Raw genomic sequence first — 55,068 nt, 5'->3', positions numbered from 1 at the left:
AGCCAAGCCTTGACCCCCTGCGATGAGAGCGGCAAGGAACTTGAACTGTTCAAGGCCGTTAATGATCGTGAGTTGATGGTATTGCAACTTTTTGCACAAGGCCGTACCAACAAGGAAATCGCTAAAGGTATGTTCCTGAGCAACAAAACAGTAAGCACATATAAAAAGAGGCTGATGCAAAAACTTCAAGCCAAGTCCTTGGTAGAACTTATCGAGATGGCAAAACGAAACGCGCTAGTGTGAGAAAGCGGATGCCCAGGCGTATAAAGGACTATTTGATTATATTGAGTGCCGGTTTGTGCTTCAGCACCGCCGTACCTGCAACCCTTCCAGCAAGCCCGGAGCATTTCAACCTATTGAGTCGCGCGAACTCCGTACAGCTGGAGCCCCACCTGAACAAGGCCCAGCGCCAATGGCTCCAGAACAAACGCGAACTGGTACTGGGCGCGGCGTTTCCTGACTACCCGCCTTTTGACCTCACCTCCAGCGGGCGTGACTATGAGGGACTCACCGCCGACTACGCCGGCTTGCTGGCAATGGCGCTGGACGTGCCGGTAAAAGTGTTGCGCTACCCCTCTCGGGAGGCCGCCATTCGTGCCCTCGAAGCGGGTGATATCGACCTACTGGGCTCTTCCAACAGCTTTGAAGCGGCAAACCCCAACCTGACCCTGTCGGAGCCGTACGCAGTGGACCGGCCGGTACTGGTGACCCGCGAAGGCGAAACTCGCAGCCTGAATGATGGACTGGCCGGCATGCGGCTGGCACTGGTCTATCACTATCTGCCACTGCACGAGGTGGAAAAGCTGTACCCCAAGGCAATCATCCGTGCCTACCCCTCTTATCAAAACGCCTTGAATGCAGTGGCTTTCGAGCAGGCTGACGTTTTTCTCGGCGATACCATTTCCACCCACTACATGATCAACAAGGGTTATCTGAAAAACATTCGCATGGCTAACTTCGGTAGACATGAAGCCTATGGATTCAGCTTTGCAATGCCCCAGGACCAGCGAATGCTGTTGAGCATCGTCGACGCCGTACTGAGGGCCGTGCCTACCTCCGAACGGGAAACGATCGCCAAACGCTGGAGTGCCGGCAGCGACATCCTCTTGACCGACCAAAAGCTGCAGCTGACCCTTCGCGAAGAACGTTGGCTGAGAGAAAACCCAGTAGTCAAAGTGATCGTGAACCCCACCTTTGCGCCGCTGACCTTCTTCGACGCCGATGGTAACTTTCGCGGCATTACGGCCGACCTGCTGGAGTTGATTCGCCTGCGCACAGGGCTGCGCTTCGAAGTCCAGCGCGGGCGTGATGTGAACACGATGATCGAGCACGTAGAGACCGGCAAAGCGGACATCATCGGAGCAGTCATCCCCAGCGTCGAAAGAGAAGCCCAACTGAACTTCAGTCGTCCCTATCTGGAAAACTCCTACGTGATGTTGACACGCAAGGACGGCCAGGCACCTACAGGCCTGGAGGAAATGGAAGGCAAGCGCCTGGCGGTCACTCAAGGCAGTCCACTGAAAAAATTCCTGCGTGAGCACTTCCCAAAGATTCAGCTGGTAGAAACCGGCGACACGTTCAAGTCAGCCGAGCTGCTGGTACAAGGCCATGTAGAGGGCGCAGTTAATACGCTGGTGGTCGCCAATTACTTCCTGTCCTCGCAGATGCTTCAGGACAAGATTCAAATCAGCTTCAGCATTGGCACGATGCCGGCCACCTTCGGGCTGGCGACATCACGCAGCGCCACCGAACTCAGCTCGATTCTCGACAAGGCTTTGCTCAGCATCGCACCGGATGAACTGGGCGTGATCAACAGTCGTTGGCGCGGCTATACCGCCGCCTCAGACAGCTACTGGCGTGACTATCACCAACTGATTGCGCGCATCATCATCGGGACCGGGCTGCTGCTGCTGATCTCCCTGAGCTGGAACGCGTACATGCGCCGCCAGATCAAGCACCGGAAAATGGCCGAGCGCGCCCTCAATGATCAGTTCGAGTTCATGCGCGCCCTGGTCAATGAAACCCCGCACCCGATCTACGTACGTGACAACAAGGGGCTGCTGCAGACCTGCAACGACAGTTACTTGCAGGCGTTCGACGTCAAGCGCGAAGACGTGATAGGTAAAAGCGCGGTCCAGATCAGCACAGCCCTCGCAGTCGAGGCGGCGCAATACCATGCCGACTATCAGCGCGTGGTGGCCGAAGGCAAACCGCTGATCCTGGATCGCACCCTGCATATTCGCGGAAAAAAACTGACGATCTACCACTGGATCCTGCCGTACCGCGACTCCGTCGGCGAAGTTCAGGGCATCATCGGTGGCTGGATCGATATCAGTGAACGACGCCAGTTGTTCGACGAACTTCGCACCGCCAAGGAGCGAGCCGACGAAGCCAATCGGGCCAAGAGCACGTTCCTCGCCACCATGAGCCACGAAATCCGCACGCCGATGAACGCGGTGATCGGCATGCTCGAACTGACCCTCAAGCGGGCGGACCAGGGCCACCTCGACCGCCCGGCCATCGAAGTTGCCTACAACTCGGCCAAGGATCTGCTGGAGCTGATCGGCGACATCCTGGACATCGCACGGATTGAATCCGGTCGCCTCAGCCTGGCACCGGAACGCGTGAACCTGAGGGAGGTGATCGAGTCGGTAGTGCGTGTCTTCGACGGCCTGGCACGCCAGAAGACCCTCAGCCTGTTGCTGGAGTTCACGCCTGATCTTGAACACACCGAAGTCCTGATCGACCCGCTGCGCTTCAAGCAGGTGCTGTCCAATCTGATCAGCAATGCCATCAAGTTCACCGAACGTGGCCAGGTAAAGATCAAGGTGGAAGTATCAGCCACCGAACTGCCGCAGCAGGTCGAGATGAAACTGGTGGTGGAGGACACCGGCATCGGTATCAGCCGGGACGACCAGATGCGCCTGTTCGAACCCTTTGCCCAGGCGGACAACTCAGGACAGTTGGCCAGGAGCGGTGCCGGCCTTGGGCTGGTGATCTGTCGCAGCCTGTGCGCCATGATGGGCGGGCAACTGAGCCTGAGCAGCGTGCCCATGGTGGGCACCCAGGTGCATGTGAACCTGAAGATGAATCGCCTGCAGGCAGCGCAGGTAGTCGACGAACTCAAGCCTGCCGCAACCGCAGATGTGCCTGTGCTCAATGTGCTGGTAGTGGACGACCATCCGGCGAATCGCCTGTTGATGTGTCAGCAGCTCGGCTACCTGGGCCACCAGTTCACCGCCGCCCAGAACGGCGCCGCCGGCTTCCAGGCCTGGCGCCAGGAGCACTTCGACCTGGTAATCGCCGATTGCAACATGCCGATCATGAATGGCTACGAGTTGAGCCGTTCGATCCGCGAATACGAGCAACGCGAACAGCTGACGCCTTGCGTGGTACTGGGTTTTACGGCCAATGCCCAGCCAGAAGAGAAGCAACGCTGTGCACAGGCGGGCATGGATGACTGCCTGTTCAAGCCTATCAACCTCACGGCGCTGGAGCGGCAACTGGCAAAGATCAGCCCCCAGCCCACCGGCCTGATCCTCGACATCGGCAATTTCGAGGCCCTTACCGGTGGCGATCCACATATGTGCCGCCTGCTGCTGAAGGAGTTGCTGAGCAGCAGTCGCCAGGATCGCCAGGAGTTGGTCGCGTTGATGGCTGCGCAGACCGGCGTCGAGGACATCATCGAACAGGCTCACAAGATCAAGGGAGCCGCTCGCATCGTTCAGGCCAGTGCGCTGGCCTCGCAGTGCGAAGCCCTCGAACAGGCCTGTGCCCGGGGCGATGATCGGCCCCTGATCGAAGCGAGTGTGAAGTCCCTGGAGAAGCTGATGCTGGAGCTGGAGAGGATGCTGCAAGTACGGCTTGACGAGCTGGATAGCCAATAAGGGGCGGGGCACGCCCCCTATTTGATCAGCAGTCGGTCAAGCGCAGGAAAATCGCCGCCAGCTGTTCGATACCGGCCTGGTCCTGAGGGGTAAAGCGGGCCAACGACGGGCTATCGAGGTCAAGGACACCAATCAATGTGCCGTCCTTGACCAGTGGCACCACCAGTTCGCTATTGGACGCGCTGTCACAGGCGATATGCCCGGGAAATGCGTGAACATCGTCTACTCGCTGGGTTTGCCGCGAGGACGCGGCCGCGCCGCACACCCCACGGCCGAACGGAATACGCACACAGGCGATCTGCCCCTGGAACGGGCCAAGCACCAGCTCTTCATTGCGGTTGAGGTAAAAACCCGCCCAGTTCAGGTCATCCAGCTGGCTGAACAGGAAAGCGGAAAACTGGGCGCTGTTGGCGATGAAATCGCGCTCATCGGCCAGCAGCGACTCCAGCTGGGCACTCAGCAGGGCATAGCCACCGAGGCCGGTACCGGCTTGTTGTAAATCGATCATGGTTGACGCTCCAGCAATTTGAGACCCACCCAGTAACGGGCGAATTGATACGCGCAGCGACCGTTGCGGTTGCCGCGCCCGGTAGCCCAGCGCACGGCGAGAATATCGAGGGCCTCATCGCGCTGCCACTGCAAACCCGCCTTGTTCGCCAGCTCACCGATCCAGTGCTCGACCACGTCCAGGAAATGTTCCTGGGTGAACGGGTAGAACGACAGCCACAAGCCAAAGCGGTCGGACAGGGCAATCTTGTCTTCCACCGCCTCGCTCGGGTGCAACTCACCGTCCACGCGCTTCCAGTTATCGTTGTCGCTCTGGTTTTCCGGCACCAGATGGCGGCGGTTGGACGTGGCATACAGCAGCACGTTTTCAGGCGCCTGTTCCAGGGAGCCGTCCAGCACGCTCTTGAGTACCCGATAGTCACCTTCGCCGGCTTCGAACGACAAGTCGTCGCAGAACAGGATGAAACGTTGCGGCAACTTGAGCAGTTGCTCAACCACGCGCGGCAGATCGGCCAGATGGTCACGCTCGATTTCGATCAGGCGCAAACCGGCCTTGGCGTGCTGGGCGAGCAAAGCGCGGACCATGGACGATTTACCGGTGCCCCGCGACCCCCACAGCAACGCATGGTTGGCAGGCAGGCCATCCAGAAACTGCTGGGTGTTACGCGCAAGGGTTTCACGCTGCTTGTCCACGCCGATAAGGTCGGACAGGCGCATGTCCAGGCTCACGTCCAGCGGCAACAGGAAACCACTGCGGCCCTCACGTTGCCAACGGGCGGCCAGGCACTGATTCCAGTCGATGGTTTGGCGTGGCGCGGGCAACAAGGGCTCCAGGCGAGCGAGCACTGCATCGGCTCGCTCTAGAAAGGCACTCAATCGAGAATCCACGATTATTCCTCTGGCAAGTTCTTGCAAAAGATGGCGTATTGGCAACCCTGCGACAGACCGCTTGGGGCTGCGTAAAAAACGATTCATGCCGGGCAAGCCTTAGCTTGTGGATGTTCAGCTATGCTTGCCGGGCGAAGGGAAACGTGAAGTGGTTCAACACTCAATGGATATCAAGTTCGCCCACCGCTTGTCTTATAAACAAGCCAGATTGACTGTGCTGGTCGGTTTCGTCTTGGGAACCTTACTCAGCCTGATCCAAATCGGCATTGATTATGCCAGCGAAGACGCATCCATCAACCGCGAAATACGTTCGCTGATCGAAATCAGCCATAACCCCGCGTCACGTATCGCCTACAACATCGATGCCGAACTGGCTCAGGAACTGACCCTGGGCCTGCTGCACTCCCCCGCCATCATTCGCGCGCAGTTGATCGACAACAACGGCGTGGTGCTGGCCGATGTCGACCGACCACGCAAGGAAAGTACCTACCGGCCTATCAGTGACTTCATGTTTGGCGCCAACCGTCAGTTCGAAGACCAACTGTTCCTGGGCCACATGCCCAATGAGTCACTTGGTGTACTGCGTCTGGACGTCGACACCTACGCCTTTGGTAGCCGGTTCCTACGCCGTGCTGAGATCACCCTGCTCAACGGGTTCGTGCGCAGCCTGCTGCTGACCGGGATTTTGCTGGGCCTGTTCTACGTGATGCTGACCCAGCCACTGGTGCGCATTATTCGTGAGCTGAGCACACGCAAGCAGGCACGCCTGGACTGCCCGCCAGGGCATGAGCACGATGAAATCGGCGTGCTGGTAAACGTCGCCAACCAGCAATTCGAAAACATGGAAACCGAAATCCAGCAGCGCCGCCACGCCGAAGACCGGCTGACTGAATACTTGGGGCAACTGGAAGACATCGTTTCCGCGCGCACCCTTGAACTCAAGGCCAGCAACCAGCGACTGACCCAGTCCAACGATGAACTGGAAGCGGCGAAGATGAATGCATTGGGCATGGCCCAGGCCCGGGCGGCCTTCCTGGCGAATATGAGCCACGAAATCCGCACCCCGCTCAACGGCCTGCTGGGCATGATCGCGCTGTCGCTGGACAGTCCGTTGAACGCCGAGCAACGCCAGCAACTGTCTATCGCCCATGACTCCGGCAAAGTGCTGGTGGAGTTACTCAACGATATTCTCGACCTGTCCAAGTTCGACGCCGGCCAGTTGGAGCTGGAGCGCATCCCGTTCGACTTGGGCGCACTGGTGGAAGACACCGCCAACCTGTTATCGCAGAACGCCGCACCGAGCGTGGAACTGAGCTGCCTGATCGACCCGCAGTTCCCGGCCCAGGTGCTGGGTGATCCGACCCGTGTGCGGCAGATTGTCAGTAACTTACTTTCCAACGCCCTGAAGTTCACGCGCTTTGGTCGGGTTGATGTGCGCCTGCGTACCCACGATGGCGGGGTGCGCATTGAAGTCTGCGATACCGGCATCGGCATTGCGCAGGAGGCCCAGGTGAAAATCTTCCAACCGTTCACCCAGGCAGGCGCCGGTATCACTCGCCAGTTTGGTGGGACGGGCCTGGGCCTGGCGCTGACGCACAACCTGTGCGAAGCGATGAAGGGGCGTTTGAGTATCAGCTCGGAAGTGGGCTTCGGCAGCCAGTTCTGCGCCGACCTGCCACTGCCTGCCCACTTGCCCGCCTTGCAGCCACCGCCGCTCAAAGGTGAGGTCATCGTTATCACCAACGCCGGCAGCGGCCTGACAGAGTTGCTCACGACCCTGCTGCCCAGCTGGGGACTGACCCCCCGTTGTTTCACCATGGAAGACGACTTGAGCGGGCAAACGCCTGACCTGCTGATTACCGACTGCCCGGAATGCCTGTTCCGCATACGACCGGGCATTACCACGCCCATTCTGCTGGTGACCGCCTATGGCAATTTCATGCCCAGCGAAGAAGTGGCAGCACTCGCGCCGCTGCACCAACAGGCGCGCCCCTTGAGCCGCAACGCGCTGTACCAGATCCTGCACCGCAACTTACGCACCGACGCACATCTGCTGCCTGACCCAATCCAACTGGATGCCGCGCCACTCGCACATCGGGCGCGCATCCTGCTGGTGGAGGACAACCCGGTCAACCAACTGGTGGCCAAGGGTATGCTCAGCAAGCTGGGCTGCGAAGTGATTGTCGCCGCCCATGGTGGCGAAGCACTCAAGTTTCTTGAAGAACAGCGCTTCGATATGGTGCTGATGGACTGCAACATGCCGGTGATGGATGGCTATGAGGCCAGCCGGCAGATTCGTCGCAGCGGGCGCTGGCCGGACCTGCCGATTGTCGCATTGACCGCCAACGCCCTGTCCGAAGAACGCGAGCGCTGCCGTGCGGCGGGGATGAATGACTACCTGGCCAAGCCGTTCCGCCGCGAAGAACTCAATGGGCTGCTGGACTTGTGGGTGCCTGGGACGACAAGTCTTTAAGCTGCGCAAGCAACTGGTCGAGGCCATCGCGCAAGGCATCGGCTTGATTCAGGTCGATGCCGCGATCACACAACAAGCGGGTCTTGAGGCCATGGGCCTGGTCCCGCAGTTGCACACCAGCCTCGCTCAGGCTCAAGTGCACTTCACGCTCATCCCTGGCACTGCGCCGACGCTTCACTAACTCAAGCTGCTCAAGGCGCTTGAGCAGCGGCGTCAGCGTGCCCGAGTCGAGCATCAGGCGTTCACCCAGGGCCTTGACCGTCGGCTGCAGCGCAGGCGTGGCGTGCCACTCCCATAACACCAGCATCACCACATATTGCGGGTAGGTCAGGCCCAACTGGTCGAGCATCGGCCTGTAGGCGCGGGTGACAGCGCGTGACGCTGCGTAGAGCTTGAAACACAGCTGGTTGTTCAGGGCCAGGGACACGCTGGGCAGGTCGGTCATTTGAGCAAGGCTTCGATCTCTTGGGTCAAGTCCTGCGGCTTGGTGGCAGGACCGAAGCGCTTGACCACCTGGCCGTCGCGGCCGATGAGAAACTTGGTGAAGTTCCACTTGATGCCTTTGGAGCCCAGCAGTCCGGGCGCCTGTTTTTTCAGTTGCACGAACAGTGGATGGGCATCACTGCCATTGACGTCGATCTTCTTGAACAACGGGAAGCTGACACCGAAGTTCAGCTCGCAGAATTCGGAAATCGCACCTTCATCACCGGGCTCCTGCTTGCCGAACTGGTTGCAAGGGAAGCCCAGCACCACCAGGCCCTGGTCCTTGTACTGCTGCCAGAGTTGCTCCAGGCCCTTGTACTGCGGGGTGAAGCCGCATTTGCTGGCGGTGTTGACCACGAGGACGGCCTTGCCGGCGAAATCCGCCAAGGTCTTTTGCTCACCCTTGATGGTGGTGCAAGGGATACTCAGCAGGTTGTTGCTCATGGCAGTGCCTCGATAAAGGGGGAAGAAGGTGAAACATAGTAGGCAATTCAATTGCGTGCAATTTAATTGACCGGACTGATGGCATCCCATCAACACTCTGTAGGAGCGAGCTTGCTCGCGAAAAACTCAAGGACACCGCGCGGAACCAGAATGCCCGCGTAATCGTTGACGACTTTCGCGAGCAGGCTCGCTCCTACAGAGGCCCGCCGTCAGTCGAGTTAACGGGGTACAAGGTCCAGGCACACCGAGTTGATGCAATAACGCAGCCCCGTCGGCGGCGGACCGTCCGGGAACACATGCCCGAGGTGCGCATCGCATTTGGCGCAGGTCACTTCGGTGCGGATCATGCCGTGGCTGACGTCACGGATCTCGACCATCGCGCTGTCGGCGATCGGCGCGTAGAAGCTGGGCCAGCCGCAGCCGGAATCAAACTTGGTGGTCGAATCGAACAGCGGCTCATTGCAGCAGATGCAGTGATACACACCCTCAGTCTTGGTCTCATTGTACTTACCGCTGAAAGGACGCTCGGTGCCCTTGAGGCGGCACACGTTGTACTGCTCTGGATCGAGCATTGCCTTCCATTCTTCAACGGTTTTCTGCAACTTTTCCATCGGTACACCTCGGCAACTGAAAAAGCCTGATCTGTATCTTTTCCACGGATCAGGCGGCACGTATGATTGCGCCTCTTCAAAACGCCAGTCTGGCACCCGCGCTACCGGCATTCAAACGTATTTATGGGTGCGGACCTTGCAGCATTCACAGTACGGTAGTGCCCATACCGTCTGGATCGTTCATTTTCAGGATCACATCGCCATGCAGGTCAGCAAATCGAACAAGCTCGCCAACGTCTGCTACGACATTCGCGGCCCAGTGCTCAAGCACGCCAAGCGCCTGGAAGAGGAAGGCCATCGCATCCTCAAGCTGAACATTGGCAACCCGGCGCCCTTTGGTTTCGAAGCGCCGGATGAAATCCTCCAGGATGTGATCCGCAACCTGCCCACCGCCCAGGGCTACAGCGATTCCAAAGGCCTGTTCAGCGCGCGCAAGGCCGTGATGCAGTACTACCAGCAGAAGCAGGTCGAAGGCGTCGGCATCGAAGACATCTACCTGGGTAATGGCGTGTCCGAGCTGATCGTGATGTCCATGCAGGCCCTGCTCAACAACGGTGACGAAGTGCTGGTGCCGGCACCGGACTACCCACTGTGGACCGCCGCCGTGACCCTGGCCGGCGGCCACCCGGTGCACTACCTGTGCGACGAGGGCGCCGACTGGTTCCCGGACCTGGCCGACATCAAGGCCAAGATCACGCCGAACACCAAGGCCCTGGTGATCATCAACCCGAACAACCCCACCGGCGCCGTGTATTCCAAGGAAGTGCTGCTGGGCATGCTCGAGCTGGCACGCCAGCACAACCTGGTGGTGTTCTCCGACGAGATCTACGACAAGATCCTCTATGACGATGCGGTGCATATCTGCACCGGCTCCCTGGCGCCGGACCTGCTGTGCCTGACCTTTAACGGCCTGTCCAAGTCCTACCGCGTGGCGGGCTTCCGCTCCGGCTGGATCGCCATTTCCGGGCCCAAGCACAACGCCCAAAGCTACATCGAAGGCATCGACATGCTGGCCAACATGCGCCTGTGCGCCAACGTGCCGAGCCAACATGCGATCCAGACCGCCCTCGGTGGCTACCAGAGCATCAATGACCTGATCCTGCCCCAGGGCCGCCTGCTGGAACAGCGCAACCGTACGTGGGAGCTGCTCAATGCGATCCCGGGCGTGAGCTGCGTGAAGCCCATGGGCGCGCTGTACGCCTTCCCAAGGATCGACCCGAAGGTCTGCCCGATCCTCAACGACGAGAAGTTCGTGCTCGACCTGCTGCTGTCGGAAAAGCTGCTGGTGGTCCAGGGCACCGCGTTCAACTGGCCGTGGCCGGATCACTTCCGTGTAGTGACCCTGCCGCGCGTGGATGACCTGGACATGGCCATTGGCCGTATCGGCAACTTCCTCAAGTCCTATCGCCAGTAACAGGCATGGCGCTGTACGACCGACATTCGGTCGTACAGCGATTATCTGGCAACACTTCTCTGGCTATCCACTTCCCCCCGCACTGCACTTGCGTCTCCACAACCACAAACCCCTGTAGTTACTGGGCTCCAAGGCAAAAAGTGGCTTTTCACGGGTGGCATTTCTCATCGGAAAATCCCTTCAAGGCTCTACATTCAAGCTGTAGGACACAGTTTGAAATAGTCGCTCGGTTGAATCACCCCAAGCCGCACCTTATATACCCCGCAGTACGCGACATATTAAGCATGAGGAGAACTCTACAACCATGATGCGCATCCTGCTGTTCTTGGCCACCAACCTGGCGGTCGTGCTGATCGCCAGCATCACCCTGAGCCTGTTCGGCTTCAACGGGTTCATGGCGGCCAACGGGGTTGATCTGAACCTCAATCAGCTGCTGATTTTCTGTGCGGTCTTTGGTTTTGCCGGTTCGCTGTTCTCGCTGTTCATCTCCAAGTGGATGGCGAAGATGAGCACCAGCACCCAGATCATCACTCAACCACGCACCCGCCATGAGCAATGGCTGATGCAGACCGTGGAGCAGTTGTCTCAAGAAGCAGGTATAAAAATGCCCGAAGTGGGGATTTTCCCTGCTTACGAGGCCAACGCCTTTGCGACGGGCTGGAACAAGAACGACGCCCTCGTGGCGGTCAGCCAAGGGCTGCTCGAACGTTTTTCACCCGATGAAGTGAAGGCGGTCCTCGCGCACGAGATTGGCCACGTAGCTAACGGCGACATGATTACCCTCGCACTGGTGCAGGGCGTGGTTAACACCTTCGTGATGTTCTTTGCGCGGATCATCGGCAATTTTGTCGACAAGGTGATCTTCAAGAACGAAGGAGGCCGCGGTATTGCGTACTTCGTAGCGACCATCTTTGCCGAGGTGGTACTGGGCTTCCTGGCCAGCGCGATTGTGATGTGGTTCTCGCGCAAACGAGAGTTCCGCGCAGACGAAGCCGGCGCACGTCTGGCTGGCACCAGTGCAATGATCAGTGCGCTGCAGCGCTTGCGCTCCGAACAGGGCCTGCCGGTGCATATGCCCGACAGCCTGACCGCCTTTGGCATCAACGGTGGTGTCAAGCAGGGCCTGGCTCGCATGTTCATGAGCCACCCGCCGCTGGAAGAGCGTATCGACGCACTGCGTCGTCGGGGCTGATACCCGGCAATGCAAAAGGGGCGATTGGATCGCCCCTTTTTTTGTTCCCGGATTTTATATCTTGGTGAGCCGATAAACGCACTCTTCCAAGCGCGTGACACCATCCTGCGCGAACTTCCAGCTCTCACCCAGAATATCCTGAGCTTCGAGCACCTCCAGGCTCCAGTGGAAACCCAGTAGCACCTTTACCTCATCATCCGTCACAGCAAAAGGCGGGCCGGCTTTTTGCGTCTGGTCGTAGTCCAGAGTAATCAGCAGACCCTGGCAGCCTGGCCGCAGCAGGCTGTTCAACTGCTCGGCGTACTGCGCGCGCATCAGCGGCGGCAAGGCAATCAGTGCGGCACGGTCGTAAAGCGCCGTGCAATCAGCCAGTGCCCCAGCATCCAAGGCAAAGAAATCGCCGCACCATATCTCGATCAAATCGGCCTGGTACACCTTGAATACGCCGTGCCAAGTGATTCGCGGCGTCAGGTTCTGCTCGCTGAAAAAGGCTTCAACCGCCTGCTCTGACAGTTCAACGCCGAGTACGTGATAGCTGTTGCTGGCCAGCCACATCAGGTCCAGGCTTTTACCACACAGCGGCACCAGCACCTTGGCGCCTTGGGCAAGGCTCAGCGAAGGCCAATACCGCAGCAGGTAAGGATTGACCTCGGGCAGGTGAAAGCCGATCTGATTGCGCGCCCAGCGCTCCTGCCAAAATTTGGGCTCCATGGAATCACCTCCGAAAATTCGATCAAAAAGCGCTAAAACTTATATTAGATTTAGATCAATGATCTGGTTGAAGATGGTTCCATGTTAAACCTCAGGACCTTACTTATGTTGCCCAGCCTGTTTATCTCCCACGGATCGCCCATGCTTGCCCTGCAACCCGGCGCCAGCGGCCCCGCCCTGCAGCGCCTGGCCGCTGAACTGCCACGGCCGAAGGCAATTGTGGTGGTGTCGGCGCATTGGGAAAGCCAGGAACTGCTGGTCAGCGGCAGCGCTGCACCCGAGACCTGGCACGACTTCGGCGGTTTCCCCCGCGAGCTGTTCGCCGTGCAGTACCCGGCGCCGGGGAACCCTCAATTGGCCAACGAAATTGTGGAACTGCTGCATGCCGACGGCTTGAATGCGCGAATCGATGAGCGCCGCCCGTTTGACCATGGCACCTGGGTGCCGCTCTCGCTGATGTACCCGGCAGCGGACATTCCCGTGGTGCAAGTTTCCTTGCCCAGCCGTATGGGCCCAGCCCTGCAAACCCGGGTCGGGCATGCCCTGGCCAGTTTACGCGAACACGGTGTGCTGCTGATCGGCTCCGGCAGTATCACCCATAATCTGGGCGAGCTGGACTGGGGCGCAGGACCGGATACCATCACGCCGTGGGCAATCGAGTTTCGCGACTGGATCGTAGACAAGCTCGCCGACGACGATGAAACGGCCCTGCACGACTATCGACGCCAGGCGCCCCATGCCGTGCGCAGCCATCCCAGCGATGAACATCTGCTACCGCTGTACTTCGCGCGTGGCGCTGGCGGTGAATTCAGCCTGGCACACCAAGGTTTCACCATGGGGGCATTGGGCATGGATATTTATCGTTTCGGCTGACGCGGTTTTGTCAGCCTTTTTTCTCATAACCAACGCCGTGAAAAGAGAACCTTAACTCCTTTCTTTGGCCAGCCTCTCTGGTAATTTGTTGATTACCTGTTATCGAGTTCTTATACCTGCCATATAGCCCCGTGCTATTGATTTCACCCACCTTGATGCTGCCCTTGTCGTCTCGAGTAAAAGGCGCAAAGAAACTACCGCCAGTAGTAGCAATTTGCGAGCTTCGATTTATTTTTGTGCCGTACTGCTCAACAAACCCTGTGTCTCTACCGGATAACGCAACCTTCTGATCGACATAAATATCTTTGACATGTTGCTTGAGCCCGGGCCTATGAGGATCCGTGACATCCTGAATAAACCCTTTCAGCTTTTGAGGATTTTCAGGATCCACTTCTATTGTAAGGTTATATTTATTCCCAAACTTGAAATCTACCAGTGTGCTATTGCTGGCGCCCTTCACCCCATCAAATTCAGGGCGGCCTTGTGGCGCTTTGAAATGCGAGCCATATCCAGAAAAAACAATCAGAGCCTTGCCATCCTCGCGTGGTTGCATTCCGATATAGCCGCGCCCCAGAGGTTTACCTTCCGCGGTATTAATACCGAACATCATCGCGTAATAAATCCCCGCATCCTTGCCACTTTTTCTTTGAAGACCTTCGTCGATACTCATTGGAAACGTGATGTTGCGCAAACCAGGTCCAGGCGCGGAAAGCGAGTAACTCACGCCATACAGGCCATTGGGCGAGGTGGCCTCTTTCTTGATTTCGAGCTTTGGATCGCGGACCTTATCAAGCCTTGAAGTTTCGATAATTTTCACAGACGAAACAGGCACTGAGAGAGGGCTTGTTTTTGAGCGAATCACCTCGGTCTTCGAAGCAATATCGCGTTCCGCCAGTTGCAAGCTACTTTTACTTTCATCACGCCAGTCGCTTCCTCGCCCTCCTATCACACTGACTGACGATAGCGTGGAAGGATAGACAACAGGCGCAGGTATTATTTGCGGAAAACCCAGGGAATAATGAGTACTCATAGCAGCTACAGACTCTTTCTGGAAAGCAATCAATAGATGTCACATCATTCAAGGGTAGATGCTGTACATCGAGGCGAGCAGTCAGAAAGGCCGCTTGGACACGCGGACTTTTCCCAAAACCAATAAGATCTGCAACCTGGCAGTCACCGTTGATAACTCGCCACCGCACCCAACTCATCCGGTGGCCCTCTGCTCTGGCCAAGCGGCATGTACTTGCGCGGAACGTTTCATGCCTTAGCACACGACAAAAAAAATCCCCGAACCAGTCGGGGATTTTTTATGTGCGATCAATCAGCCCAGGGGCGGATCAATCTTCGCGGTAGCGACGCAGCTTCAATTGCTTGCCGGCAACACGAGTGTCTTTCAGCTTGGTCAGCAGTTTTTCCAGACCGTCTTCCGGCAACTCCACCAGGGAGAAGCTGTCACGGACCTGGATGCGACCGATGGCTTCACGTGCCAGGCCACCCTCGTTGAGGATAGCGCCCAGCAGGTTCTTGGCAGCGATACCATCACGCGCGCCCAGCGCGGTACGGCAACGAGCACGGCCTTCAGCCAATGGAACCGGAGCGCGACGCTCACGATCACCACGGTCCGGACGGTCGCCGGTACGCTCTGGACGATCACCGCGTGGCGCGTTGTTCGGCACCAGTGGGCGCTCTTTCTCGATGGCTGCCAGGGTCAGGGCCTGACCGTTGGTAGCCTTGCGCAGCAGGGCTGCAGCCAGGGCACGTGGGGTGCAACCGATATCGGCGGTCAGGCGATCCAGCAGATCGCCGTGGGTCGATTCAGCGTCAGCCACCAGTGGCGACAGGCTGTTGGTCAGTTTCTTGATGCGAGCATCGAGAACGGCCTGGGCATCCGGCAGGCGGACTTCAGCCACTTTCTGACCGGTTACACGCTCGATCACTTGCAGCATGCGGCGCTCACGTGGAGTCACCAGCAGCAGCGCACGACCTTCGCGACCGGCACGGCCGGTACGGCCGATACGGTGAACGTAGGATTCTGGATCGTAAGGCATGTCAACGTTGAACACGTGAGTGATACGCGGAACGTCGAGACCACGAGCGGCTACGTCGGTCGCCACAACGATGTCCAGACGGCCATCCTTGAGGGAGTCGATCACGCGCTCACGTTGGTTCTGGGCGATGTCACCGTTCAGCGCAGCGGCCTTGTAGCCTTTGGCTTCCAGGGCACTGGCCAGGTCCAGGGTCGCTTGCTTGGTACGCACGAACATGATCAAGGCGTCGAAGTCTTCGACTTCCAGCAGGCTCAATACAGCCGAGGTCTTCTGGTCAGCGTGAACCAACAGGTGAGCCTGTTCGATCGCGGTAACGGTCTGAGTCTTGGTCTGGATCTTCACGTGTTGCGGATCGCGCAGGTGGCGTTCGGCAATGGCACGGATCGACTGTGGCAGGGTGGCCGAGAACAGCACGGTCTGACGGGTCGGTGGCAGTGCCTTGAAGATGACTTCCAGGTCATCCATGAAGCCCAGCTTCAACATTTCGTCGGCTTCGTCCAGAACCAGGTGGTTCACGGTCGACAGGACTTTCTCGTCACGACGCAGGTGGTCGCACAGACGGCCCGGGGTGGCGACAACGATCTGAGCGCCATTACGGATGGCTTTCAGTTGCGGGCCCATCGGCGCGCCGCCGTAAACGGCAACAACGGTAACGCCTGGCATTTGCTTGGCGTAGGTTTCAAAAGCGGTTGCTACTTGCAGCGCCAACTCACGAGTTGGCGCCAGGATCAGGGCTTGCGGTTCGCGCTTGGCAGGATCGATGCAGTGCAGGATAGGCAGGGCGAACGCGGCGGTTTTACCGGTACCGGTTTGCGCCTGGCCAATCATGTCCTGGCCGGCCATGATGATCGGGATCGATTGCTGCTGAATCGCCGAAGGTTCTTCGTAGCCGGTCGCGATGACGGCAGCGAGAATGTTCGGGTTAAGATTAAAAGCGGCGAAGCCGCCGGTTTCCTGGGTCATGGGTCTGCCTCTAAGTGCATCCGCAAAGACCCATGCTCCAAAGCTGCGCATGCCGTGTTGAGACTCAAGAGTCGCCCTGGCTGCTTTGTCGGCGGGGATTTGCGAAAACGAATGAATGAAAAAGATTCGTCAAGGGAGAGTCCGCTGTGCGGACGCGCAGCCGAAGCTGACTTCGGGGAATTGCGCTACCTAAACGCGGCCCGGTTAAAGGCCGGCGCGCACTATACCGGAAATACCTGAAAAAGGGAGCTTTTTTTATCGCCAGGCGCCGATAAACCGTACGGCATCACAGTCTTTGCAGATAAGCGCGGCAGGGTCTATTTTTCAAAGGCCCGGCCCTGCTGGTCATGACGCTTAAACGGTTCACCTTCCATTGGTCTGAAACTTTTCCCCCGTCCGAGGACACGCTCGATGAATCAAGCCAGCAGTAGTCGCGTCAGCCGTGAACTGCAGGGCCATGTCCTGTTGTTGGGCCTGGATCGGGTCGCCAAGCGCAACGCCTTTGACCTGGACTTGCTCAATGAGCTCAGCCTGGCTTATGGCGAATTTGATCGAAATGACGACGCACGAGTGGCCGTTATATTTGCCCATGGCGACCACTTCACCGCCGGCCTGGACCTGGCCAATGTCAGCGGGGTAATGGCAGGCGGCTGGCAACCGCCGCTGGGAGGCTGTGATCCTTGGGGTGTTTTCGCAGGCCCCAGGGTCAGTAAACCGGTGATCGTCGCCGCCCAGGGCTACTGCCTGACCATCGGTATCGAGTTGATGCTCGCTGCGGATATCAATCTGTGCGCGAGCAATACCCGCTTTGCACAGATGGAAGTGCAACGTGGGATTTTTCCGTTTGGCGGTGCGACATTGCGTTTTCATCAGATCGCCGGCTGGGGCAACGCCATGCGCTGGCTGCTCACCGGCGATGAGTTCGACGCCCATGAAGCCCTGCGCCTGGGTTTGGTGCAGGAAGTCATGGCCAGTGAAGACCTTCTGCCCCGCGCCATCGAGCTGGCCAGTCGCATCGCGCGCCAGGCGCCGCTTGGCGTCCAGGCCACCCTGATGTCGGCCCGCCTGGCACGGATGGAAGGCGAAACCGTTGCGGCCGCTGCGCTGCCGCCGATGGTGGATCAATTGCTGAACAGCGAGGATGCCAAGGAAGGCGTGCGCGCGATGGTCGAGAAGCGGCCGGGGGTATTCAAGGGCATTTGAGTCGCCTGTACCGACGCTATCGGGGGCAAGCCCCCTCCCACATTTGAAATGAGCTCCAAGTGTGGGAGGTGTGGTGCGACGATTCGAGTCGCCCCCGATGGCGTCGGCACAGGCGACTACGTAGCCGGCCGAATCGCCTTGATCAACGCCTGCAACGAATACCCCAATCGCGGCGCCAGGGCTTCGGCGCGGGCCCAGAGCGCATCAAGATCCAGCGCCTGGTCCAGCTCCGAAGGCACCAACAGGATCACATTGCCCTCCTTCACCGGCAGTTCCCAGTAATGCCGGTGGTACAAACCACGCAGCAACGCCGCGCCCAAGGGTTTGCCATCATCGGTCGCCCACTGGTTGATCACCAGCCAACCGCCGGGGTTGAGTTTCTTTTGGCAGTTTTCCAGGAAGGTCCAGGCCAGGTGTCCGACGCCCGGGCCGACATCGGTGTAGAGGTCGACGAAAATCAGGTCGGCCGATTCAGCGGTCTCCAACAGTTCCAGGGCGTCGCCGATGCGGATATACAAGCGCGGATCATCATCCAGCCCCAGGTATTCGATGGCCAGGCGTGGCACATCGGGACGCAGCTCGATAGCTTCGACGTCTTCCAGAGGCAGGAACTTGAGACAGGCCTGGGTCAACGTCCCGGCCCCCAGGCCGAGGAACAGCGCGCTCTCCGGCTGCTCATGGCACAACGCGCCTATCAGCATCGCGCGGGTGTAGTCGTACTCCAGCCAGCTCGGGTCAGCGGTGAACACGCAGCTTTGCTCGATGGCGTCGCCAAACTCGAGAAACCGGTAATCGGCAACCTCAAGCACACGGATCATGCCGAAATCATCATGGACTTCGGCCAGCAGGCGCTCGACACGCTCCTCGGTCATCACAACTCCTAAAGGGTTTACCGCACGGCAAAGGCGCGATTGTCAGCCAACCGGCGGCAACAGGTCACGCACTAATTGCTGATAACATTGACGCCCGACCGTCAACCACCCAATCGAGTTCATGATGAGCCAACCCTGGAGCCCCGACAGCTGGCGCGCCCTGCCAATCCAGCAACAACCCCAGTACCCGGACGCTGCGCACTTGTTGCAAGTGGAGCAGAGCCTGGCCAGCTATCCGCCGCTGGTGTTTGCCGGGGAAGCCCGCGAGTTGCGCCGTCAGTTTGCCGAGGTGACCCAAGGTCGCGCGTTCCTGCTGCAAGGTGGCGACTGCGCCGAGAGCTTTGCCGAGTTCTCCGCCGCAAAAATCCGCGACACCTTCAAGGTGCTGTTGCAGATGGCAATCGTGATGACCTTCGCCGCCGGCTGCCCGGTGGTGAAAGTCGGGCGCATGGCCGGCCAGTTCGCCAAGCCGCGCTCGGCCAACGATGAGACCATCGATGGCATCACCCTGCCCGCCTACCGTGGCGATATCGTCAACGGCATCGGCTTCGACGAAAAAAGCCGCGTGCCGGACCCGGACCGCCTGCTGCAGTCCTACCACCAGTCCACCGCCACCCTCAACCTGCTGCGCGCCTTCGCCCAGGGCGGTTTTGCCGACCTGCACCAGGTGCACAAGTGGAACCTGGACTTTATCGCCAACTCCGCCCTGGCCGAAAAATACAGCCAGTTGGCCGACCGCATCGACGAAACCCTGGCTTTCATGCGCGCCTGCGGCATGGACAGCTCGCCGCAGTTACGCGAAACCAGCTTCTTCACCGCCCATGAAGCGCTGCTGCTCAACTACGAACAAGCCTTCGTGCGCCGCGACAGCCTGACCAACGACTACTACGACTGCTCGGCCCACATGCTGTGGATCGGCGACCGCACCCGTCAGTTGGATGGCGCTCATGTCGAATTCCTGCGCGGGGTGAATAACCCGATCGGCGTCAAAGTCGGCCCGAGCATGAACCCCGATGACCTGATCCGTCTGATCGACATCCTCAACCCCGACAACGACCCCGGCCGCCTCAACCTGATCGCGCGCATGGGTGCAGGCAAGGTCGGCGACCACCTGCCCAACCTGATTCGCGCCGTGCAGCGCGAAGGCAAGCAGGTGCTGTGGAGCTCCGATCCGATGCACGGCAACACCATCAAGGCCAGCAGCGGCTACAAGACCCGCGACTTCGCGCAGATCCTCGGTGAGGTCAAGGAGTTCTTCCAGGTCCACCAGGCCGAGGGCACGTATGCCGGCGGGATTCATATCGAGATGACCGGGCAGAACGTCACGGAGTGCATCGGCGGCGCGCGGCCGATCACCGAAGATGGCTTGTCGGACCGCTACCACACCCACTGCGACCCACGGATGAACGCCGATCAGTCGTTGGAGCTGGCGTTCCTGATTGCCGAGACATTGAAGCAGGTCAAACGCTAGCAGACGTTTGGAAAATAGAGCTTGTTGTGGCGAGCGGCTGCCTCGCGTTAGGTGGCGAAGCCGCCCAAAACCCACGCCGCAATTCCGCCTGAACCAATTCAGTGATCTTACTGGGGCTGCTTCGCAGCCCAACGCGGGGCAAGCCCGCTCGCCACGAAAGTACCTTCCTCCTACAAGTGCAGCATGGCTAACCGCAAGCGGTCGGCACTCGGCCGCTGGCAATTGAGCTGGATATGCTCGAGCCCCAGCCAGTCGGCCATTTGCCGCAGGTTCAACGCCAGCACCAACATCCCCTCCTCATCCAGCCCCGGCTCCTCCTCATGCACCGCATGCACGGCCAGGCGCCCGTTGGCGCGTTCGGCCCGCAGGTCGATACGTGCGGCGATCCGCTCGTTGTGCAAAAACGGCAGCACGTAGTAGCCGTACACCCGTTTGTCTTGCGGGGTGTAGATCTCCAGCCGGTAGCGGAAATCGAACAGGCGCTCGGTACGGCTGCGCTCCCAGACCAGCGAGTCGAAGGGCGACAGCAGTGCGCTGGCCGACACCTTGCGCGGCACTTTAGGCTCGGGCAGACAGTATGCTGCCTGCTTCCAGCCTTGCACCTGGCAAACCTGCAAGTGCCCGTCCTCGACCAATTCCGCCAGGCGACTGCGACTGTCGGCGGGGTCAAGACGGAAGTAGTCGCGTAGGTCTTTTTCGGTACCTACACCCAAGGCGGTGGCGCTGTGCAGCAACAGGCCACGCTGGGCCTCGGCCTCGGTCAACGGCGCATGCTGGAGGATGTCGCCAGGGATGACGCGCTCGGGCAAGTCATAGAGCCGCTCGAAACCACGCCTGCCGGCAACGGTAACCAGGCCGGCGGCGAACAGCCACTCAAGCGCATGCTTTTCATCGCTCCAGTCCCACCAGGGTCCGGCCCGCTCTTCGCGGGTCGACAAACTGCCCGCGCCGAGCGCGCCCTGCTGTTCGACGGTCTGCAAAACGCGCTGGATCGTGGCCTGTTGCTCACGACCGAAGCGCGCCATCTGCGAATAGATGCCGCGCCCCTGCTGCGCTCGCTCCATACGCCAACGCATCAAGGGATACAACGCCATTGGCAGCAACGAGGCCTCGTGCCCCCAATACTCAAACAACGAACGCCGCCGGCCCTGGCTCCAGGCCGCTTGTTCAAGCATCAATGGGGAGTAATTGCCCAGGCGGGAAAACAGCGGCAAGTAGTGAGAGCGCACCAGCGCGTTGACCGAGTCAATCTGCAACACGCCCAAGCGCTCGATCACGCGGTTGAGGTGCGCGGCCTTTATCTGTGCTGGCGCCTGGCGCCCGGAAAATCCCTGGGCCGCCAGCGCCATGCGTCGAGCTTGCTTGAGGGAAAAGGACAAGTCGGCGGGCATGGGAATCTCCTTGAATGCTCGCGACCTACCCTACTGCATCAGCAGTCATTTTCGCAGCGGATCTTCCCAAAAATGCCGATGGCTCTCACGCTCCACATCGGCACGGCTGAGGCCGATGTCCTTGAGCGCATCATCGTTCATGCTCGCCAGCACCTGCCGTTCGTGGCGCAACACCTGCCAACGCAATACCACTTGCAGCAGCCTGGAAAACGGCCGTTTGGTGATCAACACAAAACCTTTCTGACCTTTCATCTTCTCGCCCTCCAGTGGGGATGACGCAAGTGTGTGCCGTGCAATATGATCAATCCAACGAATGTTTCTTATGCAACACATCTCGGAGATTGATCAATTGTCCGGCTACCCGAGCATCGACACTGAAGTGCTGCGCACCTTCGTCGCCATCGCCGACCAGGGCGGTTTCACCCGCGCCGGTGAACTGGTTAACCGCACCCAATCGGCGGTGAGCATGCAGATGAAGCGTCTGGAAGAAGACGTGTTGCAGCGCAAGCTGTTCGAGCGCGATGGCAGGCAGGTGCGGCTGACGCCCGAGGGCCAGGTGTTGCTAGGTTATGCGCGGCGCATCCTGAAGCTCCACAGCGAGGTGTTCAACACCCTGCGCGAGCCGCATATGGTGGGGTTGGTACGTATCGGTACGCCGGACGACTACGTGATGCGTTTCCTTCCTGGGATCCTCAAGCGGTTCTCCAAGGCCTACCCGCTGATCCAGATCGAGCTGCATTGCGAATCGTCAACGGTGCTGATGCAGCGACGGGATCTGGCGCTGACCGTTATCAGCCGCGAGCCTGGCAAGGAAATCGGCGAGCTTTTGCGCACAGAGCGCATGGTATGGGCAGCGGCGCCATGTTTTTGCGTGGAAGAGCACGATGCCGTGCCCCTGGCGGTGTCCGGTGCCGACTGCGTGTACACGCAGTGGACCCAGGCCGCACTGGATGCAACCGGGCGGGATTATCGCCTGGCGTATCACAGCACCAACGTGGCGGCGATCCTGGCAGTGGTGAGTGCCGGCCTGGCTGCCATGATCTGCATGGAAAGCCTGGTGACTGAAGACTTGCGCGTACTCGGCAGCGACGAGGGTTTCCCAGCGCTGCCCTCGATGAATCTGCACTTGCTGCGCAATCCGCAAATGACCTCGCCCATCACCGAATGCCTGGCCGAATACATCGTCGAAGGCTTCAGACTTTAAACGTCAGCATCACCGCACACACCACCAGGAAGCCGCAAAACAGGCCGCGCAAGACACGCTCCGGCAACGCATGGGCAACCTTCACGCCCCAACTGATACTGAGCAGGCCGCCGACGGCGAGCGGCACGCCGATCATCCAGTCCACCTCGTGGTGCCAGGCATAGGTGACCAACGTCACACCCGTGCTGGGCAACGCCAAGGCCAGGGACAACCCTTGGGCGACGACCTGGGTGGTGCCGAACAGGCTGGTGAGCACGGGAGTGGCCACCACCGCGCCGCCAACCCCGAACAAACCGCCCATGGAACCGGACGCCGCGCCCAACACGCCAAGCCAAGGCCAGGAGTAACGCATGTGTGCCGTCGGCGGCGCATTCCGCGTGAACATGCGCAGCAGGTTGTAAGCCGAAAGCGTCAGCAGGAACACAATAAAGCCGATGCGCATGGCACCTGCGTCGAGCCCCACGGCCCAGATCGAACCGAGCCAGGCAAAGCTGAACCCCATGATGCCCAAGGGCAGCGCGTGCCGCAGTTCGATGCGATTGCGCTGGTGGTAACGCCACAGGGCGAGCATCACGTTCGGCACCACCATGACCAGCGCCGTGCCTTGGGCAAGTTGTTGGTCCAGGCCGAACCATACGCCGAGTACCGGGATCGCAATCAACCCACCGCCAATACCAAACAGGCCACCCACCGTGCCGAGGGCCACGCCCAATACCAGGTACACCGCTAAATCCAACACCGCTCGCTACTCCCCATTCTCAAGACCTGCATGCTACGCAGTCGACTCTGGCGCGGAAACGCACAGCAACGCACAATGGCTATGCCAATCTCGCATAAGCGCGCATCGATGAATCCCAATACGCTGACCGATCAACTGAGCCTGTTTCTCGATGTACTGGAAACGGGCAGCTTTTCCGCCGCAGCTCGTCGCCATCCGCTGACACCCTCGGCGGTGGCGCGGCGCATCGACAGCCTGGAAAGCTCCGTGGGCAGCCGCTTGTTCCAGCGCAGCACCCACGCGGTGGTGCCGACCCCGGCGGGCCTGGCCTTCGCTGAACGGGCACGGCGGATTGTCAGCGAGTTGCAACTGGCACGGGCGGAAGCCGTTTCCCTGAGTCATGCGCCGGAAGGGCTGATTCGCGTGGATGCACCGGCAGCGTTCGGTCGCCGGCACCTGGCGCCGGTGATTGCCGACTTCTTGAACGTTTACCCCGGATTGGATGTGCACCTGCATCTGATCGACAGTTTTGTCGATATGCAGGGCGCGCACTTGGGCAAGGTCGACTTGGTGCTGCGCGCCGGGCATATCGTCGATACACGGCTGATCGCCACGCCCCTGGCCAGTATCGTGCGCATCGCCTGCGCCAGCCCGGCCTACCTGAAAGGCCGTGGCACCCCGGCCCACCCCCGCGAATTGAGCGAGCATGACGGCCTGGACTGGGACGGCCTGGCGCCGATGTTCGCGTGGCGCTTTGAGTTGGACGGACGACGTGCAACGCATCGCCCGCGGCGCATCCGCATGAGCGCCAACAACGCTGAAGCGCTGCTATCGGGCGCTCTCGCCGGGCTGGGCATCGCCCATCTTCCCACCTGGCTCGCCAGTGAATACCTGGTGCGCGGGGAATTGCTGCCGCTGTTTTGCGAGAACGGCCTGCCCAGCCCGGAGACCACCGGGATCTACGCACTGCGGCTGGAACAGCAGCCCAATGCGCGCAGCCGCTTGTTGCTGGAATACCTCAAGTCCCGATTCAGCCCCGTGCCGCCTTGGGATCTGGCCCTGCAAAGCGGGTTGGTCTGACCGCTGGGACAGAATTATCTGGCGCATTAAAGATTTGCCCGCTAGATTCCAGCGTAGACACGCTTTTTTTGAGGCACCACCATGAGCAAAAATCCCAACGCGTGCGATTCCCTGTTGCTGGACAATCAACTGTGTTTCGCCCTGCACTCCACATCGCTGCTGATGACCAAGGTCTACAAACCACTGCTGCAAGCCCTCGGTCTGACCTACCCGCAGTACCTGGCCATGATGGTGCTGTGGGAAGAAGATGGTTTGACCGTCGGCGAAATCAGCAGCCGCCTGCTGACCGACCCAGGCTCCCTGACGCCACTGCTCAAGCGCCTGGAAGCCGAAGGCCTGCTCAGCCGCACCCGCAGCCGTGAAGATGAGCGCGTGGTGGTGGTGGAACTGACCGGCGCTGGGCGTGCCTTGCAGGAAAAGGCCATGGGTATTCCACAGTGCATTCTCGGCGCCAGCGGTTTGGAGCTGGACCAATTGCGCAAGCTGCAGGCTGACTTGCTCGCGTTGCGGGGCAACCTGCAGAACGCGATCTAAACACAGCAAAACACTCAACATGTGGGAGGGGGCTTGCTCCCGATGACGGTTTATCAGTCGACGAATCTTTTGACTGAAACACCGCTATCGCGAGCAAGCCCCCTCCCACATTGGTTTGCAGCGACTGAAAAAATATTTATACATTTATCTTGCGCGCAAAACATTAGCGCTATACATTTGCCTCACCAACTACTTAGCGCACAAAACTTTAGCGCTAAAAACCAAGAGGACGACACCATGCAAACGCTCTATACCGCAGTAGCCACCGCCACCGGCGGCCGTGATGGTCGCGCTGTTTCCAGCGACAACATCCTCGACGTCAAACTCTCCACCCCCAAAGAATTGGGCGGGGCCGGCGGCCAGGCCACCAACCCGGAACAACTGTTCGCCGCCGGTTACTCGGCCTGCTTTATCGGCGCCCTGAAATTCGTCGCCAGCCAGACCAAACGCAAAATCCCGGATGATGCCTCGATCACTGCCCACGTCGGCATCGGCCAGATCCCTGGTGGTTTCGGCCTGGATATCGACCTGCACGTCAGCCTCCCAGGCCTGGCCCAGGACGACGCGCAAAGCCTGGTCGACGCCGCTCACCAAGTCTGCCCGTACTCCAACGCCACCCGTGGCAACGTCGATGTGCGCCTGCACGTAACCGTCTAACCCCTGCCGATGTCACTGGAGAAGAACATGAACACATTTGCCAAAGTGCTGACCGGCAGCCTGCTCGCCCTGTCCGTCACTCACGCTTTCGCCGCCAATGGCGACGTTGAACACAACACCCAGGCCTTCCTGGATGTGTTGAACGCCGGCACCGGCAAACCGATGGAACAACTGACGCCCAAGGAAGCCCGCGCCGTACTGACGGGTGCCCAGGCCGGTGTGAAGTTGATCCTGCCCAAGGCGGACGTGAGCCAGAAGACCATTCAGGTCGATGGCCAGCCGCTGGACCTGACCATCGTGCGGCCAGCCGGGGTCAAGGGCACATTGCCGGTGTTTATGTTCTTTCACGGCGGCGGCTGGGTCTTGGGGGATTACCCGACTCACGAGCGCCTGGTGCGCGATCTGGTGGTGGGTTCGGGAGCCGTGGCGGTCTTCGTCAACTACACGCCTTCACCGGAAGCGCACTACCCGGTGGCGATCAACCAGGCCTACGGCGCAACCAAGTGGGTCGCCGAGCATGGCAAGGACATCAACGTCGACGGCAAACGCCTGGCGGTCGCGGGCAATAGTGTCGGCGGCAATATGGCAGCTGTCGTCAGCCTGATGGCGAAGGACAAGGGCACACCCGCGATCAAGTTCCAGTTGCTGTTGTGGCCGGTGACCGATGCCAACTTCGAGACGGCGTCCTACAACCAGTACGCCGAAGGGCACTTCCTCACCAGGAACATGATGAAGTGGTTCTGGGACAACTACACCACCGACGCCAACCAGCGGGCCGAGATCTACGCCTCGCCATTGCGGGCGACCACCGATCAGCTCAAGGGCTTGCCGCCCGCGCTGATTCAGACTGCCGGTGCCGATGTATTGCGTGACGAAGGCGAAGCCTATGCGCGCAAGCTCGACCAGGCCGGGGTTCCCGTGACGGCCGTGCGCTATAACGGCATGATCCACGACTACGGTTTGCTCAATGTGGTCAGCCAGGTACCAGCCGTGCGTTCGGCCTTGCTGCAGGCATCGGACGAGCTGAAGCAGCACCTGAAGTAAAAAGCAGCGCTCACGAAAAAGCCCGACGCAAGGTCGGGCTTTTTTCGTATCGGCGAGGCCAGAATTACTTCTTGGCGCGACCTTTGTACGAACCACCTTCGCGGGTGTCGATCTCGATCAGGTCGTCGATTTCGATGAAATCGGCTACTTGCAGTTCGGTACCGTTGCTCAGTTTGGCAGGCTTCATCACTTTGCCCGAAGTGTCGCCGCGAGCGGAACCTTCGGTGTAGGCAACCTTACGCACGATAGTGGTCGGCAGCTCTACGGAAACCAGGCGCTCTTCGAAGAAAATAGCTTCGCAGACGTCTTCCATGCCTTCTTCGATGAACGGCAGAACAGCTTCGATATCTTCAGCGTTCAGCTCGTACATGGTGTAGTCGGTGGTGTCCATGAACGTGTAGGTGTCGCCGCTGATGAAGGACAGGGTCGCTTCTTTGCGGTCGAGGATCACGTCATCCAGTTTGTCATCGGCGCTGTAGACGATCTCGGTCTTGTAACCGGTCAGCAGGTTCTTCAGCTTGGTCTTCATGATTGCGCTGTTACGACCAGACTTGGTGAACTCAGCTTTCTGAACCAGCCAAGGGTCGTTTTCGAGACGGATCACTGTACCGGGTTTCAGTTCTTTACCAGTTTTCATTGCGTATATCCGAAATTTGGATGGGATTTACAAAAATCAAGGTCGCGTATCATATCCAACTTTCATAAAACTGTACCAGCGCCGTCGCAAGATCTGCCTGCAAGCCCTGTTCCAGACACCACGTCTGCGCGTGCTGACTCAACTCAGGCCAGTGCTCCAGCAGCATTTTCCACGGTTGTGCCATATCGCCATCAGTGTTCCAGGCTTGCCAGAGTTCAACCAGGGCAGCCTTTGCGGCCGGCGACAGGGCGGCGGTGTACAGGTCGAGGAAGGCATCGAGCTTGTCCAGATGGATGTCTTCGTCCTGGCGATAGATATGCCACAACAGCGGCCGCCCGGCCCATTGGGCGCGCACGAACGAGTCTTCGCCGCGTACGGCGTTGAAGTCGCAACACCACAGCAGGCGGTCATATTGCTCCTGGCGCACAAACGGCAGCACCTGCACAGTCAGGGCGTCGCGCTGATGCAGGTCCCCCACCGACAGGCCTTCGACACCGAGCCAATGCTGCACATCCCCGAGGATGCGCCCTTCAGGGACCAAGAGATGAGTGGCATGCCCGTCGGTCGAGAGTACGTCCAACCAACTGGCCAGCCCAGCGTTTTCGTAGGCGAACAATGAGATCAGCCGCACACCCGCTGCCGGAAACACACCCAACGCTTGCAGGAATTGCCGCTGCGCAGCGGCATCCTGTTGAAACGCCTGACGCTGTTCCAGCAACCCTGCCTCGCGTAACAGCCCCCCCGTGCCGGGTCGGAATCCCGGAAAAAAGAAGTACTTCTGCACGCCCTTGAACTTCACCGACGGCAACCGATGACACCCCACCACCCAGTCTTCGGCACTGAGGTAATCCAGGTTCATCCACAACGGCGTGCGTTCACGCGCGGCCATGGCTTCCATGTAATCAGGCGGCAACTGGCAGGCGAAGGCGGCGATCACCACATCGGCTGCCGGGGCGCTCGACCACACGGACGGCCAATGGCGCACATCGACACCCTCTTGCCATTGCTGGTCAAGACGCACATCAATCTCGGGACACATACGCTCGAAGGCGCGCAGGTCGTCGACCCACAAGCGCACCTCGCACCCCTGCTCTGCCACCAATTGCCGGGCCAGGCGCCAGGTCACGCCAATGTCGCCGTAGTTATCGACGACGCTGCAAAAAATATCCCAGCGGGCTTTCATTCCGGGCTCCAACGTTCAAAGGCTCGATTGTCCGCATAAATGCGCCGATGCAGAAGGCTTGATCGCGATTATTCTGCACAGTGGCTGTGCGACAATCGCCGCCATGCCGTTAATGCCTGCCAGGAGGCCATCATGTCTGATCGCTCGTTGTCGCTGCCCAAGCTCACGCTCGCCATTGCCCTGGGGGTGTGGATGGGGTTTATCGCCATTGCACTGACCACGTGGCTGGCGTCGCGCTATCTGTTCCCGCAAAGCCTGGCGCCCGTAGCCCAGGCCGTTCAGCAACTGGGTAAACCTGCACCGGCTGCGCCGGAGCCGCCGAACCGTATGTTCGAGCAGTACCAACAGAACCTGCAGAAGCAGGAACAACAGCAGGCCCTGGACCAGGCCCGCAACAACGCACGCAACCTGTCCAACCCAAAATGCCAGTTCTGGCTTCAGCAGGACCAGAACGCACCGAATGAAAAGACCCGGGCCAATGTCCTGCAATTCTGCGATTGATGACCATGAATAAACACGCTGTTCACCAGCTGATCCTGGAAAAGCTCACCGCCGACCTCGACATCGCCCGGCGCGCCGCGCAGACCGCCTACGAAACCGCGACCCACGAAGAAAATATCGCCGAGAACAAATACGACACCCTCGGGCTGGAGGCGTCTTATCTGGCAGCCGGACAAGCCAAGCGCGTCGAGGAAATCAAGCAGGCGCTGGTGCTGTGCCAGAACCTTCCACTGCATGGGTACGATGATCAACGTGGCATAGAAGTCGGCGCACTGCTGGGCCTGGAAGACGAGAACGGCCGCCAGCAGTGGCTGTTCCTGGCACCGGATGCAGCGGGTTTGAAGGTGGACGTGGTCGGGCAACCGGTGACCGTCATCACCCCACGCTCACCCTTGGGCAAAAGCCTTCTGGGCAAGTTCGAAGGGGATGAGGTGGAGATTCTGGTGGCAGGCGCCCGGCAACACTTTACGGTTACCGAGGCCAAATAACCCCCTTAATGGACGGGCAATTCCACGCCGTCGAACAGCTCTTCCAGTTCCTGTTTGTTGTGGCACTGGATTGCCTTGGCCATGACTTCACGGGTCAGGTGCGGCGCGAACTTCTCGATGAAGTCGCACATGAAACCCCGCAGGAAGGTGCCACGACGGAAGCCGATCTTGGTCACGCTGGACTCGAACAGCTCGCTGGCATCGAGCACCACCAAGTCTTTATCGAGGTTGGTATCGACCGCCATCTTGGCAACGATACCCACGCCCAGGCCCAGGCGAACATAGGTCTTGATGACGTCGGCGTCGGCGGCGGTGAACACCACTTTCGGCGTCAGGCCCCGATGGCTGAAGGCTTCGTCGAGCTTGGAGCGGCCGGTGAAACCGAAGACGTAGGTCACGATCGGGTATTCGGCCAGGGCTTCCAGGGTCAGCTTCGGCAACTTGGCCAATGGGTGGCCTTGGGGCACGACGACGCAACGGTTCCAGCGATAGCACGGCATCATCACCAGGTCACCGAACAGCTCCAGGGCTTCGGTGGCGATGGCGAAATCGACGGTGCCGTCAGCGGCCATCTCGGCGATCTGCATCGGTGAACCCTGGTGCATGTGCAGCGCGACGTCCGGGTATTGCTTGATAAAATCACGGATTACCGGCGGCAACGCATAACGCGCCTGGGTGTGGGTAGTGGCAATCGACAGGGTGCCTTTCTTCTCGTTGGAGAACTCCTGGGCGATCTGCTTGATGCTCTCGACTTTGCGCAGAATCTCGCCGGCGGTGGTGATGATGCGCTCACCGGCCGGGGTGACACGGGTGAGGTGCTTGCCGCTGCGTGCGAACACTTCGACGCCCAACTCGTCTTCGAGCAGGCGGATCTGCTTGCTGATACCCGGTTGCGAAGTGTAAAGGCTTTGAGCGGTAGCGGAAACGTTGAGGTCGTGGTGCGCCACTTCCCAGATGTAGCGCAGTTGTTGAAGCTTCATATGTATCCCTCAAAGCAGGTAGACGCCATGGGTATCAGCGACGGCATATAACTATATTAAAGGTTGGACGGATAAATCTAGAACTTTTTATCATTTTCTACCCGTCACACGTCATCACTGCGTCGACGCTGTAACGAAGGCACCAGGTAAACCGGCACGGTAGACAGCTGCAGCACCCGTGCAGCGGTGCGCCCAAGCGGTGTGGCGGCCGCCGTGGCATGGCTGTGGCTGCCGACGATCAACAGGTCTACGGACAGCTTGCGCAACTGCTCGAGTATCACTTCGCACGGGTCGCCCTGGATCACCCGTACCGAGCGAATCAGCTCCAGGTCTTGCCCCCCATCCCCCAACTCTTCGCGAAAACTGTCCAGCACCCGCTGCTCGATGGTCGCCATGACAGTGGTCAGCCCCTGGCTCTGCCATTCACTCAAGGCCTTCTCATCAAGGTAGCTCTGCAACACCGATTCGGCGAACAACCCGATAGGCTCGACCACATGAATCACATCCAGGTCAGCCTTGAACGTTCGCGCCAGCGCCAGTGCATGTTGCATCACATACGGCGCGTACAGACCAAGGTCCGTGGCGTACAGCATCGAACGAATCATAAAACCTCCCGGACGGCCAGGATGGAGGAGATTGAATGAGCTTAGCAGCGCCCCTAAGTCTCGGCCTGAATCCTCACCTCGTTACTGATGCCATGGGGTACATGCCCGGTGGCCACCACCTCCCTGGCTTTCTCGCAGTGACCGGCCTGGTCATCGAAAAACACATCAGCGGCAAACGCTTCCAGGAATGCGGACTTTTCCAGGCCGCCGAGAAACAGTGACTCATCCAGTCGGATGTCCCACTCACGCAAGGTCCGAATCACGCGCTCGTGAGAAGGCGCCGAACGGGCGGTGACCAAGGCTGTGCGGATCGGGCAGGCCTCGTCTGGAAACTCACGCTGCAACAAGTTGAGTGCCGCCAGGAACCCCTTGAAGGGACCGCCGTGCAAAGGTTGCCGCGCCGACTCGCGCTCGCTGGCCTGGAACGCCGCCAACCCGCCGGCCTGGTACACGCGTTCCGACTCATCGGAGAACAGCACCGCGTCACCGTCAAAGGCGATGCGCAGTTCCTCGCTGGACGCCCGGCGCGCACCGCCCGACAGAATCGTCGCGGCGGCAAAGCCGGCATCGAGGGCACTGCGTACATCTTCAGCATGGGTGGAAAGAAACAGATGGCAGCCAAACGCAGCTAAATAAGGATAAGGACTACGTCCGCCTACGAAAGCGGCACGGGAAATATCCAGGCCGTAGTGCTGAATCGAGTTGAATACACGCAGGCCTGTGTCGGCACTGTTACGCGATACCAGTACCACCTCGACCCGAGCACGGCCCAGGCTGGCATTGAGGCTCAGCAGCTTCTTGACCAGCGGAAAGGCGTCACCGGGCTCAAGGATCTCTTCCTCGTGTTCGATCTGATATTTACGGTAGGCCTCCACCCCTTGGGCCAGGTAGACCTTGTGGCTGTCGCTCAGGTCGAACAGCGCCCGCGAAGAAATCGCCAGCACCAGTTTGTCGCCCAATCCCTTTGCCATGGTACGTCCCCCGAATCAGCGGTTATGCCGATCAATAAAACTCAAGGCCTGGTACAGCGCCTGCATTCGCGGTAATTCGCAACCCGCGGCCTTGGCGGCAGCAAGCGGTCGCGCATAGATCGCCGCCAGTTCCAGCGGGCGTTTGTGCACATGGTCGTGGTACATGCTGGGCAGGTAATCGTCCATGGTTTCCGTCATGGCGAACATCTGCTCGGCGTAACTGCCGGGAATTTCATGGCCACAGGCATGGGCGCCCTGCACCACTTCGGCCATCAGCGCCTGGATCAGCTCACGGCTGGATTCGTCCGCCATCATCGCCGTGGTGCCCGTGCCCAGCAACACCGAGAGGCCGTTGTAGGGCACGTTCCACACCAGCTTGTGCCAGCGGGCCTGATGCACATTGGCCATGGCTTGGGATTCGATGCCGGCCTTATGAAACAACGCAGCGCCGGCTTCGACAATAGCCTTCTGGCAGCTCTCATCGTTGGCCGCCATGCCGCTGTGGTAGCCCAGGTTGACCCGGCCCAATGCCTGATGTTCGACGACGCCAGGTGCAGAGCGGTGTACGCCGATGTAGCACAGCCCGCCCAGTAGATGCAGCGATGGCGGCAGGTGTTCACGCAGACTGTCTTCGACATCCAGGCCGTTTTGCAGCAACACCACCTTGGCGTCCGGCGCTGCGACCTGGGCGAGGGTCGGGGCCAGCTCGACATTGCCCGTGGACTTGGTGCCCACCAGCAGCCAGTCGCACGGCGGCATGTCCGCGGCACGGGCGTAGGCCTGCACCGGGTGCAGCAGCAGGTTGCCATGCACACTGCTATTAACGCGCAGACCGTGCTCGCTGACCGCCGCGTATTCGCTGCGCAGCAGGAAGTGCACGTCGAAGCCCGCGCGTGCCAGCATCACTCCATAGAAGCCACCAATGGCGCCGGTTCCGATAATGCCGATACGTGGCGTCTGGGGTGCAAGTGCAGTCATGGCAAATCCTCCGGGGTGCGGGTAAGCGCTATTTTTACTGCTTCGCAGGTGTCAGCAGGCGTAAGACGCGTCTGTATCTGCCCGAAGAATTGACCCTCGCACACCACAAACAACGCCGGCAAATGAAAGATCTGGTAGCGTTCGACCGCACCGCCGTTGTGCCCGGCATCCACCCAGCACACGCGGTCCACCGGCAAACGCCAGCCCGGCAATTGCTGGCGCGCCCAACGGCAACTGGAACACCCCACGCTGGTGAACACCACCAGCGAAATACCTGGCAATCCCAGCAATTGCTGGTCAATATCCAGGTCGGTCAATTCCAGTTCCTTCACTATACTGCTGCCACCGCCGTCAACTGGACGGTGCTCGGAGTCCGTGTACATGGGTCGTTTTTTACCTCACCCTGATGATGTCGCTGTCGAGTTAATCCAACGCCCCTCTCCTGCCATCCCCCGCCAACGCCTGCTCACTATCGGCCTGGGCGGCGTCGCCTGCAATTGGCCCCGCGCGTGGCGCCAGGGCACGGCCGTTGATCTGCTCATTCCCTCCCTGGGCGCCAGCGCCCGCTATCCAGGTTATGTGGCGTGGTGTCGCAAGGTGGAAAACGGCTACCGCGTGGGCATTTCGTTTACCGATGAACATGCGTTGTTCGGTGCGCGAATGGGTGAGCAAGCATGCCGGATAGAGCGCTACTGCCGCCAGCATGAAGATGCCGAACCGACCCCGCAGCAACTCGAAGCCCTGGCCCGTGAGTGGGTGGCGCGCCATGCGGGCGAGTTCTCCCATGAGACATTTGTGCGACCAGCGCGGGATTAAAGCGGGCTTTGCCCATTGTCGCGGGCCCGTGTTACGCGCTAAGGTTCCTCCCCCCTGTATTCCAATCATGCTGTGCCCGCCGCACGGGGATGGCTGGCGGCCGGCACCCGTGACCCTGGCGAGTAACACGATGGCTGATTTACCGATCAATGACCTAAACGTCGAATCCAACGAGACCCTGATCACACCCGATCAGCTCAAGCGCGAAATCCCTTTAAGCGACGCTGCCCTGCAGACCGTCACCAAGGGCCGCGAAGTCATCCGTGACATTCTCGATGGCACCGACCACCGCCTCTTCGTCGTGATCGGGCCTTGCTCGATCCACGACCTCAAGGCTGCTCACGAATACGCCGAGCGCCTAAAAGTACTGGCGGCAGAAGTGTCCGACACCTTGTACCTGGTGATGCGCGTCTATTTCGAGAAACCGCGTACCACCGTCGGCTGGAAAGGCTTGATCAACGACCCGTACCTGGACGACTCGTTCAAGATCCAGGACGGTTTGCACATCGGTCGGAAATTGCTGCTGGACCTGGCAGAAATGGGCCTGCCCACCGCAACCGAAGCCCTCGACCCGATCTCCCCGCAGTACCTGCAGGACCTGATCAGCTGGTCGGCCATCGGCGCGCGCACCACCGAGTCGCAGACCCACCGCGAAATGGCATCCGGCCTGTCTTCGGCCGTAGGCTTCAAGAACGGCACCGACGGCGGCCTGACCGTGGCGATCAACGCGCTGCAATCGGTCTCCAGTCCTCACCGTTTCCTGGGGATCAACCAGGAAGGCGGCGTCTCCATCGTTACCACCAAGGGCAATGCCTACGGTCACGTGGTGTTGCGCGGCGGCAATGGCAAGCCCAACTATGACTCGGTCAGCGTTGCGCTCTGCGAGCAGGCGCTGAACAAGGCCAAGATCAAGCCGAATATCATGGTCGACTGCAGCCACGCCAACTCCAACAAGGACCCGGCCCTGCAGCCGCTGGTGATGGAAAACGTTGCCAACCAGATCCTCGAAGGCAACCAGTCGATTATCGGCCTGATGGTCGAGAGCCACCTGAACTGGGGTTGCCAGGCGATTCCAAAGGACCTGGCCGACTTGCAGTACGGTGTATCGATCACCGATGCCTGCATCGACTGGTCCGCCACCGAAAACACCCTGCGCAGTATGCACGCCAAGCTCAAGGACGTATTGCCGAAACGCAAACGCACCTGAACCTGTATCTGAAGTATGCGCACACAAAAACGCCGGGCTGAGCCCGGCGTTTTTCATCCTGCGTTTTATGCCTCAAAGCTTCGCGGCATGGCGCTGATGGCGTTCCATGTAGCGTTCGACATAGGAACACGACGGGATCACCGTGTAGCCTTGCTCTTCGGCAAACTTCAACGCTTCCTCGGTCAACGCAGCTGCAATGCCACGGCCGCGCAGTGCGTTGGGCACGAAGGTCCGATAGATGTCCAGGGTCTGCTTCCCGAGGTCCATATAGGTCAGATAGGCACGATGACCGTCCACATTGGTCTCGAACTGATGACCAGCCTGGTCATGGTGGATGGACAACGCCTCGCTCATCACTACTCCTCGCGGGTCTTGGATTCTGACCCCTACCTTACCGATGTTTTTCCGGCGAAGGAACATCTACGCCACCCCGTGCCGGTTTCGACAACGAGAAAACCTTGAGCGCTCACAACCAGCACGTAGGGAATAGTAGGCACCAATCCTGTAATTGCTCAAGGCGTACCCGTCATCCCTGCCGCTGGTGGATATAGAAAGGGCCTCGATCAACCGGTGACCGAAAGCCTGAACATTGCCGGCAGTTGAACCTTGAGACGAACAGGCGCTCTTAAAGTCACCTCTACATGCACAAAAGATGCGGAGCGTGGTAAAGGCCAGCCAAACGAAAGTGTCAGCCTCGATATATAAAATTTCATCTATTTACAAGGCTTAACACATGCGGGCCGGCCCTCTCAGCCTGGGTCCAACCTCTGTCAGACTGCAAAAAACTGTACGGTTTTTATACAAATGTCCAAAAGATTAGCCAAAATAGATTCGGCACGAGAATTTTTTTTGCTTCTTGCGCTACGTCAGTTTACTTACTACAAGTAATGGGTAGTATGTACGCCGGCTATTAGCTCACTCTGAGAGTAGCCATTTAATAGAAAGTCCTTGAAGGGGAACACGATGAACAACGTTCTGAAATTCTCTGCTCTGGCTCTGGCCGCAGTTCTGGCTACCGGTTGCAGCAGCGTCTCCAAAGAAACCGAAGCTCGTCTGACTGCAACTGAAGACGCAGCAGCTCGCTCCCAGGCCCGTGCAGACGAAGCCTACCGTAAAGCTGATGAAGCTCTGGCTGCTGCTCAAAAAGCACAACAGACTGCTGACGAAGCTAACGAGCGCGCTCTGCGCATGCTTGAAAAAGCTAGCCGCAAGTAATAATCCCTCGGGATTGTTATCAAGCCGATCCATTCTTGGATCGGCTTTTTTATTGCCTGCGATTCGACTCTCGATTACAGACAATAAAAAGCCCGCCGCAGCGCAATGCTGCAGCGGGCTGTTGATGGAGCAGGCTTACTGCTGCAAATCAATCGGCGCGCTGGAGGCAATCGGTGCAGCACCTGGCACACCGATCTCGGTTGGCAGGCCATCTTCCGCCGCAACCACATCACGCACCTGATCCCAGTTCACCCGCAGGTTATTGGCCAGATCTTCACGCTTGAGCAAGGCGTTGATCACTGCCGTGTGCTTGTCGACCACCGACGGCGTGCCGTCGTCGTTCAAGGGCGTATGCGCTTCGAGGTAGACCTTGCCGCCGCTGCTGCCGAACTTGTAGGCATCGTTGATGATGCGCACCGACGTCCCCACCGGGACCATACCGGCCATTTCCAGCACGTTGTTGTTGAACATGCGGAAGCAGCCGTGGCTGGTACGGGTGCCGATGCCGAACTTCATGTTGGAACCGTGGATCAGGTAACCCGGCGTCCCCAGGGTGAACTTGAACGGCCCCAGAGGGTTGTCCGGGCCGGCCGGCACCACATTGGGCAACGGGTCGCCGTTGGCGGCGTGCTCGGCCTTGATCGAGGCCGGCGGCGTCCAGGTCGGGTTCGGCGTCTTAGCGATGATGCTGGTGTGAGCAATGGGCGAGCCCCAGCCTTCACGACCAATCCCAAGCGGGAAGGTGTAGACCACGTCCTGTCCCTTGGGGAAGTAGTAGAGCCGATATTCCGCCAGATTGATCACAATGCCCTCACGGGGGCCCGGCGGCAGAATGAAGCGCGTCGGCAGGACGATCTCGGTCCCCGCCCCCGGCAACCAGGCATCGACGCCCGGATTGGCCGCGACCATTTCCGAATAGCCCAGGTCGTAGGTGGTGCCCAGGTCGGCAAAGGTGTCTTCGTACTTGGCCTTGATCACCTGGACCTGACCGACGATGTCTTCACCGGGTGGAGGCAAGGGCAACTGCAAGGCGGCGGCAGGGCCGGCCGCACACAAGGCAGCAAGAGACAGGCAGCAGGTGACGACGGAAAGGCGCGACAACATCCGGAAAATCCTTCGCAGAACGACGGGAGGTAAAAATCGATTGTATACGTGAAGCGGGCTTCTAGCTGCCCCCTACAACTCGAAACGCAACTCGGGCCAGATTGGCGGCGTGCCACGCTTCTGCGACTCCAGGATCGCCCGGCACAAAGGGCACAGGCGCTGGTCCTGGAAAATCGAACGGTCGACCAGGGACCAGCGCGGCTGCGCCGGCAATAACGTACCGCACAGGGTCCGATCGATGGAGCCGCCCAGTTCCAATTGACGCGTCACCAGATGCACCCGCACTTCCTGGCAGGCGAACAGATCCAGCTGTTCGTCCGGCTCGATCAGTTGGTAGTTAAACAGGGACCAGGCAGGACGCGACATCGGGGGCTCCAGATCGGGGGGGCGCCACCTTAGCCGAAAGCCTGCCGGTAGAAAAGCGTCATAGCAGCGGTTTTAGCGTCGGCCAGACATTTTCCAGCAATTTGCCCTGGGCGCCGACCGCCGGGTGCAGTTGATCCGCCTGCATCAGCTCCGGATTCCCCCCCACGCCTTCAAGGAAAAACGGTACCAGCGGGACGTTTTTTTCCTTGGCCAGCACGCCATAGACTTCGGCAAACGCCGTGGTATATCGCGGGCCATAATTGGGTGGCAACTGCATACCCAGCAACAAGACTTTGGCACCGCCGGCCTTGGACTGGTCGATCATCGACGCAAGATTTTGTTTCAATTGCGCAGGCGGCTGCCCGCGCAAGCCATCGTTGCCCCCCAACTCAATCACCACCACGTCCGGCTTATGCTCTGCAAGCGCCGCCGGCAGCCGCGCCAGGCCTCCGGCACTGGTGTCGCCGCTGATGGAGGCGTTGACCACCTTATCGTCGAAACCCTCCTTCTTGAGCCGTTGTTCCAGCAGTGCCACCCACCCCTTGCGGGTATCCAGGCCGAAACCGGCACTGATACTATCGCCAACGATCAGGACTGTACCCGCCGCTGCGTTCTGGGCCATGCACATCAAGGCCAGGCCAGCACTCAAAAACCACATTCGCATCGGATTCTCCATGGGCGCAAGCATTCTCACCGCGCGGAACCTCAGCAAAGTGGTTCCCAGCGCGGAAGGTGAACTGACTATCCTGCACGAACTGAGCCTGGAACTGAACAAGGGCGATAGCCTGGCTATCGTCGGCAGCTCCGGTTCCGGTAAATCCACCCTCCTCGGCCTGCTGGCCGGCCTCGACCTGCCCAGCAGCGGAGAAGTCACCCTCGCCGGCCAGGCGCTCAGCACCCTCGACGAAGACCAACGGGCGCGCATCCGCGCCGAACACGTGGGCTTTGTGTTCCAGTCGTTCCAACTGCTCGACAGCCTCAATGCGCTGGAGAACGTCATGCTGCCGCTGGAGCTGGATGGCCGCAAAGACGCCCGCGAACGCGCCAAACACCTGCTGGAGCGCGTGGGCCTCGGCCAACGCCTGACCCACTCACCACGCCAGCTTTCCGGGGGCGAACAGCAACGGGTGGCGATTGCCCGCGCCTTCGCCGCCGAACCGGACGTGCTGTTTGCCGATGAGCCCACCGGCAACCTCGACAGTCACACCGGCGAGCGCATCAGCGACCTGCTGTTCGAGCTCAATAAAGAAAGCGGCACGACCCTGGTGTTGGTTACCCATGACGAGCGCCTGGCTCATCGTTGCCGACGCCTGATCCGCCTTGAAGCCGGCCTGATGGTCGCCCCCCTGGAGCCTTGATGGCACGTTTGCCGCTGTTGCGCCTGTTCAGCCTTGCCCTGCGCCAATTACTGCGCGATGCCCGCGCCGGCGAATTGCGTGTGTTGTTCTTCGCCCTGTTGGTGGCCGTGGCCGCGAGTACCGCTATCGGTTATTTCGGTGCCCGCCTCAACGGCGCCATGCTGTTACGCGCCACCGAGTTCCTCGGCGCCGACCTGGTACTCGAAGGCAGCTCACCGGCCCGCCCCGAACAAATCAGATCCGGGACCGAACTGGGCCTGGATCACGCCCGTGTGGTTGAGTTCTCCAGCGTCATCGCCACCGACAACGGCATTCAGCTTTCCAGCATCAAGGCCGTGAACGAGCAGTACCCGCTGCGGGGCGAGTTGAAGAGTGCCGCTGCGCCTTTTGGCGATGAAACCCCAGGCGGCGGACCGAAACCGGGTGAAGCCTGGGTAGAGGCGCGACTGTTGACGGCGCTGGACCTGAAAGTCGGCGACAGTATCGATGTGGGTATGAAGACCTTGCGCCTGGCACGCGTACTGACCTACGAACCGGATCGTGCCGGCAACTTCTATAGCCTGACGCCCAGGGTGATGATCAACCTGGCGGACCTGGACGCCACCGGCGTAGTCCAGCCAGGCAGTCGCGTCAGCTACCGCGAGTTGTGGCGTGGACCACAGGCCAGCACTGCGCTGCAAACCTATCGTGACCTGATCAAGCCGGGGCTCGCCGCCAACCAGCGTCTTCAGGACTCACGGGACGGCAACCAGCAGATCGGTGGCGCCCTTGGCAAAGCCGAGCGCTACCTGAACATGGCCAGCCTGGTGGCTGTGCTGTTGGCCGGTGTGGCCGTGGCCCTGTCGGCCAACCGTTTTGCCACCCGCCGTTTCGACGCCAGTGCGTTGCTACGTTGCCTTGGGTTGTCGCGACTCGAGGCCATGTTGCTGTTCAGCCTGCAATTGAGCGTACTGGGGTTGCTGGCGAGCCTGGCCGGCGCCCTGCTCGGTTGGCTGGCACAGTTTGGCCTGTTCTATTTCCTGCACGACCTGCTGCCGGCGGATGTTCCCCCAGGCGGGCTGTTGCCGGCAGTCGCCGGGATCGGCACCGGGCTGGTCGCTCTCGCGGGTTTCGCCCTGCCACCACTGGCCGCACTCGGTCGCGTACCACCTCTGCGCGTGTTGAGGCGCGACCTGCTGCCTATCCCGTCCAGCACCTGGATGGTCTACGGCGCTGCGCTGTTCGCCCTGGGCCTGATCATGTGGCGCCTGAGCCTCGACCTGGTGCTGACCTTCGCCCTGCTGGGCGGCGGCGTGGTCGCCGCGCTGGTTCTGGGTGGATTGCTTTTGCTGCTGCTGCAGAGCCTGCGACGCCTGTTGGCCCGAGCGTCCCTGCCGTGGCGCCTGGGCCTGGGCCAATTGCTGCGCCACCCGCTGGCGGCGGCGGGCCAGTCCCTGGCGTTCGGCCTGATCCTGTTGTCCATGGGCTTGATCGCCCTGCTGCGCGGCGAATTGCTGGACACCTGGCAAAACCAGTTGCCCAAGGACGCACCTAACTATTTCGCCCTGAATATCCTGCCGGCCGATAAGGACGCCTTTGGCGCCCGCCTGCTGGAAGTGCAGGCGCAATCAGCGCCGCTGTACCCGGTGGTGCCAGGGCGATTGATCAGTATCAATGGCGAACCCGTGCAGGAAATAGTCAGCAAGGACTCCAGTGGTGACCGCGCGGTACAACGCGACTTGAGCCTGACCTGGGCCGCCGACCTGCCGCCGGGCAATACCCTGACCGAAGGCTCATGGTGGTCGCAACAACCCACCGATGGAATTCCTGGAGTCTCGGTAGAAGCCAAGGTCGCGCAAAGCCTCAAGCTCAAGTTGAACGATCACCTGGTGTTCACCATCGCCGGGGAAAACCGTGAGGCACGGGTCGCCAGCCTGCGAACCATCAACTGGGATAACTTCCAGCCGAACTTCTTCATGATTTTCCAACCGGGTACCTTGACGGACCTGCCGGCCACCTACCTGACCAGCTTCTACCTCGCGCCAGGGCATGATCAGCAGATCGTTGATCTGTCCCGCGCCTTTCCGGCGGTGACCATCCTGCAGGTCGAGGCGCTGCTGGAGCAGCTGCGCAGCATCCTCGCCCAAGTGACCCTGGCAGTGGAATACGTGTTGTTGTTTGTACTTGCCGCGGGGATGGCCGTACTGTTCTCCGGCCTGCAGGCCACATTGGATGAGCGCATTCGCCAAGGCGCACTGCTGCGAGCACTGGGCGCAGAGCGCAAGCTGCTGGTCAAGGCGCGGCGTATCGAGTTCGGCTTGCTGGGCGCAGTCAGTGGCTTGCTGGCAGCGCTGGGTACCGAGTTGGTGACGTGGGTGCTGTATCGCTATGCCTTCGACCTGGCCTGGCACCCGCACCCCTGGCTATTGCTGCTGCCTGTGGTCGGCGCCGTATTGATCGGCGGTGCCGGGGTGTTCGGCACACGCCGTGCGCTGAATGCAAGCCCGCTGACGGTATTGCGCGAGGGCTGAGCGGTCAACGGCCCGCCTCCCTTGCGGGGTGCGGGTCAACATCGCTTACTTCACGTACTCAATAGCGGTGATCCACCAGCACACCTCGCCTCCCGGGGTCTGCACAATGGCCTCATCGTCGACTTCCTTGCGCAGCAGCGCACGGGCCATCGGTGAATCGATGGAGATATAGTCCATCCGATCATAAATCTCGTCATAACCAACGATACGAAAACGCTTGGTCTCGCCTTGCTCGTTTTCAATATCGACCCATGCGCCGAAAAACACCTTCCCCTCCTGCTCGGGCATGTACTCCACCACGCGCATGTCTTCCAGGCGCTTGCGCAAGTAACGCACCCGCCGGTCGATTTCACGCAGCAGCTTCTTGTTGTACTGATAGTCGGCATTCTCGCTGCGATCCCCCAGGGAGGCAGCCCACGTCACCTTGCGTGTGGTATCCGGACGCTTTTCGCGCCACAGATAATCCAGCTCTTTCTTCAGCGCTTCATGACCTTCTTTGGTAATCAGCTTGGTACTCAAACGCATGCATCCCCAGGCAATGTCCATAGGTGTCGATAGGCCAGGTAATCACACCCCGGCGTCGGTTCGCTGGCATTGATGATAAATGAACCCGAGAAAGTAGCCAGGCCGGTCTAACCATCCAAGGCCTGATCCAGTTCAAGCAGCACACCTCGCAGGCTCTGGCGCAAGCCCGATACTTGCGAGGTCATCACCTTCAGGGCTTCGGTTCGCTGACTGACCGCCAAAGACTGGTCATGCAGTTGAGCGGTGCGTTGCTCCAAATCCCGGGTCCTTTCATCCAAATGGGTTTGCTCCTGCTGCAATCGGGCCTGCCATTGATCAAGCGCCGTTGCCCTTTCCTCCGCAGCGAGTTTTTGTTGGGTCAGCTCCTGAGCGACACGAGCGAGGTTGGTCAGTGTACTGCCCACTTCGGACAAGGTGCCGTCGTCCGCGGGTGCCGGAAGCTGCGGCTGCGCCGGGGGGCTTGGCTCATTCAGGACAACAGGCGCATCCCGAACAATGGCCACAGGCGCGTCGACTGACATCTGTCGGGGCTCTTCTACAACAGGTTCATGTACAGGCTCGGGTGGATTCGCCCCCCTGACAGGTGAACTCATTTTCGACGAGAAACGAATGGAAGGCACAATCAATGAAGCACTTTCGATTGCCGGCATCACCGGCGCAGACATTCCCAGGGTGATCACTTTCATCACCAATGCCTTCTTTATGATCACCGAGTGATGTTCTTCGGGCCTCGCAGGCGGCAGCTTGCAGCCTTTCAAATCGATAAAATGATAAGGAACCTGAGTTTCGGTGACACCCGCCTTGGTGCCTGCCGCCACCGATGTGAGAATTTGCTTGAAGACATGCATGGCCACATGCAGGTCTTCCTTGGACTCAACACCGCCCAGAAAATACCGATCAAGCTTTTTGCGCAAGGCTGCGACATAAACCCTGGAACTCGCCGGTTCAACCTCTTCATCCAGGCTATAAACAAGGAAGTTGGAGGCAATCTGACCTACAGCAAACCCACAGAGCAATGCACCGTTAACCGGAGCATCCTGACCGTCGCGTTCAAGAACAAGGGTACGTAGAAGCATCATGGTAATCGGGCCTCATTACAAAATTCGAAAAGTCTCTATAACCTTCAGGCATTCACTCAATAATTAAAGGTTAAAAACACAAAACAATTGTTTCAGCGACCTGCCTGGCGCGCACGTAGGAGTTTTCCGATTAATGCTGAGCGGCGTTCCCAAAAACAGCTATTACTCGTACCCTTTTCAAACTCTCCCCTTCTACGACCACACCACGCTAAATGATCGAAATAATCAACCTGACAAAATATTTTAACAATAAAAAAATAATCAGCGATTTTTCATTCAGCGCAAACAAACAGGAATGCCTGGGGCTATTCGGAGAAAATCCTACAGTTAAAACGGCGCTTCTCGATGTAATATCGGGCTCGACCACACCTTCCAGCGGGTATATAAACATTCAAGGTTTCAATACTAAAACCCATCCATTTAAAGCAAAAAAACTCGTCGGCTACCAACTTCATAGGTGCGTCAGTCATCCTACGATGTCGGTTAAAGAGTTCCTTGACTACATCGCAGCCATTCGCGGACTGCGCGGCACCGAAAAACGCGCGCAGGTGGAATATGCCGCGACTCGATTGGAGTTGTTGCCGGTGCTCAATGCGCCCCTCGAGGCTCTCTCCATGGGTTTGAGGCGCAAAGTCGCCATTGCCCAGGCCATCCTGCACACCCCGGCGTTGCTATTACTGGATGAGCCGACCGAGGGGCTGGCACCTGATCAGAAACACACATTCAGGAGCCTCATCCAGTCATTGATGCAAGAAATGACAGTGATCATCGCTTCCCGACACTGCGATGAATTGTCCGAACTCTGTACGCGCGCACTGGTTATCGCAGGCGATCGTCTGGTGGCCGATGCCTCCATGCCGGATTTGCAACGCGACTCTCGCCATTTCCAGGCGGTTACCCTCACCGCAGATGCCCCCTTGGACCTGCTGGCTCTCGCCGTACTGCCAGGGGTCGCGGGCATCGAAGAACATCGGCATGCACCCGGCACCGTGACCGTCCTGCCCATGCCGGGGCACACCATCTACCCCCATATCAATACGCTCATTGCCAATCGTCGCTGGAAAATCAACTCACTGAGCCTGGAGCCTGGTCGCCTCAGCGACGTAGTTCACTCTCTGAGCCGAGAGGCCCCCCTTTGAAACTGCTGCCCGTCATTTTCAAGCGTCAGCTCGCCCACTATGCCGGTACACCCGGCACTTATCTGAGCATTGCCATTTTTTCAGTACTGTCCGTGGCATTGGGGTTGCACATGAGCTCCTGGCCAGACCAGGACAGCAGTCACTTGCAGATTTTCTTCCAGCTACACCCCTGGCTCTATTTGTTATTGATTCCTGTACTGGCGGCACAACTCTGGTCGGACGAGTCCAATGCCGGTTTTCTCGACCTGATGAAAACACTACCCATCACCACCTTTGAATGGGTTATTGGCAAATTCTTAGCCGCCTGGGTCGTGGCGGGCACAGCCCTGATGTTGACCTTCCCTCTCGTGATCATTGCCAACTACCTGGGCGTGGCGGACAACAGTGTTATTGCTTCGCAATTTATATCGAGCTGGCTGCTGGCTGGCAGTTATCTAGCGGTCGGTTGTTTTATCTTCACACTGGTGCGTCAGCGCACTGCCCTTTTCCTACTGACAGTGGGCTTGATGCTTATCGTCAGTGCGCTCTCTTATTTACTCGATGCACTTGAACATCAAGCCCCAATCTGGGCGGTGGACAGCTTGGTCTCCCTCAGCCCTTTTTCGAGATACAGCGCTATCGACAATGGAAAGTTCACACTTCGTGACACGCTTTACTTCATCAGCATGATCTTAGCGTTTCTCGCAGCGACGACCGTAACGCTCAACTATAAACACAGCTGAGAAGGAAAGCCTTCCATGCGACCTACTCTGCGCACCGGCATGACACTCACTGTCATCCTGTTACTATTCCTGGCGTTTAACTTAGTCTGGGTAGGAAAGCTGCCGAATATCCGATGGGACTTCTCACAAGGAAAAACCCATACCCTATCTCCTCAAGTACGACAGTTACTCGCGTCATTGGAAAACCCTCTGGATTTGTATTATTTCAATACCCATGACGATCCTAAACGAAGCTACGCCTTGAAACGCTATGGCAAGCGCATCGAAGACCGGTTGATCGAGTACGAAAACGCAGCGAAGGGCATGATCAACCTGCACCTTATTGATCCCGTACCGTTTTCAGAAGATGCCTACAAAGCCAGGCTGTTCGGTCTCGACGACAATGCGGGGTTCCTGGGCCTGATCGGCACACGAGCCGGCCACGGGGCGCAACGCATCGAATCGTTCAGCTTGGACCGGGAGTCATTGCTCGAATATGAAATCAGTCATTTGATCTACAAGTTGCAGCATCCGGAGCGCCCCGTTATTGGGCTGCTGTCAGGGTTGGCGGTGGGAGAATCCTCTGGCCGATTGCTGAAGGAACTGCAGCGACATTTTAATCTGGTCAATCTGGGAGCGACCACCGAGCGCGTGCCGGAACAGGTCAAGACGCTCATGGTCGTGCATCCACAGGCGCTGCCTGAACAAGCGTTGTATCAGATTGAACAATTTGTATTGAAGGGCGGTAAATTGATGGCATTTATCGATCCCTTGAGCGAGCAAAGCTCGACCATCACATCCGCCAACACCCGACTGGCTGATTTGCTTGCCGCTTGGGGGATACAGATGCCAGCGGACAAATTTCTGCTCGACCACCGCTACGCAGCTTCGCAGGCCCCTGTGCACGGGAAGCTCACAGTGCAGCATCCGGGCCGGTTGACCCTGCCCCGGCAGGCGATGAACACAGACGATCCGAGCACCTGGAAATTGAATACCGTGACGGTATCGAGCAGCGGCGCGCTCTTTCGCCGCCAGAAAGCTCGCACGACCCTGACCCCTCTTCTGCACAGCTCCGGGCAATCCGAGTTGCGGGAAACCAACCGGCTCGCCTCAGCAACCGAGTTCGATGCAACGGCCGATGAGGCGTCCAGCCAAGCGCAACGCTACGTGATTGCAGCCCGTATAGAGGGGCCGGCCTATTCAGCATTCCCCGATGGCATTGAAGGACAGCCGGCAGGTGTGCAAAAAGCGGCGCAGATCCATGTGGTGGTAGTCGCCGACACTGATTTGCTCACGGATCAAATCAACAGCTCAGCGCCCGACAGCAACGCACTGTTTATCTTGAATACACTGGATAACTTGTCCGCTGGCGATGTACTGACCAATATTCGCCCCCGCGCGCTGGCGCAAAGATCGCCGAACAGGCTGGACCAGATGCGCGACAGCGCCATGCACGCCTACGCGCAGAAGGCGACTGAGTTGGAACAGCGCCTGCTACGAACAGAACATGAATGGCAAATGCTACGCCCAACGGAGGTCACACTCGGCTCCCAGACAGTAGACACCACCACCCAATTGGTTGCACTCAACAAGGAACGCCTGCGCTTACCAATGGAATTACATGCCTTGAGGGCCGAGGCATACGCGCAGGTACATCGCCTGGAGTTCGTCATAAAAATGGTCGTGACCTTGGCGATACCACTGATGCTATGCCTGGTCGCCTGGGTGGTTTTTCTCTGCAATCGACGGCGTCGATTACAAGCAGGAGTCGCGCTCTACTGACCGTTCAACGCCTGGCAATCAGCCCCTGCCGGGCAATGCGGGTCAATTGCCGGATGACTTCCTGTGCGTTGCTCGCGCTGGGGGCCTGGATAACCGCTAGATCAAAGCTGTTATTCGCAAAACGAGCAAGAGAATCGCCATCTTCCACAAACTGAATCAAGAATGCCGATGGCCGCCCGCTGCGACGTGGCCACCCGTCCAGATAACGCAAGAGCGTAGGCTGATGCTTTCCGCCCAGGAGGATTTTTGGATTGCGTTGGGTGAGGTCCGCGGTGATCGGGGCCAGGCGTATCAGGGGGCGTAGTGCATTCATCGTGTCGTGTCTCTGCCTCAAAAGTCTGCGGGCAGGTGAGAGGCAACACCGAACCAGCGCTTTAGCGGTATTTCGAAGTTGCCTCCTCAGGGGAAAACAGGCTTCTGTCGGGTTCTATCGAGACCCAGTGGCGCCCCGCAATTAGCTGTTTAAATCGGCGCATGGGCAGCATCCTAGAGAAGCCGGTGGGGCGGTGTCAAGAATCCCGAGCAACGAAAAGGCCCACACGGTGGTGGGCCTTTTCAGAGTTTTGCGCAGGTGTCAGTTGGCGATGGCGCGGTCGGCAGACAGTTTTCCAGCACCTTCCAGCAACACCGCCAGGGAGCCGCCCAGCAGGGCCAGTGCGAACTCATAACCGTTGTTGGCCATGAACAAGCCGTTATGGATATGCACCGAGAAGATCGCCACCAGCGACAGAATGGTCAGGCCCAATGCCGCCGGGCGTACCAGCAAACCGATGATCAGTGCCAGGCCGGCAAAGAACTCGGTTCCGCCCGACAGCAGCGCCATCAGGGTTCCCGGTGCCAGGCCAATGCTTTCCATCCACTGGGCGGTGCCCGCCAGGCCATAGCCGCCAAACCAACCGAAGAGTTTTTGCGAACCATGGGCGGCGAAGATGATGCCGACTACGATGCGCAGGATGGTCAGGCCGTAGCCGGCACGAGTGGACAGTACACGTTTGATCATTGGGCTCATGGGGTGAATCCTTTTCGAAGTAGGGGTTGGTTGGCCGCTATATTAATCAGTTTAAACAATGATAAAAGCCGAAAAATTGCCTGATTAACATCGAAATAATCGATTATTTGCGTGAGGCGATTTTCGGCGCCGGCGGTTCCAGAGACTCTCGCTCCCGATCAAACGCCAAGTAGTACTTGTTGACGCTATTAACATAGCTGACGCCCCCCATCCCCACCTGCTCCATGGCGATGCGTTCCACCTGGAAGAACCATTGATTGGGGTTCAGTCCCCGGCGCCTGGCCTCGGTGCGCATGCCCTGCACCCGCTCCGGTCCCATGTTATACGCGGCCAATACGAAGGCCATGCGCTCGCGCTCGTTGAGCTTGGGGCTGGCAAAGAACTTTCGGCGGATCAGCGCCAGGTAACGCGCGCCCGCCTGCACATTACTGTCGAGACTTTCGATGTTGTTGACACCCACCCGCTGCGCCGCCGAGGGGGTGATCTGCATCAGGCCGGTAGGGCCGCCGCTGTTGCGCGCACCCGGGTCGAAAGCCGACTCCTTGAACGCCAGCGCCGCGAGGTTCAGCCAGTCCATGCCTTGCTCACGGGCGTGCTTTTGCAATACCGGGCGCAGTTTTTCCAGGCGCTGGCGGTCGACGCGGGCCAGCGGGTTGCGCACCTGGTAGAGGCGCCGATAGATGCGCTGGAATGCCACGTCCTGGTCGGACGGCGTGCGATAGGTCTTGAGAAATCGGTCAATACTGGCACGCAGCATCGAGGCATCCTGGCGCACAAACCAGTACTCGTCGCCCGGTTCACTGATTGCCACCTGCTTGTCGAAGCGCAACTTGGGCAGGATCTTCGACCAGCGTTCGGCAATCGGCTTCTCGACGATAGTCAGGTGAAAAATACCCGCCTGGACCATTTCCAGCACATCCTCCACCGCCAGGGTCGGGTCCACCCATTCCACTTTTACCGGCGGCTGTTTGTGCAAGGCCAGCTTCTGGTTGACCTGGCTGATGGCATCCGCCGCCGCACTGCCGGTGGTCAGCGCCAGGGTACGCCCGGACAGCTGCTCCAGCTTGGTAAACCGCCGCTCCCCCTTCACCCCCACCAGCCATAACGGCACACCGCTGGCGATCGGATCGCTGGTGCTGATCTTGTGCGCGGCCTTCACATCCAGCAATTCACCGGGGGCCACCAGGTCACCTTCGCCACGGGCCAGTGCGCCGAGCAGTTGATCCTTGGCCTTGGGAATGATCTTGAGGTTGATTTCCTGGCCATCACGGGCGTGGCCATTGAGGTATTGCTCGAAGGCACGCAGGCGATGGTATTCGACACCGATGGCCTGCCCCTGAACCTCGCCGGAACTGTTACGGCTCTGGTTGACCAATACACGCAGGGTGCGACTCGAGCGAATCTCCGCCAGGTCGCGCACTTTGCCGGGCTTGGTCACTTCCAGCGGCCCGTCCAGACGCGCGACCGCCGCCATGGGCAGCAGCAGCGTCAGGCACAACATAAGCAACGCCGAGGGTCGGATCATCCGCTCTCCGGAAAGAATACTGGCCAACACCCTCGCGAAAAACGAGGTATTGGGGGTCAGAAACAGAGCGCTTTAAGCGCTGGCAAGACGCGCAACGGTGGCACAGTGCGAGGCGTTCAGCCAACCACGATGTCACTTGCGACGTTCAAAGACAGCTATAACTCGTTGTAGTTCTTAGTTTTTCTTATAAATCTACAGCTCTGATATGCTTTCCGGCCGCAGGCGGAGATAGCACCATGCAACTCATTGATATCGGCGTCAACCTGACCAACCCCAGTTTCGACGAGAAGCACCAGGCTGTTCTCGACCGCGCCTATGCCGCCGGGGTGCAGCAATTGGTGCTCACCGGCACCAACGTCGACGGCAGCGAACAGGCCTTGGAACTGTGCGTCAACCTCGATGACAGCGGCCAACACCTGTTCAGCACTGCCGGCATCCACCCCCACTCCGCCAGCGATTGGAACGGCGATAGCGCCAGGCGCCTGCGCGGTTTACTCAGCGATAGCCGCGTACGTGCGGTGGGCGAATGCGGCCTGGATTTCAACCGGGATTTCTCACCCCGTCCGCAACAGGAAAAAGTTCTGGAAGAGCACTTGGCTCTGGCGGTTGAGCTCAAACTGCCGGTGTTTCTCCACGAGCGCGACGCCAACCAACGCTTGCTGGAGATCCTCAAGGACTACCGCGACCATCTGAGCGCCGCCGTGGTGCATTGCTTCACCGGCGAACAACAGGCACTGTTCAGCTACCTCGATCTCGATTTGCACATCGGCATTACCGGCTGGATCTGTGATGAACGCCGTGGGACGCACCTGCACCCGTTGGTCAGGGAAATTCCCCGCGGTCGTCTGATGCTGGAGAGCGATGCGCCCTACCTGCTGCCGCGCACCCTGCGTCCAAAGCCGAAAAACGGCCGTAACGAACCCGCCTACCTGCCGGAAGTACTGCGCGAGGTCGCCCTGCACCGCAACGAAACGGTGGAGGACCTGGCTCTGCACAGCACCGCCTGCGCCCGTGCGTTTTTTGGGCTGCCTGCAGTGGATTGATGCGGCGCATTGACCCATGTCAAAACCGCTTTTCTGAGTAGCAGCACAATAGTGGCACCTTGCCAATGCTGTTTCCGCTATCAGAGAAAACCTTCCATGGGTGCCTGGCTTAGCAATATCTCGCTGAAATACAAATTCTGGGCCGTCAACGCGGTCGCCTTTATCACTACCCTGCTCCTGGTGCTGTACGCCGTGCACCTCGAGCAGCAATCGCGCAGCTATGCGTCCCAGGCCTCGGCACAGGCCCAGGCGCAATTGCTCGGTGCATGGCCGGCCGACAAGGCCCTGCCCAAGAGCGAGCAGTGGCTGACGTTTGCCCGCGGCCAAGTCCCACAGCTTGCCGATCAGGATCTGTCAGCCCTGAGCAGCACCACGGGTTGGGTCGAACTCAACCACATGCCGCTGTTTGGCGAAAACATACTGATGGGCGCTGAAGTGATCGCCCGCCCTGATGGGCAATACATTGCCGTGCTCGCCCACGCACCCAGCCTGAGCCAGGTATTCAGTGAACGCTTCGCCAACTATGCCGTGGCGGTGCTGATCCTGATGCTGGCGATGCTCTGCGCGTCGCAACTGCTGATCCGCTTCCTGCTCAGCCAACTCAACACCCTCAAGGACGTGATGCTGCACGTGGAGAAAACCGGCGATCTGTCGGCCCGCGTGCCATTGGCCTGCAAGGATGAAGTCGGCCAGATGGCCAGCGCCTTCAATGCCATGCAGGCCGGTTATCAGCGCGTGGTCAGCACCGTGGCGCGCACCGCCAAGCTACTGGACGATGGTGCCGCTCGATTAGCCAGCAGCATGAACGAGGTACAACATGGCATGCTTGGCCAGCAAAGCGAGACCGACCAGGCCGCCACCGCCATCAACGAAATGACCGCCACCGTTTACCATATCGCCCAACATGCCGGCGCCACCCGCGACTTGTCCCAGACCGCCGACACCCTCGCTGGCAGCGGTCAGGAAGTGGTCACCCGCGTACAACAGTCAATCGCCGGCCTGTCTTCCGGCGTGCAACAGACTGCCGAAATGATCCAGAAACTGGCCGAGGACAGCCAGAAAATCAACAGCGTGGTAAGTGTGATCCACAGCATCGCCGAACAGACCAACCTGCTCGCCCTCAACGCTGCCATCGAAGCCGCCCGCGCCGGGGAAATGGGCCGTGGGTTTGCCGTGGTCGCCGACGAAGTGCGCAACCTGGCCAAGCGTGTGCAAAGTTCCACCGACGAAATCACCCGCATGGTCTCAGCGCTGCAAGCCGGTACCCGTGACGCGGTGGACTTCATGCAGGAAAGCTCGTTCAAGGCCGACGACTGCGTACAACAAGCCCTGGAAGCCGGCGCAGCACTGGCCGAAATCACCGGTGCAGTGGCGCAGATGCGTGAAAGCAACACCCAGATCGCCGTCGCCGCCGAACAGCAAAGCCACGTGGCCGAAGAGATGAACCGCGCGGTGGTGAGCATTCGTGATGTGACCGAGAACACCGTGCAACAGACGGTTGATTCGGCGACCACCAGCAATGAGCTGGCGACGTTAGCTGGGGAGTTAAGCAAAGCGATTGGGCAACTGAAGCTGTAGGACTTCTCCACCTGTAATCCGACTCCTACGATCGACTCCCCGTTTACCCGAAGTTTTGGCGAACCCTCCTAGCCGTCCTGGCGAATAGCGCCGACTTCTTTACCTGACGAACCTCGCCAAAGTCTCTCGCCTGATCATTCAGTGCGAGGGACCGCCGATGTACCTATCCGTTAATGCCCTGGTTGTCGGGGCTGCCCCTTGATCCCCGTCATTGCCAGTTTTGTCCTGGCCCCCATGGATGCCAAGACGCCGGACGTTGAGCGCGTCTTTCGTGACTTTCGCGCTTGCCTGAATACCTTTGATGAGTGGGCCGGGAGCTTCTGGAGCGTTTCGGCACTGGAAGTGGAGCAGGTGTTCAACGTTGGGGAAGAGGTGGCGCTGGTGGCGCCGGTCTCTTCCAACGCCCCAAGTAAAACGGTCGCCAGGTGCGATACCCGGGGATCGTTGACTCTGGTGCATATGTTTGAAAGCACTCGGTTTGTGCCGATCGGCAATACGCCGGTGATGCTGCAAGCCATTGCCCAGGACGGCAGCCCGCTCGGCGCACCACTCCATCGAACCATCGGTCCCAGCGGCATCCTCGAAATCACCGAGTGTGATCGCAACCAGCCGTACCAAATCACCTTCTATCCCAACGTTTCCACGGATCACGTCAAGGCGCTGTATGCGTCTTATCAGTCGGTGATCGCGGGGTTGGAAGGTCGCCTGCGTGACGAATGGACCAAGACCTTCCAGCCCGAATGGTACGACTTCGCCAACGCCACGCGCTTCGAGCGCAGCGCGATGCAGGGCTTGGCCTTTTCCACCGGGATTGCCAAGGCGTTCTACAACCTGTGGGACAACGTTACGCAGCTGTATGACTTGCTGGCGGACCTCAAAGCCAACAGCGAAAAGCTGTTGGCCTACATCTCCCAGGCCGAACTCGATGAACTGTTGAAGCTCGGTAAAGACACCATTGCCAACGGTTTGCTGGTGCTCAGCGATGAGCCGCTGCTGTTTATCTACGTGTCGGCGATGGTCAGTTGGATACGCCTGCTACCTCCGCCCGAGATGTATGAAGTGCTGGGCGAGATCACCGGCGAGGTGTTGATCAATCTATTTCTGATCTGGGCGAGCCGTGGCATGGGCGTGCAGATTCGCCTGGGCGCTCAGGTGCTGGGGCATATCAAATCCGGGCGAGCGCGCCAGTGGCTGGAGAGGCTGGCTGATCAGTTGGTGGGGCCGAAGCTGGACGCGCATGCCGAGGCGGTGAAGCCTTTGCTGCTCGGTGGCCCGGCGACGGCGATCAAGACTGTACCGGTTGCGCCGTTGAAGGCTGGGGAGCACGTGGTTTCGAACCCGATGCCGGCGGTTCGTAACAAGACACAGAAGACCGTATTGGTCAGGCAGGAGCCTGTCGATGATGTGCCTGTTGTATCGACGAATCCGAAGGGCGATGCGGCGGCTTCTTCGGATAAGACGGTCACCAACGGCTGCCCCGTGTCAATGGTTACCGGGGAGGAATTGCTCACTCTCACCGATGGCACGTTGGATGGAGTTTTGCCGTTTGAGTGGACAAGGGTGTACCGCACCAGTGCGGTGGAAGTGGATTGCGGGTTGGGGTTTGGCTGGAGTCATTCGCTGGCGCATCGGCTGGTGGTGTCGGGCGATTCGGTGGTGTGGACGGACCATGAAAATCGCATTACTTCGTTTCCATTGCCGACCGTTGCTCGCCCGGCGATCACCAATAGCTTGGCCGAAGCGGCGATCTATTTGGGCGCTTCGTCGGATGAGTTGGTGTTGTCCCTGGCGTCGCGGTTTTATCACTTTCGCGACGGTGTGTTGGTCTCGATCAGTGATGCGTATGACAACCGGCTGCGGATTACTCGGGATTTTCTGGGGCGCATCGAGCGATTGGATAACGGTGTGGGTTGTGCGCTGTTCTTGCGCTATACGTCGGGCCGCATCGTGGCGGTGGATTATCAGGTTCAGCGGGCCAAGGGGTACGAGCCTTACGATTGGGTGACGGAGCAGAACGTCGTTTCCTACGCCTATGACGACTTGGGCCGGTTGATTTCGGCGACCAATGCGGAAGGCGAAAGCGAGGTTTATCGCTACGACGATCAGCACGTGATTCTTGAGCGGAGCTTGGCCGGAGGGGCGAGTTTCTTCTGGGAATGGGAACGGGCTGGCAAGGCCGCGCGATGTGTCCGGCATTGGGCCAGTTTTTCCCAAATGGATACGCGCTATGCCTGGGGGGACGACGGCCGTGTCACGGTGCATAACGCCGATGGCAGTCAGGAAGTGTATGTCCATGACGAACGAGCGCGGCTGGTGCAGCGGATTGATCCGGACGGTGCGCAGCACTTCAAATCCTACGACGACAAGGGTCGCCTGACGGTTGAGCAGGACCCGCTGGGGGCGGTGACGGCGTATCAGTACGACGAAGCCGGACGCTTGGTGGCGTTGTTTCCGGGGGACGATGAGCCGACCTCCTACGAGCATGACAACGGCTTCGTACGGGTTGTAAGGCGGGGTCTGGCGGTCTGGAAATATGAGCGCAATGACCAGGGTGATGTCATTCGTAAGATCGATCCCGACGGCCATGTAACCGACTACAGCTATGACAAATACGGGCAACTGGTTGGGGTTTGGTATCCGGATCACAGTTGTCAGCGGCTGGTGTGGAATGAGCGGGGGCAACTGGTTGAAGAGCAGTTGCCCAATGGCGGGATCAAGCGTTATCGCTATGACGATCTTGGCCGGCAGGTTGCCCGCGAGGACGAGCATGGCGCGCTGACGCAGTATCAGTGGGACGGCATCGGTCGGTTAATTCGTGTCGTTTTACCAGGCGTTGCGTGCAGGGAATACAGCTACAACCCCTACGGAAAAATCACCGCCGAACGCGACGAACTGGGCCACGTCACCCGCTACGAATACGCAGACGGCCTGCACCTGATCAGTCGGCGCATCAACGCTGATGGCACTCAGGTCAAGTACCGCTATGACAATGCCCGGTTGTTGCTGACCGAAATCGAAAACGAGGTCGGCGAGACCTACCGACTGGCTTACCACCCCAACGGGCTGATCCAACAGGAAGTCGGGTTTGATGGGCAGCGCA

The 55,068-nt window shown here is 59.3% G+C and carries 54 protein-coding genes (2 of these 54 only partly in view); 26 read left to right on the top strand and 28 right to left on the bottom strand.

Annotation, left to right across the window (positions count from 1 at the left end; translation table 11 throughout):
• Both ACHPFG_RS09785 and ACHPFG_RS09780 read left to right on the top strand, forming a co-directional pair.
• Positions 1-243, top strand: the 3' end of a protein-coding gene (locus tag ACHPFG_RS09785) for a response regulator transcription factor (protein WP_065939963.1). The gene continues 378 nt to the left of window position 1, outside the view; only the last 243 of its 621 coding nucleotides appear in the window; its start codon lies off the left edge, out of view; its stop codon occupies positions 241-243.
• Positions 244-251: 8 nt separating this feature from the next.
• Entirely contained in the window at positions 252-3,887 is a 3,636-nt protein-coding gene (locus ACHPFG_RS09780) for a transporter substrate-binding domain-containing protein (RefSeq protein WP_431702248.1), read from the top strand.
• Positions 3,888-3,912: 25 nt separating this feature from the next.
• On the opposite strand, the gene ACHPFG_RS09775 is transcribed toward ACHPFG_RS09780, so the two are convergent.
• Together ACHPFG_RS09775 and ACHPFG_RS09770 are read right to left on the bottom strand one after the other, a co-directional pair.
• The gene (locus ACHPFG_RS09775; RefSeq protein ID WP_131699507.1) at positions 3,913-4,395 is read right to left on the bottom strand and encodes a GAF domain-containing protein; all 483 of its coding nucleotides are present in this window, start codon (positions 4,393-4,395) and stop codon (positions 3,913-3,915) included.
• Positions 4,392-5,282: an ATP-binding protein gene (locus ACHPFG_RS09770; protein ID WP_131699508.1), complete on the bottom strand. Its 891-nt coding sequence runs from the start codon at positions 5,280-5,282 to the stop codon at positions 4,392-4,394. The genes ACHPFG_RS09775 and ACHPFG_RS09770 overlap by 4 nt, the downstream gene beginning before the upstream one ends.
• 163 nt (positions 5,283-5,445) lie before the next feature.
• Between ACHPFG_RS09770 and ACHPFG_RS09765 the strand changes: the two genes are divergently transcribed.
• Complete coding sequence (locus ACHPFG_RS09765) at positions 5,446-7,755, top strand: response regulator (protein ID WP_431702247.1); 2,310 nt, start codon at positions 5,446-5,448, stop codon at positions 7,753-7,755.
• On the opposite strand, the gene ACHPFG_RS09760 is transcribed toward ACHPFG_RS09765, so the two are convergent.
• From ACHPFG_RS09760 to msrB, 3 genes are all read right to left on the bottom strand, one after another.
• The gene (locus ACHPFG_RS09760; protein ID WP_431702246.1) at positions 7,709-8,200 is read right to left on the bottom strand and encodes a MarR family winged helix-turn-helix transcriptional regulator; all 492 of its coding nucleotides are present in this window, start codon (positions 8,198-8,200) and stop codon (positions 7,709-7,711) included. The two genes, ACHPFG_RS09765 and ACHPFG_RS09760, sit on opposite strands and share 47 nt — an antisense overlap.
• Positions 8,197-8,682 (bottom strand): glutathione peroxidase, encoded by a 486-nt coding sequence (locus ACHPFG_RS09755; RefSeq protein ID WP_027607003.1) that lies wholly within the window; start codon positions 8,680-8,682, stop codon positions 8,197-8,199. Before ACHPFG_RS09755 ends, ACHPFG_RS09760 begins: the two co-directional genes overlap by 4 nt.
• Positions 8,683-8,900: 218 nt before the next feature.
• Positions 8,901-9,293: a peptide-methionine (R)-S-oxide reductase MsrB gene (gene msrB / locus ACHPFG_RS09750; protein ID WP_431702245.1), complete on the bottom strand. Its 393-nt coding sequence runs from the start codon at positions 9,291-9,293 to the stop codon at positions 8,901-8,903.
• Between the two features lie 202 nt (positions 9,294-9,495).
• Here msrB and ACHPFG_RS09745 point away from each other — a divergent pair, with 202 nt between their 5' ends.
• Positions 9,496-10,707, top strand: coding sequence for a pyridoxal phosphate-dependent aminotransferase (locus ACHPFG_RS09745; protein WP_012723006.1), 1,212 nt, complete (start codon positions 9,496-9,498; stop codon positions 10,705-10,707).
• A gap of 304 nt (positions 10,708-11,011) precedes the next feature.
• Positions 11,012-11,899: a protease HtpX gene (htpX, locus tag ACHPFG_RS09740; RefSeq protein WP_027607000.1), complete on the top strand. Its 888-nt coding sequence runs from the start codon at positions 11,012-11,014 to the stop codon at positions 11,897-11,899.
• A gap of 54 nt (positions 11,900-11,953) precedes the next feature.
• On the opposite strand, the gene ACHPFG_RS09735 is transcribed toward htpX, so the two are convergent.
• Complete coding sequence (locus ACHPFG_RS09735; protein ID WP_431702244.1) at positions 11,954-12,610, bottom strand: thiopurine S-methyltransferase; 657 nt, start codon at positions 12,608-12,610, stop codon at positions 11,954-11,956.
• 105 nt (positions 12,611-12,715) lie between these two features.
• On the opposite strand from ACHPFG_RS09735, the gene ACHPFG_RS09730 reads away from it, so the two are divergent.
• Complete coding sequence (locus tag ACHPFG_RS09730) at positions 12,716-13,483, top strand: DODA-type extradiol aromatic ring-opening family dioxygenase (RefSeq protein WP_431702243.1); 768 nt, start codon at positions 12,716-12,718, stop codon at positions 13,481-13,483.
• A gap of 10 nt (positions 13,484-13,493) precedes the next feature.
• Here the strand turns inward: ACHPFG_RS09730 and ACHPFG_RS09725 are convergent, their stop codons facing one another.
• Together ACHPFG_RS09725 and ACHPFG_RS09720 are read right to left on the bottom strand one after the other, a co-directional pair.
• The gene (locus tag ACHPFG_RS09725) at positions 13,494-14,513 is read right to left on the bottom strand and encodes a hypothetical protein (protein WP_431702242.1); all 1,020 of its coding nucleotides are present in this window, start codon (positions 14,511-14,513) and stop codon (positions 13,494-13,496) included.
• Positions 14,514-14,820: 307 nt separating this feature from the next.
• Positions 14,821-16,494, bottom strand: coding sequence for a DEAD/DEAH box helicase (locus tag ACHPFG_RS09720; RefSeq protein WP_027606997.1), 1,674 nt, complete (start codon positions 16,492-16,494; stop codon positions 14,821-14,823).
• Between the two features lie 411 nt (positions 16,495-16,905).
• On the opposite strand from ACHPFG_RS09720, the gene ACHPFG_RS09715 reads away from it, so the two are divergent.
• Positions 16,906-17,697, top strand: coding sequence for a crotonase/enoyl-CoA hydratase family protein (locus tag ACHPFG_RS09715; RefSeq protein ID WP_431702241.1), 792 nt, complete (start codon positions 16,906-16,908; stop codon positions 17,695-17,697).
• 116 nt (positions 17,698-17,813) lie between these two features.
• Here ACHPFG_RS09715 and ACHPFG_RS09710 read toward each other — a convergent pair whose 3' ends face one another.
• Positions 17,814-18,569: a spermidine synthase gene (locus ACHPFG_RS09710; RefSeq protein ID WP_131699515.1), complete on the bottom strand. Its 756-nt coding sequence runs from the start codon at positions 18,567-18,569 to the stop codon at positions 17,814-17,816.
• 124 nt (positions 18,570-18,693) lie between these two features.
• Between ACHPFG_RS09710 and ACHPFG_RS09705 the strand changes: the two genes are divergently transcribed.
• A complete protein-coding gene (locus ACHPFG_RS09705; RefSeq protein WP_053130664.1) occupies positions 18,694-20,040 on the top strand; it encodes a class II 3-deoxy-7-phosphoheptulonate synthase in 1,347 nt (448 codons plus the stop codon).
• A gap of 170 nt (positions 20,041-20,210) precedes the next feature.
• Here ACHPFG_RS09705 and ACHPFG_RS09700 read toward each other — a convergent pair whose 3' ends face one another.
• Both ACHPFG_RS09700 and ACHPFG_RS09695 read right to left on the bottom strand, forming a co-directional pair.
• Positions 20,211-21,431, bottom strand: coding sequence for a winged helix-turn-helix domain-containing protein (locus ACHPFG_RS09700; RefSeq protein ID WP_431702240.1), 1,221 nt, complete (start codon positions 21,429-21,431; stop codon positions 20,211-20,213).
• Between the two features lie 45 nt (positions 21,432-21,476).
• Positions 21,477-21,683 carry a DUF1127 domain-containing protein gene (locus tag ACHPFG_RS09695; protein ID WP_237683153.1) on the bottom strand — a complete coding sequence of 69 codons (207 nt, stop codon included), beginning with the start codon at positions 21,681-21,683 and terminating at the stop codon, positions 21,477-21,479.
• Between the two features lie 70 nt (positions 21,684-21,753).
• Here ACHPFG_RS09695 and ACHPFG_RS09690 point away from each other — a divergent pair, with 70 nt between their 5' ends.
• Complete coding sequence (locus ACHPFG_RS09690; protein ID WP_131699519.1) at positions 21,754-22,635, top strand: LysR substrate-binding domain-containing protein; 882 nt, start codon at positions 21,754-21,756, stop codon at positions 22,633-22,635.
• On the opposite strand, the gene ACHPFG_RS09685 is transcribed toward ACHPFG_RS09690, so the two are convergent.
• A complete protein-coding gene (locus tag ACHPFG_RS09685; protein WP_131699520.1) occupies positions 22,625-23,374 on the bottom strand; it encodes a sulfite exporter TauE/SafE family protein in 750 nt (249 codons plus the stop codon). The genes ACHPFG_RS09690 and ACHPFG_RS09685 overlap by 11 nt on opposite strands.
• A gap of 108 nt (positions 23,375-23,482) precedes the next feature.
• Between ACHPFG_RS09685 and ACHPFG_RS09680 the strand changes: the two genes are divergently transcribed.
• The 4 genes from ACHPFG_RS09680 (at position 23,483) to ACHPFG_RS09665 (ending at position 26,668) form a co-directional block, all read left to right on the top strand.
• Positions 23,483-24,433, top strand: a complete 951-nt coding sequence (locus ACHPFG_RS09680; protein ID WP_431702239.1) for a LysR family transcriptional regulator — start codon at positions 23,483-23,485, stop codon at positions 24,431-24,433.
• Between the two features lie 81 nt (positions 24,434-24,514).
• Positions 24,515-24,967, top strand: a complete 453-nt coding sequence (locus ACHPFG_RS09675) for a MarR family winged helix-turn-helix transcriptional regulator (RefSeq protein ID WP_431702238.1) — start codon at positions 24,515-24,517, stop codon at positions 24,965-24,967.
• 237 nt (positions 24,968-25,204) lie between these two features.
• Complete coding sequence (locus ACHPFG_RS09670; RefSeq protein ID WP_034126737.1) at positions 25,205-25,624, top strand: organic hydroperoxide resistance protein; 420 nt, start codon at positions 25,205-25,207, stop codon at positions 25,622-25,624.
• A 27-nt stretch (positions 25,625-25,651) separates the two neighbouring features.
• Positions 25,652-26,668 carry an alpha/beta hydrolase gene (locus ACHPFG_RS09665; protein ID WP_431702237.1) on the top strand — a complete coding sequence of 339 codons (1,017 nt, stop codon included), beginning with the start codon at positions 25,652-25,654 and terminating at the stop codon, positions 26,666-26,668.
• A 64-nt stretch (positions 26,669-26,732) separates the two neighbouring features.
• Here ACHPFG_RS09665 and ACHPFG_RS09660 read toward each other — a convergent pair whose 3' ends face one another.
• A complete protein-coding gene (locus tag ACHPFG_RS09660; protein WP_003172723.1) occupies positions 26,733-27,305 on the bottom strand; it encodes an elongation factor P in 573 nt (190 codons plus the stop codon).
• Positions 27,306-27,354: 49 nt separating this feature from the next.
• On the bottom strand, positions 27,355-28,488 hold the full coding sequence (gene earP, locus ACHPFG_RS09655) for an elongation factor P maturation arginine rhamnosyltransferase EarP (RefSeq protein ID WP_431702235.1): 1,134 nt from the start codon (positions 28,486-28,488) through the stop codon (positions 27,355-27,357).
• 132 nt (positions 28,489-28,620) lie between these two features.
• Between earP and ACHPFG_RS09650 the strand changes: the two genes are divergently transcribed.
• Positions 28,621-28,989 (top strand): hypothetical protein, encoded by a 369-nt coding sequence (locus ACHPFG_RS09650; RefSeq protein WP_431702234.1) that lies wholly within the window; start codon positions 28,621-28,623, stop codon positions 28,987-28,989.
• Between the two features lie 5 nt (positions 28,990-28,994).
• The gene (locus ACHPFG_RS09645) at positions 28,995-29,477 is read left to right on the top strand and encodes a GreA/GreB family elongation factor (RefSeq protein ID WP_431702233.1); all 483 of its coding nucleotides are present in this window, start codon (positions 28,995-28,997) and stop codon (positions 29,475-29,477) included.
• Between the two features lie 5 nt (positions 29,478-29,482).
• Here the strand turns inward: ACHPFG_RS09645 and cysB are convergent, their stop codons facing one another.
• The 5 genes from cysB to ACHPFG_RS09620 all read right to left on the bottom strand — a co-directional run bounded on the left by cysB (position 29,483) and on the right by ACHPFG_RS09620 (position 33,394).
• On the bottom strand, positions 29,483-30,457 hold the full coding sequence (gene cysB, locus ACHPFG_RS09640; RefSeq protein ID WP_003189876.1) for an HTH-type transcriptional regulator CysB: 975 nt from the start codon (positions 30,455-30,457) through the stop codon (positions 29,483-29,485).
• Positions 30,458-30,561: 104 nt separating this feature from the next.
• The gene (locus ACHPFG_RS09635) at positions 30,562-31,062 is read right to left on the bottom strand and encodes a universal stress protein (RefSeq protein WP_431702232.1); all 501 of its coding nucleotides are present in this window, start codon (positions 31,060-31,062) and stop codon (positions 30,562-30,564) included.
• A gap of 53 nt (positions 31,063-31,115) precedes the next feature.
• Positions 31,116-32,033: a 5'-nucleotidase gene (locus tag ACHPFG_RS09630; protein WP_431702231.1), complete on the bottom strand. Its 918-nt coding sequence runs from the start codon at positions 32,031-32,033 to the stop codon at positions 31,116-31,118.
• 15 nt (positions 32,034-32,048) lie between these two features.
• Complete coding sequence (locus ACHPFG_RS09625) at positions 32,049-33,011, bottom strand: putative 2-dehydropantoate 2-reductase (protein WP_431702230.1); 963 nt, start codon at positions 33,009-33,011, stop codon at positions 32,049-32,051.
• On the bottom strand, positions 33,008-33,394 hold the full coding sequence (locus tag ACHPFG_RS09620; protein ID WP_131699530.1) for a thioredoxin: 387 nt from the start codon (positions 33,392-33,394) through the stop codon (positions 33,008-33,010). Before ACHPFG_RS09620 ends, ACHPFG_RS09625 begins: the two co-directional genes overlap by 4 nt.
• Between ACHPFG_RS09620 and ACHPFG_RS09615 the strand changes: the two genes are divergently transcribed.
• Together ACHPFG_RS09615 and ACHPFG_RS09610 are read left to right on the top strand one after the other, a co-directional pair.
• On the top strand, positions 33,393-33,827 hold the full coding sequence (locus ACHPFG_RS09615) for a PilZ domain-containing protein (RefSeq protein ID WP_131699531.1): 435 nt from the start codon (positions 33,393-33,395) through the stop codon (positions 33,825-33,827). The two genes, ACHPFG_RS09620 and ACHPFG_RS09615, sit on opposite strands and share 2 nt — an antisense overlap.
• Before the next feature lie 130 nt (positions 33,828-33,957).
• Positions 33,958-35,034: a 3-deoxy-7-phosphoheptulonate synthase gene (locus ACHPFG_RS09610; protein ID WP_053130701.1), complete on the top strand. Its 1,077-nt coding sequence runs from the start codon at positions 33,958-33,960 to the stop codon at positions 35,032-35,034.
• 72 nt (positions 35,035-35,106) lie between these two features.
• On the opposite strand, the gene ACHPFG_RS09605 is transcribed toward ACHPFG_RS09610, so the two are convergent.
• The gene (locus tag ACHPFG_RS09605) at positions 35,107-35,388 is read right to left on the bottom strand and encodes a GNAT family N-acetyltransferase (protein ID WP_027606976.1); all 282 of its coding nucleotides are present in this window, start codon (positions 35,386-35,388) and stop codon (positions 35,107-35,109) included.
• 609 nt (positions 35,389-35,997) lie between these two features.
• Between ACHPFG_RS09605 and oprI the strand changes: the two genes are divergently transcribed.
• Positions 35,998-36,249, top strand: a complete 252-nt coding sequence (gene oprI, locus ACHPFG_RS09600) for an outer membrane lipoprotei OprI (RefSeq protein WP_003172710.1) — start codon at positions 35,998-36,000, stop codon at positions 36,247-36,249.
• A gap of 135 nt (positions 36,250-36,384) precedes the next feature.
• Here the strand turns inward: oprI and ACHPFG_RS09595 are convergent, their stop codons facing one another.
• The 3 genes from ACHPFG_RS09595 to ACHPFG_RS09585 form a co-directional block, all read right to left on the bottom strand.
• The gene (locus ACHPFG_RS09595) at positions 36,385-37,353 is read right to left on the bottom strand and encodes a L,D-transpeptidase family protein (RefSeq protein ID WP_027606975.1); all 969 of its coding nucleotides are present in this window, start codon (positions 37,351-37,353) and stop codon (positions 36,385-36,387) included.
• Positions 37,354-37,425: 72 nt separating this feature from the next.
• The gene (locus tag ACHPFG_RS09590; protein ID WP_003172705.1) at positions 37,426-37,719 is read right to left on the bottom strand and encodes a hypothetical protein; all 294 of its coding nucleotides are present in this window, start codon (positions 37,717-37,719) and stop codon (positions 37,426-37,428) included.
• A 58-nt stretch (positions 37,720-37,777) separates the two neighbouring features.
• On the bottom strand, positions 37,778-38,383 hold the full coding sequence (locus tag ACHPFG_RS09585) for an arylesterase (RefSeq protein WP_131699533.1): 606 nt from the start codon (positions 38,381-38,383) through the stop codon (positions 37,778-37,780).
• Between the two features lie 10 nt (positions 38,384-38,393).
• Here ACHPFG_RS09585 and ACHPFG_RS09580 point away from each other — a divergent pair, with 10 nt between their 5' ends.
• Both ACHPFG_RS09580 and ACHPFG_RS09575 read left to right on the top strand, forming a co-directional pair.
• Positions 38,394-39,077 carry an ABC transporter ATP-binding protein gene (locus ACHPFG_RS09580; RefSeq protein ID WP_016972350.1) on the top strand — a complete coding sequence of 228 codons (684 nt, stop codon included), beginning with the start codon at positions 38,394-38,396 and terminating at the stop codon, positions 39,075-39,077.
• Positions 39,077-41,587 (top strand): ABC transporter permease, encoded by a 2,511-nt coding sequence (locus tag ACHPFG_RS09575; protein ID WP_131699534.1) that lies wholly within the window; start codon positions 39,077-39,079, stop codon positions 41,585-41,587. The genes ACHPFG_RS09580 and ACHPFG_RS09575 overlap by 1 nt, the downstream gene beginning before the upstream one ends.
• A 45-nt stretch (positions 41,588-41,632) precedes the next feature.
• Here the strand turns inward: ACHPFG_RS09575 and greB are convergent, their stop codons facing one another.
• Complete coding sequence (gene greB, locus ACHPFG_RS09570) at positions 41,633-42,106, bottom strand: transcription elongation factor GreB (protein ID WP_053130756.1); 474 nt, start codon at positions 42,104-42,106, stop codon at positions 41,633-41,635.
• A 113-nt stretch (positions 42,107-42,219) separates the two neighbouring features.
• Complete coding sequence (locus ACHPFG_RS09565; protein WP_431702229.1) at positions 42,220-43,191, bottom strand: hypothetical protein; 972 nt, start codon at positions 43,189-43,191, stop codon at positions 42,220-42,222.
• A 212-nt stretch (positions 43,192-43,403) separates the two neighbouring features.
• Here ACHPFG_RS09565 and ACHPFG_RS09560 point away from each other — a divergent pair, with 212 nt between their 5' ends.
• From ACHPFG_RS09560 to ACHPFG_RS09550, 3 genes are read left to right on the top strand one after another with little or no spacing between them, the layout of a single operon-like run.
• The gene (locus ACHPFG_RS09560; RefSeq protein ID WP_431702228.1) at positions 43,404-44,330 is read left to right on the top strand and encodes an ABC transporter ATP-binding protein; all 927 of its coding nucleotides are present in this window, start codon (positions 43,404-43,406) and stop codon (positions 44,328-44,330) included.
• A complete protein-coding gene (locus ACHPFG_RS09555; protein WP_431702227.1) occupies positions 44,327-45,052 on the top strand; it encodes an ABC transporter permease in 726 nt (241 codons plus the stop codon). Before ACHPFG_RS09560 ends, ACHPFG_RS09555 begins: the two co-directional genes overlap by 4 nt.
• 15 nt (positions 45,053-45,067) lie before the next feature.
• Entirely contained in the window at positions 45,068-46,813 is a 1,746-nt protein-coding gene (locus ACHPFG_RS09550; RefSeq protein WP_431702226.1) for a Gldg family protein, read from the top strand.
• A gap of 4 nt (positions 46,814-46,817) precedes the next feature.
• Here ACHPFG_RS09550 and ACHPFG_RS09545 read toward each other — a convergent pair whose 3' ends face one another.
• From ACHPFG_RS09545 to ACHPFG_RS09535, 3 genes are all read right to left on the bottom strand, one after another.
• Positions 46,818-47,126, bottom strand: a complete 309-nt coding sequence (locus tag ACHPFG_RS09545; protein WP_090407344.1) for a hypothetical protein — start codon at positions 47,124-47,126, stop codon at positions 46,818-46,820.
• 261 nt (positions 47,127-47,387) lie between these two features.
• Positions 47,388-47,822 (bottom strand): DoxX family protein, encoded by a 435-nt coding sequence (locus ACHPFG_RS09540; protein WP_431702225.1) that lies wholly within the window; start codon positions 47,820-47,822, stop codon positions 47,388-47,390.
• 103 nt (positions 47,823-47,925) lie between these two features.
• On the bottom strand, positions 47,926-49,347 hold the full coding sequence (locus ACHPFG_RS09535; RefSeq protein WP_431702224.1) for a transglycosylase SLT domain-containing protein: 1,422 nt from the start codon (positions 49,345-49,347) through the stop codon (positions 47,926-47,928).
• 236 nt (positions 49,348-49,583) lie between these two features.
• On the opposite strand from ACHPFG_RS09535, the gene ACHPFG_RS09530 reads away from it, so the two are divergent.
• The 3 genes from ACHPFG_RS09530 to ACHPFG_RS09520 all read left to right on the top strand — a co-directional run.
• Positions 49,584-50,390, top strand: a complete 807-nt coding sequence (locus tag ACHPFG_RS09530; RefSeq protein ID WP_431702223.1) for a TatD family hydrolase — start codon at positions 49,584-49,586, stop codon at positions 50,388-50,390.
• 96 nt (positions 50,391-50,486) lie between these two features.
• On the top strand, positions 50,487-51,968 hold the full coding sequence (locus ACHPFG_RS09525) for a methyl-accepting chemotaxis protein (RefSeq protein ID WP_431702222.1): 1,482 nt from the start codon (positions 50,487-50,489) through the stop codon (positions 51,966-51,968).
• 198 nt (positions 51,969-52,166) lie between these two features.
• Positions 52,167-55,068 carry the 5' portion of an RHS repeat-associated core domain-containing protein gene (locus ACHPFG_RS09520; RefSeq protein ID WP_431702221.1) on the top strand. 1,826 nt of this gene lie beyond the right edge of the window, so only the first 2,902 of its 4,728 coding nucleotides appear in the window; its start codon is at positions 52,167-52,169; its stop codon lies off the right edge, out of view.

The sequence above is a fragment of the Pseudomonas sp. BR20 genome (assembly GCF_050780135.1).
Classification (GTDB): domain Bacteria; phylum Pseudomonadota; class Gammaproteobacteria; order Pseudomonadales; family Pseudomonadaceae; genus Aquipseudomonas.
The sequence above is the reverse complement of the archived record's forward strand: the minus strand, read 5'-3'. Positions and strand labels throughout refer to the sequence as shown.

What these genes read in the sequence shown, in the direction of transcription:
- oprI (WP_003172710.1), top strand. Translation starts at nt 35,998, where the DNA reads ATGAACAACGTTCTGAAATTCTCTGCTCTGGCTCTGGCCGCAGTTCTG.
- ACHPFG_RS09595 (WP_027606975.1), bottom strand. Translation starts at nt 37,353, where the DNA reads ATGTTGTCGCGCCTTTCCGTCGTCACCTGCTGCCTGTCTCTTGCTGCC.
- ACHPFG_RS09755 (WP_027607003.1), bottom strand. Translation starts at nt 8,682, where the DNA reads ATGAGCAACAACCTGCTGAGTATCCCTTGCACCACCATCAAGGGTGAG.
- ACHPFG_RS09695 (WP_237683153.1), bottom strand. Translation starts at nt 21,683, where the DNA reads ATGAAAGGTCAGAAAGGTTTTGTGTTGATCACCAAACGGCCGTTTTCC.
- earP (WP_431702235.1), bottom strand. Translation starts at nt 28,488, where the DNA reads ATGAAAGCCCGCTGGGATATTTTTTGCAGCGTCGTCGATAACTACGGC.
- ACHPFG_RS09665 (WP_431702237.1), top strand. Translation starts at nt 25,652, where the DNA reads ATGAACACATTTGCCAAAGTGCTGACCGGCAGCCTGCTCGCCCTGTCC.
- ACHPFG_RS09550 (WP_431702226.1), top strand. Translation starts at nt 45,068, where the DNA reads ATGCGACCTACTCTGCGCACCGGCATGACACTCACTGTCATCCTGTTA.
- ACHPFG_RS09620 (WP_131699530.1), bottom strand. Translation starts at nt 33,394, where the DNA reads ATGTACACGGACTCCGAGCACCGTCCAGTTGACGGCGGTGGCAGCAGT.
- ACHPFG_RS09530 (WP_431702223.1), top strand. Translation starts at nt 49,584, where the DNA reads ATGCAACTCATTGATATCGGCGTCAACCTGACCAACCCCAGTTTCGAC.
- cysB (WP_003189876.1), bottom strand. Translation starts at nt 30,457, where the DNA reads ATGAAGCTTCAACAACTGCGCTACATCTGGGAAGTGGCGCACCACGAC.
- ACHPFG_RS09675 (WP_431702238.1), top strand. Translation starts at nt 24,515, where the DNA reads ATGAGCAAAAATCCCAACGCGTGCGATTCCCTGTTGCTGGACAATCAA.
- ACHPFG_RS09610 (WP_053130701.1), top strand. Translation starts at nt 33,958, where the DNA reads ATGGCTGATTTACCGATCAATGACCTAAACGTCGAATCCAACGAGACC.
- ACHPFG_RS09735 (WP_431702244.1), bottom strand. Translation starts at nt 12,610, where the DNA reads ATGGAGCCCAAATTTTGGCAGGAGCGCTGGGCGCGCAATCAGATCGGC.
- ACHPFG_RS09635 (WP_431702232.1), bottom strand. Translation starts at nt 31,062, where the DNA reads ATGATTCGTTCGATGCTGTACGCCACGGACCTTGGTCTGTACGCGCCG.
- ACHPFG_RS09580 (WP_016972350.1), top strand. Translation starts at nt 38,394, where the DNA reads ATGGGCGCAAGCATTCTCACCGCGCGGAACCTCAGCAAAGTGGTTCCC.
- ACHPFG_RS09700 (WP_431702240.1), bottom strand. Translation starts at nt 21,431, where the DNA reads ATGCCCGCCGACTTGTCCTTTTCCCTCAAGCAAGCTCGACGCATGGCG.
- ACHPFG_RS09660 (WP_003172723.1), bottom strand. Translation starts at nt 27,305, where the DNA reads ATGAAAACTGGTAAAGAACTGAAACCCGGTACAGTGATCCGTCTCGAA.
- ACHPFG_RS09745 (WP_012723006.1), top strand. Translation starts at nt 9,496, where the DNA reads ATGCAGGTCAGCAAATCGAACAAGCTCGCCAACGTCTGCTACGACATT.
- ACHPFG_RS09760 (WP_431702246.1), bottom strand. Translation starts at nt 8,200, where the DNA reads ATGACCGACCTGCCCAGCGTGTCCCTGGCCCTGAACAACCAGCTGTGT.
- ACHPFG_RS09605 (WP_027606976.1), bottom strand. Translation starts at nt 35,388, where the DNA reads ATGAGCGAGGCGTTGTCCATCCACCATGACCAGGCTGGTCATCAGTTC.
- htpX (WP_027607000.1), top strand. Translation starts at nt 11,012, where the DNA reads ATGATGCGCATCCTGCTGTTCTTGGCCACCAACCTGGCGGTCGTGCTG.
- ACHPFG_RS09585 (WP_131699533.1), bottom strand. Translation starts at nt 38,383, where the DNA reads ATGCGAATGTGGTTTTTGAGTGCTGGCCTGGCCTTGATGTGCATGGCC.
- ACHPFG_RS09545 (WP_090407344.1), bottom strand. Translation starts at nt 47,126, where the DNA reads ATGAATGCACTACGCCCCCTGATACGCCTGGCCCCGATCACCGCGGAC.
- ACHPFG_RS09565 (WP_431702229.1), bottom strand. Translation starts at nt 43,191, where the DNA reads ATGATGCTTCTACGTACCCTTGTTCTTGAACGCGACGGTCAGGATGCT.
- ACHPFG_RS09560 (WP_431702228.1), top strand. Translation starts at nt 43,404, where the DNA reads ATGATCGAAATAATCAACCTGACAAAATATTTTAACAATAAAAAAATA.
- ACHPFG_RS09690 (WP_131699519.1), top strand. Translation starts at nt 21,754, where the DNA reads ATGCAACACATCTCGGAGATTGATCAATTGTCCGGCTACCCGAGCATC.
- ACHPFG_RS09575 (WP_131699534.1), top strand. Translation starts at nt 39,077, where the DNA reads ATGGCACGTTTGCCGCTGTTGCGCCTGTTCAGCCTTGCCCTGCGCCAA.
- ACHPFG_RS09680 (WP_431702239.1), top strand. Translation starts at nt 23,483, where the DNA reads ATGAATCCCAATACGCTGACCGATCAACTGAGCCTGTTTCTCGATGTA.
- ACHPFG_RS09630 (WP_431702231.1), bottom strand. Translation starts at nt 32,033, where the DNA reads ATGGCAAAGGGATTGGGCGACAAACTGGTGCTGGCGATTTCTTCGCGG.
- ACHPFG_RS09645 (WP_431702233.1), top strand. Translation starts at nt 28,995, where the DNA reads ATGAATAAACACGCTGTTCACCAGCTGATCCTGGAAAAGCTCACCGCC.
- ACHPFG_RS09540 (WP_431702225.1), bottom strand. Translation starts at nt 47,822, where the DNA reads ATGAGCCCAATGATCAAACGTGTACTGTCCACTCGTGCCGGCTACGGC.
- ACHPFG_RS09535 (WP_431702224.1), bottom strand. Translation starts at nt 49,347, where the DNA reads ATGATCCGACCCTCGGCGTTGCTTATGTTGTGCCTGACGCTGCTGCTG.
- ACHPFG_RS09730 (WP_431702243.1), top strand. Translation starts at nt 12,716, where the DNA reads ATGTTGCCCAGCCTGTTTATCTCCCACGGATCGCCCATGCTTGCCCTG.
- ACHPFG_RS09625 (WP_431702230.1), bottom strand. Translation starts at nt 33,011, where the DNA reads ATGACTGCACTTGCACCCCAGACGCCACGTATCGGCATTATCGGAACC.
- ACHPFG_RS09720 (WP_027606997.1), bottom strand. Translation starts at nt 16,494, where the DNA reads ATGACCCAGGAAACCGGCGGCTTCGCCGCTTTTAATCTTAACCCGAAC.
- ACHPFG_RS09765 (WP_431702247.1), top strand. Translation starts at nt 5,446, where the DNA reads ATGGATATCAAGTTCGCCCACCGCTTGTCTTATAAACAAGCCAGATTG.
- ACHPFG_RS09615 (WP_131699531.1), top strand. Translation starts at nt 33,393, where the DNA reads ATGGGTCGTTTTTTACCTCACCCTGATGATGTCGCTGTCGAGTTAATC.
- ACHPFG_RS09725 (WP_431702242.1), bottom strand. Translation starts at nt 14,513, where the DNA reads ATGAGTACTCATTATTCCCTGGGTTTTCCGCAAATAATACCTGCGCCT.
- ACHPFG_RS09775 (WP_131699507.1), bottom strand. Translation starts at nt 4,395, where the DNA reads ATGATCGATTTACAACAAGCCGGTACCGGCCTCGGTGGCTATGCCCTG.
- ACHPFG_RS09705 (WP_053130664.1), top strand. Translation starts at nt 18,694, where the DNA reads ATGAGCCAACCCTGGAGCCCCGACAGCTGGCGCGCCCTGCCAATCCAG.
- ACHPFG_RS09715 (WP_431702241.1), top strand. Translation starts at nt 16,906, where the DNA reads ATGAATCAAGCCAGCAGTAGTCGCGTCAGCCGTGAACTGCAGGGCCAT.
- ACHPFG_RS09650 (WP_431702234.1), top strand. Translation starts at nt 28,621, where the DNA reads ATGTCTGATCGCTCGTTGTCGCTGCCCAAGCTCACGCTCGCCATTGCC.
- ACHPFG_RS09525 (WP_431702222.1), top strand. Translation starts at nt 50,487, where the DNA reads ATGGGTGCCTGGCTTAGCAATATCTCGCTGAAATACAAATTCTGGGCC.
- msrB (WP_431702245.1), bottom strand. Translation starts at nt 9,293, where the DNA reads ATGGAAAAGTTGCAGAAAACCGTTGAAGAATGGAAGGCAATGCTCGAT.
- ACHPFG_RS09710 (WP_131699515.1), bottom strand. Translation starts at nt 18,569, where the DNA reads ATGACCGAGGAGCGTGTCGAGCGCCTGCTGGCCGAAGTCCATGATGAT.
- ACHPFG_RS09590 (WP_003172705.1), bottom strand. Translation starts at nt 37,719, where the DNA reads ATGTCGCGTCCTGCCTGGTCCCTGTTTAACTACCAACTGATCGAGCCG.
- ACHPFG_RS09670 (WP_034126737.1), top strand. Translation starts at nt 25,205, where the DNA reads ATGCAAACGCTCTATACCGCAGTAGCCACCGCCACCGGCGGCCGTGAT.
- ACHPFG_RS09780 (WP_431702248.1), top strand. Translation starts at nt 252, where the DNA reads ATGCCCAGGCGTATAAAGGACTATTTGATTATATTGAGTGCCGGTTTG.